56 protein-coding genes (2 of these 56 only partly in view) are annotated in these 57,671 nt (G+C 48.6%); 30 read left to right on the top strand and 26 right to left on the bottom strand.

Annotated elements, in window-relative coordinates; all coding sequences use genetic code 11:
* Positions 1–366 carry the final stretch of an NADH:flavin oxidoreductase gene (locus tag CCE91_RS09565; RefSeq protein ID WP_086435058.1) on the top strand. Its footprint begins 741 nt before the window's first position, so 366 of the gene's 1,107 nt are visible here — the last part of the coding sequence; its start codon lies off the left edge, out of view; it ends in the stop codon at positions 364–366.
* A 56-nt stretch (positions 367–422) separates the two neighbouring features.
* Here CCE91_RS09565 and CCE91_RS09560 read toward each other — a convergent pair whose 3' ends face one another.
* The gene (locus CCE91_RS09560; protein WP_157984163.1) at positions 423–890 is read right to left on the bottom strand and encodes a DUF3429 domain-containing protein; all 468 of its coding nucleotides are present in this window, start codon (positions 888–890) and stop codon (positions 423–425) included.
* Positions 891–985: 95 nt separating this feature from the next.
* Between CCE91_RS09560 and CCE91_RS09555 the strand changes: the two genes are divergently transcribed.
* Complete coding sequence (locus CCE91_RS09555) at positions 986–2,296, top strand: DASH family cryptochrome (protein ID WP_086435056.1); 1,311 nt, start codon at positions 986–988, stop codon at positions 2,294–2,296.
* Between the two features lie 102 nt (positions 2,297–2,398).
* Positions 2,399–3,046: a class I SAM-dependent methyltransferase gene (locus tag CCE91_RS09550; protein ID WP_086435055.1), complete on the top strand. Its 648-nt coding sequence runs from the start codon at positions 2,399–2,401 to the stop codon at positions 3,044–3,046.
* Between the two features lie 34 nt (positions 3,047–3,080).
* Here the strand turns inward: CCE91_RS09550 and CCE91_RS09545 are convergent, their stop codons facing one another.
* Positions 3,081–3,596, bottom strand: a complete 516-nt coding sequence (locus tag CCE91_RS09545; protein WP_086435054.1) for a DUF1543 domain-containing protein — start codon at positions 3,594–3,596, stop codon at positions 3,081–3,083.
* Positions 3,597–3,738: 142 nt separating this feature from the next.
* Between CCE91_RS09545 and CCE91_RS09540 the strand changes: the two genes are divergently transcribed.
* From CCE91_RS09540 to pgsW, 7 genes are all read left to right on the top strand, one after another.
* Positions 3,739–4,380 (top strand): TetR/AcrR family transcriptional regulator, encoded by a 642-nt coding sequence (locus CCE91_RS09540; RefSeq protein WP_086435053.1) that lies wholly within the window; start codon positions 3,739–3,741, stop codon positions 4,378–4,380.
* Positions 4,377–6,032: an isovaleryl-CoA dehydrogenase gene (locus CCE91_RS09535; RefSeq protein WP_086435052.1), complete on the top strand. Its 1,656-nt coding sequence runs from the start codon at positions 4,377–4,379 to the stop codon at positions 6,030–6,032. Before CCE91_RS09540 ends, CCE91_RS09535 begins: the two co-directional genes overlap by 4 nt.
* Positions 6,033–6,070: 38 nt before the next feature.
* Positions 6,071–7,609 (top strand): class I adenylate-forming enzyme family protein, encoded by a 1,539-nt coding sequence (locus CCE91_RS09530; protein WP_198678020.1) that lies wholly within the window; start codon positions 6,071–6,073, stop codon positions 7,607–7,609.
* A 54-nt stretch (positions 7,610–7,663) separates the two neighbouring features.
* Positions 7,664–8,968 (top strand): anti-phage deoxyguanosine triphosphatase, encoded by a 1,305-nt coding sequence (locus CCE91_RS09525; protein WP_086435051.1) that lies wholly within the window; start codon positions 7,664–7,666, stop codon positions 8,966–8,968.
* A 102-nt stretch (positions 8,969–9,070) separates the two neighbouring features.
* Positions 9,071–10,303 (top strand): poly-gamma-glutamate synthase PgsB, encoded by a 1,233-nt coding sequence (pgsB, locus tag CCE91_RS09520; RefSeq protein WP_198678021.1) that lies wholly within the window; start codon positions 9,071–9,073, stop codon positions 10,301–10,303.
* Entirely contained in the window at positions 10,300–10,875 is a 576-nt protein-coding gene (pgsC, locus tag CCE91_RS09515) for a poly-gamma-glutamate biosynthesis protein PgsC (protein WP_086435050.1), read from the top strand. The genes pgsB and pgsC overlap by 4 nt, the downstream gene beginning before the upstream one ends.
* Before the next feature lie 15 nt (positions 10,876–10,890).
* A complete protein-coding gene (gene pgsW, locus CCE91_RS09510) occupies positions 10,891–12,042 on the top strand; it encodes a poly-gamma-glutamate system protein (protein WP_086435049.1) in 1,152 nt (383 codons plus the stop codon).
* Here the strand turns inward: pgsW and CCE91_RS09505 are convergent.
* From CCE91_RS09505 to CCE91_RS09495, 3 genes are all read right to left on the bottom strand, one after another.
* Positions 12,039–12,911: a bile acid:sodium symporter family protein gene (locus CCE91_RS09505; protein ID WP_086435048.1), complete on the bottom strand. Its 873-nt coding sequence runs from the start codon at positions 12,909–12,911 to the stop codon at positions 12,039–12,041. The genes pgsW and CCE91_RS09505 overlap by 4 nt on opposite strands.
* A 103-nt stretch (positions 12,912–13,014) precedes the next feature.
* Positions 13,015–14,151, bottom strand: a complete 1,137-nt coding sequence (locus tag CCE91_RS09500) for a DSD1 family PLP-dependent enzyme (protein WP_086435047.1) — start codon at positions 14,149–14,151, stop codon at positions 13,015–13,017.
* Entirely contained in the window at positions 14,151–14,585 is a 435-nt protein-coding gene (locus CCE91_RS09495) for a secondary thiamine-phosphate synthase enzyme YjbQ (protein ID WP_086435046.1), read from the bottom strand. The genes CCE91_RS09500 and CCE91_RS09495 overlap by 1 nt, the downstream gene beginning before the upstream one ends.
* 97 nt (positions 14,586–14,682) lie before the next feature.
* On the opposite strand from CCE91_RS09495, the gene CCE91_RS09490 reads away from it, so the two are divergent.
* From CCE91_RS09490 to CCE91_RS09480, 3 genes are all read left to right on the top strand, one after another.
* Positions 14,683–15,144: a nuclear transport factor 2 family protein gene (locus CCE91_RS09490; protein WP_086435045.1), complete on the top strand. Its 462-nt coding sequence runs from the start codon at positions 14,683–14,685 to the stop codon at positions 15,142–15,144.
* Positions 15,145–15,151: 7 nt separating this feature from the next.
* The gene (locus CCE91_RS09485; protein WP_086435044.1) at positions 15,152–15,838 is read left to right on the top strand and encodes an SIR2 family NAD-dependent protein deacylase; all 687 of its coding nucleotides are present in this window, start codon (positions 15,152–15,154) and stop codon (positions 15,836–15,838) included.
* Positions 15,839–15,939: 101 nt separating this feature from the next.
* The gene (locus CCE91_RS09480; RefSeq protein ID WP_086435043.1) at positions 15,940–16,689 is read left to right on the top strand and encodes a glutaredoxin family protein; all 750 of its coding nucleotides are present in this window, start codon (positions 15,940–15,942) and stop codon (positions 16,687–16,689) included.
* Positions 16,690–16,700: 11 nt separating this feature from the next.
* Here the strand turns inward: CCE91_RS09480 and CCE91_RS09475 are convergent, their stop codons facing one another.
* The 8 genes from CCE91_RS09475 to CCE91_RS09440 form a co-directional block, all read right to left on the bottom strand.
* On the bottom strand, positions 16,701–17,750 hold the full coding sequence (locus CCE91_RS09475; RefSeq protein ID WP_157984164.1) for a GGDEF domain-containing protein: 1,050 nt from the start codon (positions 17,748–17,750) through the stop codon (positions 16,701–16,703).
* Between the two features lie 56 nt (positions 17,751–17,806).
* On the bottom strand, positions 17,807–19,051 hold the full coding sequence (locus CCE91_RS09470) for an APC family permease (protein ID WP_086435041.1): 1,245 nt from the start codon (positions 19,049–19,051) through the stop codon (positions 17,807–17,809).
* A 75-nt stretch (positions 19,052–19,126) separates the two neighbouring features.
* On the bottom strand, positions 19,127–20,917 hold the full coding sequence (locus tag CCE91_RS09465; RefSeq protein ID WP_157984165.1) for an Lnb N-terminal periplasmic domain-containing protein: 1,791 nt from the start codon (positions 20,915–20,917) through the stop codon (positions 19,127–19,129).
* 54 nt (positions 20,918–20,971) lie between these two features.
* The gene (locus CCE91_RS09460; RefSeq protein WP_086435039.1) at positions 20,972–21,415 is read right to left on the bottom strand and encodes a DUF3015 family protein; all 444 of its coding nucleotides are present in this window, start codon (positions 21,413–21,415) and stop codon (positions 20,972–20,974) included.
* 154 nt (positions 21,416–21,569) lie between these two features.
* The gene (locus CCE91_RS09455; RefSeq protein WP_086435038.1) at positions 21,570–22,769 is read right to left on the bottom strand and encodes a type II toxin-antitoxin system HipA family toxin; all 1,200 of its coding nucleotides are present in this window, start codon (positions 22,767–22,769) and stop codon (positions 21,570–21,572) included.
* The gene (locus tag CCE91_RS09450) at positions 22,759–23,049 is read right to left on the bottom strand and encodes a helix-turn-helix domain-containing protein (protein ID WP_086435037.1); all 291 of its coding nucleotides are present in this window, start codon (positions 23,047–23,049) and stop codon (positions 22,759–22,761) included. The genes CCE91_RS09455 and CCE91_RS09450 overlap by 11 nt, the downstream gene beginning before the upstream one ends.
* Positions 23,050–23,151: 102 nt before the next feature.
* The gene (locus CCE91_RS09445; RefSeq protein WP_086435036.1) at positions 23,152–24,258 is read right to left on the bottom strand and encodes a PepSY-associated TM helix domain-containing protein; all 1,107 of its coding nucleotides are present in this window, start codon (positions 24,256–24,258) and stop codon (positions 23,152–23,154) included.
* 12 nt (positions 24,259–24,270) lie between these two features.
* Positions 24,271–26,451 carry a TonB-dependent siderophore receptor gene (locus CCE91_RS09440; RefSeq protein ID WP_234996313.1) on the bottom strand — a complete coding sequence of 727 codons (2,181 nt, stop codon included), beginning with the start codon at positions 26,449–26,451 and terminating at the stop codon, positions 24,271–24,273.
* Between the two features lie 189 nt (positions 26,452–26,640).
* Between CCE91_RS09440 and CCE91_RS09435 the strand changes: the two genes are divergently transcribed.
* The 3 genes from CCE91_RS09435 (at position 26,641) to CCE91_RS09425 (ending at position 28,579) form a co-directional block, all read left to right on the top strand.
* Complete coding sequence (locus tag CCE91_RS09435) at positions 26,641–26,919, top strand: peptidylprolyl isomerase (RefSeq protein ID WP_086435035.1); 279 nt, start codon at positions 26,641–26,643, stop codon at positions 26,917–26,919.
* A 73-nt stretch (positions 26,920–26,992) separates the two neighbouring features.
* Positions 26,993–27,904, top strand: coding sequence for a diguanylate cyclase domain-containing protein (locus tag CCE91_RS09430; protein WP_086435034.1), 912 nt, complete (start codon positions 26,993–26,995; stop codon positions 27,902–27,904).
* A 186-nt stretch (positions 27,905–28,090) separates the two neighbouring features.
* A complete protein-coding gene (locus CCE91_RS09425; RefSeq protein ID WP_086435033.1) occupies positions 28,091–28,579 on the top strand; it encodes a ferritin-like domain-containing protein in 489 nt (162 codons plus the stop codon).
* A 77-nt stretch (positions 28,580–28,656) separates the two neighbouring features.
* Here the strand turns inward: CCE91_RS09425 and CCE91_RS09420 are convergent, their stop codons facing one another.
* From CCE91_RS09420 to CCE91_RS09400, 5 genes are read right to left on the bottom strand one after another with little or no spacing between them, the layout of a single operon-like run.
* Positions 28,657–29,943: an NADPH cytochrome P450 oxidoreductase family protein gene (locus CCE91_RS09420; protein ID WP_086435032.1), complete on the bottom strand. Its 1,287-nt coding sequence runs from the start codon at positions 29,941–29,943 to the stop codon at positions 28,657–28,659.
* A complete protein-coding gene (locus CCE91_RS09415; protein WP_086435031.1) occupies positions 29,943–30,767 on the bottom strand; it encodes a DUF4198 domain-containing protein in 825 nt (274 codons plus the stop codon). The genes CCE91_RS09420 and CCE91_RS09415 overlap by 1 nt, the downstream gene beginning before the upstream one ends.
* 23 nt (positions 30,768–30,790) lie before the next feature.
* Positions 30,791–31,291 (bottom strand): DUF2271 domain-containing protein, encoded by a 501-nt coding sequence (locus CCE91_RS09410; RefSeq protein ID WP_086435030.1) that lies wholly within the window; start codon positions 31,289–31,291, stop codon positions 30,791–30,793.
* Positions 31,292–31,308: 17 nt separating this feature from the next.
* Positions 31,309–31,902, bottom strand: coding sequence for a PepSY-associated TM helix domain-containing protein (locus CCE91_RS09405; RefSeq protein WP_086435029.1), 594 nt, complete (start codon positions 31,900–31,902; stop codon positions 31,309–31,311).
* Positions 31,902–34,286, bottom strand: coding sequence for a TonB-dependent receptor domain-containing protein (locus CCE91_RS09400; protein ID WP_086435028.1), 2,385 nt, complete (start codon positions 34,284–34,286; stop codon positions 31,902–31,904). The genes CCE91_RS09405 and CCE91_RS09400 overlap by 1 nt, the downstream gene beginning before the upstream one ends.
* Positions 34,287–34,480: 194 nt before the next feature.
* Between CCE91_RS09400 and map the strand changes: the two genes are divergently transcribed.
* On the top strand, positions 34,481–35,257 hold the full coding sequence (map, locus tag CCE91_RS09395) for a type I methionyl aminopeptidase (protein ID WP_086435027.1): 777 nt from the start codon (positions 34,481–34,483) through the stop codon (positions 35,255–35,257).
* A 23-nt stretch (positions 35,258–35,280) separates the two neighbouring features.
* Here map and CCE91_RS09390 read toward each other — a convergent pair whose 3' ends face one another.
* A complete protein-coding gene (locus CCE91_RS09390) occupies positions 35,281–35,922 on the bottom strand; it encodes a LysE/ArgO family amino acid transporter (RefSeq protein ID WP_086435026.1) in 642 nt (213 codons plus the stop codon).
* Positions 35,923–36,011: 89 nt separating this feature from the next.
* Here CCE91_RS09390 and CCE91_RS09385 point away from each other — a divergent pair, with 89 nt between their 5' ends.
* The 5 genes from CCE91_RS09385 (at position 36,012) to CCE91_RS09365 (ending at position 39,111) form a co-directional block, all read left to right on the top strand.
* Positions 36,012–36,593: a helix-turn-helix domain-containing protein gene (locus CCE91_RS09385; protein ID WP_086435025.1), complete on the top strand. Its 582-nt coding sequence runs from the start codon at positions 36,012–36,014 to the stop codon at positions 36,591–36,593.
* 39 nt (positions 36,594–36,632) lie between these two features.
* Positions 36,633–37,193 carry a hypothetical protein gene (locus CCE91_RS12270; protein ID WP_086435024.1) on the top strand — a complete coding sequence of 187 codons (561 nt, stop codon included), beginning with the start codon at positions 36,633–36,635 and terminating at the stop codon, positions 37,191–37,193.
* 180 nt (positions 37,194–37,373) lie between these two features.
* Entirely contained in the window at positions 37,374–37,988 is a 615-nt protein-coding gene (locus CCE91_RS09375) for a hypothetical protein (protein WP_086435023.1), read from the top strand.
* Positions 37,989–38,086: 98 nt separating this feature from the next.
* Positions 38,087–38,527, top strand: a complete 441-nt coding sequence (locus CCE91_RS09370; RefSeq protein WP_086435022.1) for a hypothetical protein — start codon at positions 38,087–38,089, stop codon at positions 38,525–38,527.
* A 92-nt stretch (positions 38,528–38,619) separates the two neighbouring features.
* Positions 38,620–39,111 carry a gamma-glutamylcyclotransferase family protein gene (locus CCE91_RS09365; protein ID WP_086435021.1) on the top strand — a complete coding sequence of 164 codons (492 nt, stop codon included), beginning with the start codon at positions 38,620–38,622 and terminating at the stop codon, positions 39,109–39,111.
* 123 nt (positions 39,112–39,234) lie between these two features.
* On the opposite strand, the gene CCE91_RS09360 is transcribed toward CCE91_RS09365, so the two are convergent.
* The 3 genes from CCE91_RS09360 to CCE91_RS09350 all read right to left on the bottom strand — a co-directional run bounded on the left by CCE91_RS09360 (position 39,235) and on the right by CCE91_RS09350 (position 45,315).
* A complete protein-coding gene (locus CCE91_RS09360; protein WP_086435020.1) occupies positions 39,235–41,094 on the bottom strand; it encodes a DUF885 domain-containing protein in 1,860 nt (619 codons plus the stop codon).
* Between the two features lie 176 nt (positions 41,095–41,270).
* Positions 41,271–44,414 carry a DUF3427 domain-containing protein gene (locus CCE91_RS09355; RefSeq protein WP_086435019.1) on the bottom strand — a complete coding sequence of 1,048 codons (3,144 nt, stop codon included), beginning with the start codon at positions 44,412–44,414 and terminating at the stop codon, positions 41,271–41,273.
* 151 nt (positions 44,415–44,565) lie between these two features.
* On the bottom strand, positions 44,566–45,315 hold the full coding sequence (locus CCE91_RS09350; protein ID WP_126797213.1) for a zinc-finger-containing protein: 750 nt from the start codon (positions 45,313–45,315) through the stop codon (positions 44,566–44,568).
* Positions 45,316–45,537: 222 nt separating this feature from the next.
* On the opposite strand from CCE91_RS09350, the gene CCE91_RS09345 reads away from it, so the two are divergent.
* On the top strand, positions 45,538–46,710 hold the full coding sequence (locus CCE91_RS09345) for a PIN domain-containing protein (RefSeq protein WP_086435017.1): 1,173 nt from the start codon (positions 45,538–45,540) through the stop codon (positions 46,708–46,710).
* Positions 46,711–46,894: 184 nt separating this feature from the next.
* On the top strand, positions 46,895–48,097 hold the full coding sequence (locus CCE91_RS09340; RefSeq protein ID WP_086435016.1) for a serine hydrolase domain-containing protein: 1,203 nt from the start codon (positions 46,895–46,897) through the stop codon (positions 48,095–48,097).
* A 30-nt stretch (positions 48,098–48,127) separates the two neighbouring features.
* Here CCE91_RS09340 and CCE91_RS09335 read toward each other — a convergent pair whose 3' ends face one another.
* Positions 48,128–48,322 carry a CPXCG motif-containing cysteine-rich protein gene (locus tag CCE91_RS09335; protein WP_086435015.1) on the bottom strand — a complete coding sequence of 65 codons (195 nt, stop codon included), beginning with the start codon at positions 48,320–48,322 and terminating at the stop codon, positions 48,128–48,130.
* A 164-nt stretch (positions 48,323–48,486) separates the two neighbouring features.
* Here CCE91_RS09335 and CCE91_RS09330 point away from each other — a divergent pair, with 164 nt between their 5' ends.
* Genes CCE91_RS09330 through CCE91_RS12355 form a run of 3 tightly spaced genes read left to right on the top strand, consistent with a single transcriptional unit; the run spans position 48,487 to position 50,027 of the window.
* Entirely contained in the window at positions 48,487–49,329 is an 843-nt protein-coding gene (locus CCE91_RS09330) for an AraC family transcriptional regulator (RefSeq protein WP_234996312.1), read from the top strand.
* 48 nt (positions 49,330–49,377) lie between these two features.
* On the top strand, positions 49,378–49,830 hold the full coding sequence (locus CCE91_RS09325; RefSeq protein WP_086435014.1) for a carboxymuconolactone decarboxylase family protein: 453 nt from the start codon (positions 49,378–49,380) through the stop codon (positions 49,828–49,830).
* A 17-nt stretch (positions 49,831–49,847) separates the two neighbouring features.
* Positions 49,848–50,027 (top strand): YrhK family protein, encoded by a 180-nt coding sequence (locus CCE91_RS12355; RefSeq protein WP_086435013.1) that lies wholly within the window; start codon positions 49,848–49,850, stop codon positions 50,025–50,027.
* 48 nt (positions 50,028–50,075) lie between these two features.
* Here CCE91_RS12355 and CCE91_RS09315 read toward each other — a convergent pair whose 3' ends face one another.
* Positions 50,076–51,632, bottom strand: coding sequence for a Fic family protein (locus tag CCE91_RS09315; RefSeq protein ID WP_086435012.1), 1,557 nt, complete (start codon positions 51,630–51,632; stop codon positions 50,076–50,078).
* Positions 51,633–52,120: 488 nt separating this feature from the next.
* The gene (locus CCE91_RS09310; protein ID WP_086435011.1) at positions 52,121–52,984 is read right to left on the bottom strand and encodes a YicC/YloC family endoribonuclease; all 864 of its coding nucleotides are present in this window, start codon (positions 52,982–52,984) and stop codon (positions 52,121–52,123) included.
* Positions 52,985–53,106: 122 nt separating this feature from the next.
* On the opposite strand from CCE91_RS09310, the gene rph reads away from it, so the two are divergent.
* Positions 53,107–53,820: a ribonuclease PH gene (gene rph / locus CCE91_RS09305; protein ID WP_086435010.1), complete on the top strand. Its 714-nt coding sequence runs from the start codon at positions 53,107–53,109 to the stop codon at positions 53,818–53,820.
* Between the two features lie 15 nt (positions 53,821–53,835).
* Entirely contained in the window at positions 53,836–54,480 is a 645-nt protein-coding gene (gene pyrE / locus CCE91_RS09300) for an orotate phosphoribosyltransferase (RefSeq protein WP_086435009.1), read from the top strand.
* Between the two features lie 34 nt (positions 54,481–54,514).
* Here the strand turns inward: pyrE and CCE91_RS09295 are convergent, their stop codons facing one another.
* Positions 54,515–56,254, bottom strand: coding sequence for a type 1 glutamine amidotransferase family protein (locus CCE91_RS09295; protein ID WP_086435008.1), 1,740 nt, complete (start codon positions 56,252–56,254; stop codon positions 54,515–54,517).
* Between the two features lie 171 nt (positions 56,255–56,425).
* On the opposite strand from CCE91_RS09295, the gene CCE91_RS09290 reads away from it, so the two are divergent.
* Positions 56,426–57,671, top strand: partial view of a type 2 periplasmic-binding domain-containing protein gene (locus CCE91_RS09290; RefSeq protein ID WP_086435007.1) — the 5' portion only. 179 nt of this gene lie beyond the right edge of the window; the window shows 1,246 of its 1,425 coding nt (coding positions 1–1,246); the start codon lies at positions 56,426–56,428; the stop codon falls past the right edge of the window.

The raw sequence follows: 57,671 nt of genomic DNA, 5'->3' as shown, positions 1-57,671 counted from the left end.
CCCCTAGTAGATGCTGGTGTAGATGTGTTCCATGCCTCTACCCGTCGCTTCTGGGAAACCGAGTTTGAAGGCTCAGATCTCAATCTGGCCGGCTGGACGCAAAAGCTTACCGGTGTGCCAACCATTACCGTTGGCAGCGTGGGTTTAACCGAAGACTTTATCAGCGGCACCTTCGCCTCCGACAAACCTGCAGTAGAAAAATCAGGCATTGAAGAACTGGTCGCTAGAGTTGAGCAAGGTGAATTTGATCTGGTTGCGGTTGGCCGCGCGCTGCTGCAAGACCCCGACTGGTTGACTAAAATTCGCGACGGCCGTAATGAAGAAATTGAAGCCTTCAGCAAGTCGTCACTAAAAGAACTGGTTTAAACAGGCCACCGCCTGTAACAAAAAAGCACAGCCCCACATTAGGTGCTGTGCTTTTTTTATGCGCCGCCGTTCATAACGGTATTCTGTAACAGCATAATCAGGTGCAGAATAACCACGGTAAAGGTTAGCCGGCGGCGCAGCCGACCATAAGTTATAGGGCAGTAAGTGGATTGCCCCACCGCCGGATTTTTCTCGGTAAACCAAAGCAACATGAAGCCTGCGGCCAGTATCACCAGAGTCACCAGCGACATCTCCATCAGTAACGACACCCAGGCGGCCAGTGCAAAAATATTGCTCATAATAAAAGCCACGGCAGTGCCGCCTTCGTCATTGGCACTGAGCACTTTGCCCCACAGCGTACCCGCCATAAAACTTAAAATAACCGCGCTGTAAGTGACAAAATAGGTAAGGCCACTTTTACCCATAAAATCGGCATTTATGACTTCCAATACAGTGGCCGCCGCAAATGGTAGTAGCCCCAAATAACCCAGTAGATTGGTCACTTTGTTCTTTTTCTCGTCCATTAACTGTACACCTGTTGGTCTGAAGCCTGTATTCATGCGTAATTAGTAATTACAGTCAGTTGAACAAATTCACGCCGTAATGAGAACCCCTGAGCATGTTTAAATCGAGTTTATTCTGGTTTCAAAACGACTTGCGAGTACAAGATAACCCCGCCTTAATGCAGGCGGCAAGCCAAAGCGAACGCTTACTTTGCTTGGTTATTATTGACCCCAGTCAGTTCCGGCCCGGGCGCTATAGCACCAAAGCTTTAGGCGCGGCGCGCTGGCGGTTCTTACAGCAATCTATAACCGACTTACAAGCCACTTTAGCCACCCAGGGGCAGCAACTCTTGATACGCGTTGGCCAGCCCATGCAAGTAATGGCTGAACTCATTACGGAAGTTGGCATGGATGCGGTTTTCAGTAGTTATCATCCCGGTCACTACGAGCGCCACCGGTGGGAATTACTACAACAACGCTACCCTTATTTGCACTGGCAGCAAGCGCACAGCAATACCCTGTTTGACGCTGCTGAGCTGCCATTTAGCATTAGCGAGTTGCCAGATTCATTCTCAAAGTTTCGCCGCAAAGTTGAAGGCTTACCGGTGCCGGCTGCAACTGCCGCAGCAAAGTTACCGCCACCACCTGGAAACTTGCGCTTAGCCAATGACACCACGCCCACTACGGGGCGATTGGATAACGGTTTTAGCGGTGGCGAACGCGCCGCGCATGAACATTTGCAGAGCTACTTTAGTGAAGCCCACGCCAGCGAATACAAAGAAGTGCGTAACGAACTGGACGGCTGGCGTAACTCCACCAAGTTCTCGGCCTGGCTGGCCACTGGTTGTGTGTCGCCGCGCACGGTTTACGACTATTTAAAAGCCTACGAACAACGCGCCGGAGCTAACGACTCCACCTACTGGATTTACTTTGAATTGCTTTGGCGGGAATACTTTCATTGGTATGGCTATCGCTATGGTCAGAGCTTATTTGCTTTCGGTGGCATTAAACAAAGCTCGCCGTCCACTAGCTTTTATCCAACCAGGTTCCAGAAGTGGTGCAGCGGTAATACGCCGTATCCCATTGTGAATGCCTGTATGAAACAGTTAAACGCCACCGGCTTTATGTCGAACCGCGGGCGTCAGTTAGTGGCCAGTTGCCTGGTAAACGAACTTGAATTGGACTGGCGTTACGGCGCTGCCTATTTCGAGCAACAACTCGTGGATTACGACGTAGCCTCTAACTGGGGCAACTGGCAGTACTTAGCTGGGGTAGGTGCCGACCCGCGCGGCAAGCGCTGGTTCGATTTAGCCAAACAAACGCAACTATATGATCCGCAGCACGCATTTATTGAGCGCTGGCAGGGGCAGCAGCATTCCATGCCACTGGACGATGTCGACGCCGCCGACTGGCCCGTGTCTGACTAACACACTTTTATTGAGTTGCCGCTCCAACTTGTACCAGCCAGAAATAGCCGTATAGTTAGGCTCAAATCAGCAGTTATAACTTAAGTTCGGAGCTACCAAACCATGCATTGCCCGCTTTGCCAAGCTGCAGAACCGCAACTGTTTTATCTGCAACCCAAACCACCGAATGAGGGTAGGGAGTACTGGCAATGTGGTCATTGTGACTTAATCTTTGTGCCGGCCGAATTTCACTTGGACGCGGCGGCCGAGAAGGCTATTTACGACCATCACCAAAATAACCCGGAAGACGCTGGCTACCGCGCCTTTTTGAGCCAAACCTTTAACCCTCTGGTGGAACTTTTACCCCCAGCGGCCGAGGGGTTAGATTTTGGTTGCGGGCCAGGCCCAACCTTGTCGCTGATGCTTGAAGAAGCCGGTTTCAGCTGCGCTAATTACGATATCTATTACGCCAATGACCCGGACAAACTTGCCCGTACATATGACTTTGTCACTTGCACCGAAGTTGTGGAACATGTGGCACAACCGCAGCAGGTGATTGATCAACTGGTACGGCTATTGCGCCCCGAAGGTATACTGGCCGTGATGACCCGAAGCTCAGAAACTGCCACGGATTTTGCTAATTGGGGCTATCGAAAGGATTCCACGCATATCACGTTTTACGGCAATAGAACCTTTGCCTGGATAGCTCAGAACTGGCAGTTGAAGGTGTTGTTTCAGGATGAACGCACGGTTATTTTTCAGCGCGCTTAATGCTTTGCCTTTAGCCTTTTACCTTCAATAACCCTCACCCAATTACCTCGTAACCAGACCAGTCGGGCTTCAGCAACTGCCGCTGACTATCGGCGGTTAACTTCACGTACCAGCCGTCCAGTAAATCAACCGCCAAACAATCGTCTACAGCTAATAAATCGTCTTTATGCGGCTGTTCACTATTAGCCAGCCCCTCTCTTAGCACATGGGAGTAACCCTTTTGCTTAGCTTGCTCAGGCGAGTTTGCCACGCACAAGGTAAAGTCGTGGAATTCCGGAATGCGCCCCGGAAAATAACCCCCAAAATTCACGAAATACAGCTTATCGCCATGGGCAGGCTGCGGTTCGCGCACCAGATCAATTTTGTAGCCATCTACGTGATGTACATGCAGGTAGCTGTCCAGGTGCAAACCACGTACCGAGCCAAACCACTGTTGTTTCAACTGCTGGTAAGTGTCTTCAATACGTTCACCCACAACAAAACGAATATCATGCAATTCAATGTTGGCGCCGGGTGCCGTACCACCTAAATAAACTAAGAATAATTTCATGATCTGACTCTCCAATGCGGGTATCGCCATTCTAACCTAAATACCTAAGCTCAGGGAGCAATACTGGCTACTTGATCCAAACTGTGAACTGTGGTTCACTTCTTTAAAATAAGCAGAATTAAAAACCATTCAGAGGTTCAATGTGGCATATCGGGAAACCGTTAAAGTGAAGGCCCGCAAGGCCGCCACCCGCACCAAACTGCTCACCAGTGCCACCGAATTGGTTGGCGAGGCCGGTTTCCGGCAGGTGCAAATGAGTGCGGTTGCGCGCAAATCCGGCGTGGCCGTGGGTACGCTTTACAAGTATTTCTTATCCAAAGAGAAGCTATTTGCCAACGTTTTTCAAATGGCGACCGAGCGCGAAGTCAGCCACGTTGAACTGGCATTGCAAGGCTCACAAAGTGCGCCACAGCGACTGCGCAATGCGCTGCAATTGTTCGCCGAACGCGCGTTGAAAAACCCAACGCTGGCCTGGGCGCTGATTGCCGAGCCGGTAGATCCGGAAGTAGATTCAGAGCGTCTGATTTACCGCGCCCGCTATGCGCAGCTGTTTGAACGCACTATTGAGCAAGGCATAGCTGCCGGTGATTTACCTCCGCAAAACGCCAGTTGCAGCAGCACTGCGCTGGTAGGGGCTATTGCCGAAAGTTTAATTGGACCGCTGGCACCAAAACCTGCGAATGACAACTCGCTGAATCAGGCCGCTGTTATTAACCACATACTTAATTTCTGCCTGCAGGGGCTCGGTGCCACCGCTGCCGCCAGCGTAAGGAGCACAGCATGACTGACAAGTACGGGGCGAACACCCATCAGGTAACCAACCAGCCACCGCCACTGGAAAATTACAATCTGTATCTACAAGACAAAGCTCTGCAGGAAGCGGTAAAACGCGAGGGGGCCAGTTGGGCCGAAGCCGACATTACTGCCATGGGCGAATTAACCGGTAAAGCCGAAACTATCGAGCTTGGTTTTCTGGCCAACGCCAACAAGCCGGAATTTAATACTCACGATCGGTTTGGGCATCGTACTGACGCAGTGGAATTTCACCCGGCCTATCACCAGCTTATGCAAATTGCCATTGAACAAGGCCTGCATAGCAGCCCCTGGACAGATCCTAAACCCGGTGCGCATGTGGCCCGTGCCGCTAAATATTATATGCATACCCAGGTTGAAGCGGCGCACGGCTGCCCAATTACCATGACCTTCGCGTCAGTACCGGCACTGCAGCATCAGCCAGATATTGCCAAGCAATGGGTACCCAAAATCACCAGCCGAGAATACGATCCCCGGAATGTTCAGGACCAGCAAAAAAGTGGGCTAACCATAGGTATGGCCATGACTGAAAAACAAGGTGGCTCCGATGTGCGCGCGAACAGCACCCATGCTTACCCGGTTGGTAAAAGCGGCTCAGGCCAGGCCTATGAATTGGTTGGCCATAAGTGGTTCGTGTCGGCGCCTATGTGCGATGCCTTTCTAATTCTGGCCCATACCGACCAAGGCTTGTCCTGCTTCTTAATGCCTCGCTGGCGGCCTGATGGCAGCAAAAATCCGCTGCAAATTCAGCGCCTGAAAAACAAAATGGGTAACGTGGCGAACGCCTCCAGTGAAGCCGAGCTGCGCGGCGCGCTAGCCTGGATGATTGGCGAAGAAGGCCGCGGTGTGCGCACCATTATTGAAATGGTCGCCATGACCCGCTATGACTGCATGATTGGCTCGTCGGCGGGTATGCGCCAGGCCAGCGTGCAGGCACTGCATCACTGTGCGCACCGCGAAGCCTTCGGCAATGTGTTGAATCAGCAACCACTGATGCAAAACGTACTGGCCGATTTAGCGCTGGAAAGCGAAGCGGCCATGCACCTGACCATGCGCATGGCGCGCGCCATGGACAATCAGGACAACGAACACGACAAACAACTGGCACGTATTGCCACCGCCGTTGGTAAATACTGGATTTGTAAACGAACCCCGGCGCATGCCTATGAAGCCATGGAGTGCATTGGCGGTAATGGCGTGATGGAAAACTGCATTATGCCAAGGCTGTATCGCGAAGCGCCGGTGAACGCCATTTGGGAAGGTAGCGGCAACGTGCAATGTTTAGACGTACTGCGCGCCAGCCAGAAATCACCCGATACCATTAACGCTTTGCTGACCGAACTCGACCGCGCCAAAGGCGGTGATTCACGGCTGGACAGTTACGTGGCCAAGCTACGCACTCAGTTGCAGGACACCAGTGATTTCGAACGACGCGGCCGCACTTTGGTAGAGCAAATGGCGCTGGCCTTGCAGGGCGCCTTGTTAGTGCAAAACGCTCCAACAGCGGTTGCCGACGCATTCTGTGGCTCGCGTTTAAGCGGCGGTGGCTTGATGTTTGGCACCTTGCCAGCTGACGCCCAACTACAAAAAATTATTGAACGTGCAACCCCGCAGTTGTCTTAACACTTAAGGGTAACGAACCAATTCCCAAGGAGTAATTGATGCTGACGCTAGACCAACTTATTGCCCGCAATGCCCGCAAATTTACCGACAGTGCGGCGGTAATTGACTACGACCCGCGCTTTGGGCGCCAGCAACACAGCTGGCAACAACTGCATGAGCAAAGTAATCAGTTAGCAGATTTCCTGAAGCAGCGTTACTCGCTACAAAAGGGCGACCGGGTAGGTTTATTTTTACCGAACGGTTACGCCTTTGTGCTGGCCTATTTCGCGATTCAGAAACTAGGTGGCATTGCCGTGCCTATTAATGTGAAATTAACCGCCCCCGAGCTTAGTTATATTCTGGACAATAGCGGCGCCAAAGTAGTGCTAACCGGGAAGTTAACCGAAGCAGCGGTAATCAAATTAATTGGTGAGCCAAGTGGTGGCGAAGCCGCCTGTGACGACTACCAGGCACTGTGGCTGGACAACTACAATGAGTTGCTGGATCCCTATTCTATTGCGCCGCCAAATCACATTGATGATCAACTCGCCCCTTGTACATTGCTATACACCTCAGGCACCACCGGACGCCCTAAAGGCGTGTTATTTAATCACCAGCGGCTGTTGGCGGTTGCCACTATGATGGCAGTGGAAATGGAAATGAAGCCAGCCAGCCGTTTGCTGGAACTAATGCCATTTACTCACTCCGCACCTTTAAATCTATTCTTGCTGGCCGGCACTTTGGTAGGCGCCAGCCACGTGGTAGCGCCAACATTTACGCCGGATTTGCTGTTAGATTTAGCCGAACAGGAAGGCACCACGCACTTTTTCGGAGCGCCCGTGGCTTACCTGCTGGCCGCCCAGCAACCAGACATTGCCAAGCGTGATTTAAGTAAAATGACACACTGGGTATATGGTGGTGCGCCGCTGTCCAGCGCACAGGTGCAAGCGGTGCGTAAAGCGTTCAACACCAACGCTCTGTATTGCGTTTACGGCCTGACCGAAGCTGGCCCAACCGGCACCTTATTAATGCCAGAAGAGCATGACGACAAAGCCGGTTCCGTGGGTAAGCGCGCTGCGCTGCACACCGAAATACGACTGGTAAACGAGGACGGGGAAGACCCGGGTGTGGACACCCCCGGCGAAATCGAGATTGGTGGCGACGGCTGCATGCTGGAGTATTGGCAAAACCCAGGCGCGACCAACGACATTCGCACGGCCGACGGCTGGCTTAAAACCGGCGACATTGCCGTGCGTGATGCCGACGGCTTCTACTGGATAGTAGATCGCAAGAAAGACATTATTATCAGCGGTGGCGTAAATATTTACCCGCGTGAAGTCGAAACGGTTTTGCTTGAACATCCTAAGGTGGCTGACACCGCAGTGATTGGTGTACCTAACGACCAATGGGGCGAATCCGTTAAAGCTTTTGTAGTGTTAAAAGACCCCCAAGCCGGGTCTGGTAACGAGCTAGCGAAACAACTACGAGACTTTCTGGCCGAGCAGTTAGCCGACTACAAACTGCCGCGCCAATTTGAAGTCATTAAAGAATTACCCCGCAATGCGAACGGCAAAGTACTGAAGCATGAGTTGTCATAACTTAGCTGGGTCACGTACTATAACCACCTACTGACAACAAACGCGGGAAAGCAGGTGACACAGCAACTTCAGGCGCAATGGCAACACAGACGTAGCGGTAATGATATTCAACGCCCGGGCGATGTTCGCACGCCCTGGCAACGTGACCGCGCCCGTATTTTGCACTCAGCCGCATTTCGGCGGTTGCAGTCGAAAACCCAAATCATGAATGTGGGCGAAAACGACTTTTACCGCACGCGCCTGACGCATTCGCTGGAAGCAGCACAAATTGGCGCCTCGCTGATTAATCAACTAACCCACACCGCTCCGGCTGAGCTGCATTATCTGCTGCCCGATTTAAACCTGATTGAAGCTTTGTGCCTGGCGCACGACATTGGCCACCCGCCGTTCGGGCATGGTGGCGAAGCGGCGCTAAATTACAAAATGCTGGAGTCGGGCGGTTTTGAGGGCAACGGCCAAACCTTCCGCATTGTTGGTCGCTTAGAGGCATACCACCCGGATCACGGCATGGATTTAACCCGCCGCACCTTGTTGGGGCTGCTGAAGTATCCGGTATTAATGCCGCCGTTGTCGCTGCCGGAAAACCCCGATAAACCCGGTAGTTTGAGTAAGTGGAAGCCAGCCAAAGCTGTTTTTGCCGCAGATGCGGATTTGCTCGACTGGGTACTGGCCCCGTTATCAGAAACGGATCGCAGCCAGTTCCAGCAAACCGAGCAACTAGCACAGTCGCCCTGGCAGCGCTCACAACATAAATCCTTTGATGCCTCGCTAATGGAGCTGGCAGACGACATTGCCTATGGTGTGCATGATTTAGAAGACGCGGTAGTTACCGGAACCCTGAACGAGCGCCACTGGCATGAGCACATGGACAGCCTGTGCCAGAGCCTGCCCAAACCACTGGCCGACTTAATGGCCGAACTTAGTGAAGAGTTATTTGCGCAAGAACATCACCGCCGCAAAAATGCCATTGGTGCTCTGGTTAATATTTTTGTAACTACCATTAGCGTGAGCGAAACCTTGCCGGGCGCAACCGAACCATTAGTGCGTTACAACGCCACTCTGCCCGATGCCGAGCGCCAGCTGCTGAACGCCCTAAAAGCGGTGGTATTCGAGCACGTGATCAATCAGCCGGCCATTCAGCAACTGCGCTACCGCAGCCAGAACATGTTGCTGGATTTATTTGATGCCTTCCATACCGAGCCAATGCGGTTGTTGCCCCATAATACCCGCTCACGCTGGGAGGCCGCTTTCAACACTCAGGGGCAGGCCGCGGCCGACCGTATTCTATGTGATTATATTGCCGGCATGACCGACGATTATGCCCATCGCATGTATCAAAACCTGTACGTGATTCGCTAGTCATAGCCGCTATTAGCCGAACATCAATTTGGCAAATGTAAAGCTAAGTAAAAAACATGCACTACACTAGTCTATACCAAGTAAAGACGGGTACCTTAGTGCATGAATTTTCCTACGTTGGACGCTTTCGTGGCTATTCCAGAAACCTTAATCATAGTGATGCTTCTGTGGTTGGCACTTATTCTTGCGGGTTTGTACGAATCTGTGCGCCATCGCGCCATTTTAAAACGCATTCCGGTGCGCATTCATGTGAATGGCACCCGCGGTAAAACCAGCGTTACCCGACTCATAGCAGCCGGGCTTCGTAACGGTGGCAAACGCGTTTGTGCCAAAACCACAGGTTCGGCGGCAGCCCTTACCGATCCGCAAGGCATAGAGTTCCCCATTTACCGCATTAGCGGCGCCAACATTCTTGAGCAAATGCGCATGCTCAAGCGTATGTCCGCGCTGAACCCGGAAATTGTAGTTATTGAATGCATGGCACTGCAGCCGCAGTACCAATCCTTAAGTGAACTCAGAATGGTGCGTTCCACGCATGGAGTCATTACCAACGCGCGCGCCGACCATTTGGAAGTAATGGGTCCGGGCGAGCGCGATGTTGCTTTGGCACTAGCGGGCAGCACCCCGGTAAAAGGCACGCTGTTCACCGCGGAACAAGATTTTATTGATGTGTTCGAGTACACCAGCAAAGAACGTCGCAGCCAGCTACAACAAGTTTCTCAGGAAGAAGTAGCGGCCATTGATGAACAAACACTAAGCCGTTTTTGCTATAGCGAGCACGCCGAAAACGTGGCTTTAGCGCTAAAAATTTGCGAACAGCTGGGAGTGGATCGTGAGGCAGCACTGGAGGGTATGATCAATCTGGCGCCCGAAGCCGGTGCCATGCGCATACTGCACGTGAATTACTTTGAACGACAAATTGTGTTTATTAACGCCTTTGCCGCCAATGACCCCGAATCCACCGGCCGAATTTGGGAACAAATGCGCGAGAAGCATGGTAAAGACCGCCGCCAGATATTGCTGATTAACTGCCGTGCCGACCGCCCGCATCGCTCACAACAAATGGCCGAAGCCGCGGCCCAGTGGGCCCCTGCCGATAAATACATTCTGATGGGCACAGGCACCTTGCTGTTTGTGCGCGCGGCGGTGAAATACGGGCTGGACCCCGATCGCCTGCTGGTTATGGAAGGCGCGCCCATGGTGGACATCACCGAAAGTATTCTTGAACAGTCCGGCAAAAATGCGCTGGTAGTTGGGGTTTGTAATATTCATGGCGGTGGCGAAGACGTCGCGCGCTTTTTCCAGAATCGCGCTCTGAAAGAGGAAGATTTATGATTGCCCTGAATATCCTGGCGGTAGCCATTGGTATTGGACTATTTTTCACCTTATTTTTAAGCCAGTCGCTGGGGCTTGCCGCTGGTGGTTTGGTGGTACCCGGCTATGTAGCGCTGCAATTAACCGACCCGCTGAGTGTGCTGGTAACCCTGTTTGCAGCCTTACTGACCTTCTTTATTGTGCGGGTTATTGCCAGCTTCACGGTTATTTACGGCCGCCGACAAACCATCATCATGATTCTTACCGGTTACCTGATAGCAGGTTTGCTGGATATTTTTATGGGTAATTTAATTGTGTGGGCTGAGCTGGAAATGGTTGGTGCTACCGGCGAAGGTGAAGCACAAGTTGCCGCGCTGGAGTCCAGCTTTATGATGCACGTTATGGAAACCAATATTATTGGTTACATTATTCCCGGCTTGATTGCCATTTGGTTTGACCGCCAGGGAGTATTGCAGACCATTTCCGGGCTTGCCGTAACCGCTGTACTGGTTCGGTTAGCACTCATAGTAATCATGCCTGAAGCACTGGCTGTGTATGAAGCACAGCAAGTATTCAGCATGCCCGGCTGGTAACAAGGAGAAGTTTGAATGAGTAGTTTCACCAAAGTTTACTGGCGTTCATCGGGCGTTCCCACCTGGGGTCTGGTACTGCTAACGGTAGCGGCACTGTTGGCCTTTGTGGCCGCTGAAGAAATTAAACAGCGCGACCCTGTGGTTGAAGATAATTACACCACTATGGTTACCGCCTCGCGCATTATGCGTGATGCTATGCTGCGGATTCAGCCACTGCGTGCTGACATTGAGCCTATTAATCCCGAATTCGACCCGCAGCGCTCCGGCTTAATTGGCATCGTAAACAGTTCAGTAACCACCACCCGTGGTGGTCAGGAATCGAAGAAAACCACCATTAACCCGAACTGGGCCGCTGTTGCGGTAAAAATGCTGGCAGAAGCTGGCGTGCAGGAAAACGACTTAGTAGCGGTAACCATTTCGGGTTCCTTCCCGGCACTTAACCTGGCGGTGTACAGCGCTATTGAAGCCATGGACGCTGAGGCAGTGATTATAGCCTCGGCATCGTCATCGCAGTGGGGTGCCAATGTGCCCGGTTTGTTGTGGCTGGACATGGAACGCGAGTTGCGTAATGCCGGTTTAGTTTCATTAAAACCTGCAGCGGCCTCTATTGGCGGTATCGAAGACCGTGGCGTAGGTTTGTCCAACGAAGGTATTCAGGTTATTCGCAATAGCATTGAGCGCGCGGGCATTCCGTTTTTGGAACCGCGTAGCTATCAGGAAGCGGTGGCCGATCGTATTGCCTTGTTTCGCGAGTACTCGGCCGAGCGCCCCTATAAAGCCTTTATTAACGTGGGTGGCGGCGCCACTATTGTAGGCCCGCCAGGCATTGACGATCAGTTTGGTTCGGGCTTAATTACTCAGGCACCCGCGCGTGCTTACGCGGTAGAAACTGTTATGGGTTATTTTTTGCGGGAAGACATTCCAAGCATTCACTTTATCGGTATTAAAAACCTGGCGGAACGCTACGAGTTACCTATAGCGCCTGAAACAGCGGTGCCTGTTGGTAACGGTGGCATTTACTCCGCCACCACCTACAACCGCTGGCTTGCACTGGGGCTGGGCATTGGCCTGTTAGCACTAACCTGGTTAATTGTGCGCTCATCACGCATTACCAGCTTATGGCGTCAGGCTCACAAAGAAGGCAAAGGCACCCGCCCCATGGTTTAAACCACTTGCTGTTTTAACTTATACCGGCGCCAGACAATCAGGCTGCCGCCGGTTAAGTACATAGCCAGCGAATAAATGGCGGCGGGAATAGCCATTGCTGCATTACCCAGCACCGTAGTGGCAATCAGAATAGCCAAAGTGGAGTTCTGAATGCCCACTTCCACGGTAATAGAGGTACTTTGATCGGCATTTAACCCAAATCCGCGCGCCATCCAAAAGCCCAGCAACATCATACTAATATTCAGCAACAACGAAGCCGGTCCGGTACTGGTAATTTGGCCTGCCAGAGTGTCGCCCTGCTCATATAAAATAATGACAATTAACAGCGCCAGAAATACTGCCCCGAAAATACTTATTTTGGGTTCCAGCTTTTGCGCAAACACCGGCCAGATGCGGCGCAACACCATGCCTATTGAAATAGGTAGCAAGGTAATCACAAACAGCGTGAGCATCATGCGTGGCACCGGCAATTCCACCGGAACCTGAGTGTCCGCAAAAGTAGTTAACGCCAGCCCCACAATAAAAGGAATGGTAATAATGGTCAGCACGCTGGTAATAGCGGTTAAGGTTACCGACAGGGCTAAGTCGCCGCGCGCCTGATGGGTGATTAAATTCGAGGTGGTGCCGCCGGGGCAAGCCGCCAGCAATACCAAACCTACCGCCAGCGCCGGTTCCTGTAGCACCCAGGCCGCAATTAAAAAGCCAACCGCAGGCAGAAACAGCATTTGGCCAACTAAACCTACCGCTACCGCTTTGGGAAATTTCACCACTCGCGCAAAGTCGGCCAGCCGCAACGACAGCCCCATACCAAACATAATAATAATTAAACTTAGCGGCAGTATCAGTTGCGAAAATACGCTACTGGTCATAGTTCGATTCCCCGTTTTATTATTCTTTTTTTAATCAGCCGTTCTTTGCCAGCCGTTCTGTATCAACCATATTACTTACTAACCGCTACTTACCAACCACTACTTACCAACCATTAATACGCGGCCATACCGCACTAATGTCGCCTGCCCGGCCATGCGGGTCAAGCACATAAAAGCTACTATGCTGCGCGGCAGTGGCGCAGGCATGGTTGGGTAAAATGCGTAGTTTAGTACCTACCGGTAAATCAGGCAGGCTGGCATTGCTACCTTCGCGCAAGGCCAGAACGCCATGCTCCTGACTGGTGCGGATCATAATTAAATCCGGTATAACCCGGCCATTACTGTCGGCTACCACACCATAACCCTGATCTACCGCCTGCCCGGCGGTGCCGCGATCACGCGACATGGCCATCCAGCCGGCGTCGGTCATTATCCAGCCTTGATCGTTACGATGGCCAATTACCGTCGTCACTACCGACAAAGCGATATCGTCCAGCGTACACACGTTAATACCCGCCATAACCAGGTCGAAAAATACATACACCCCGGCGCGCACTTCGGTTACCCCGGTTAAGTCACGCGCATAGTGCGCAGTTGGGGTAGAACCCACACTCACCACCGGGCAAGGTACTCCGGCGGCACGAATAGCTTCGGCGGCCAGCACTGCACTAGCGCGTTCATGCTCTGCGGCTGCGGCTTTTTCAGCATCGGTTTCACAGGCATAAGAGCCGCCAGCATGCAGCAGCACACCACGCAACTCAGCATGCTGGTGCAAATAACTGGCAATAGTCACAATTTCTGCATCCTGCGGAGTTAAGCCAGCGCGTTCGCCATCGCAGTCAATTTCAATGAGCGCGGCAATAGTTACACCATGGTCACGGCCTGCTGTAGCCAAGGCTTCAGCCTGCTCCTGACTGTCCAGCAGCACCGCAATATCAACGCCGCGCTTACGCAGGGCTACAACACGTTCAAGTTTGTCGGGGCTAATGCCAATGGCGTAAATCATGTCGGTGTAGCCATGGTCAGCAAAGTATTCGGCTTCCAGCAAGGTAGACACCGTAATAGGCCCTTTACTACCGTTAAATAAGCGCTCGGCAACCGCCACCGATTTCGCCGTTTTTACATGCGGCCGCAGGCTTACACCCAGACGTTTTACATGCACGTCCAGCCGGTCAATATTGCGCTGCATACGCGCTTCATCCAGCAATAAAAACGGCGTGTTTACGATGTTTAAATTCATTAATGGCTACTCCCCGAGCCCTGCAACGTGAGTACCAGGGTGCGCTTGCCGCCATGGTTGCGGTGTTCACACAAGTAAATGCCTTGCCAGATTCCTAAATTCAGGCGTCCGTTAGTTACCGGCAGGCTTACACTGGAACCTAACAAGCTGGCTTTCAGGTGTGCTGGCATATCATCAGGCCCTTCGTCTGTGTGCTTATAGTAAGCTTCCTGCTCGGGCACCGCATGATTAAAGTAGCTCTCAAAGTCCTGACGAACCGTGGGGTCGGCATTTTCATTTACGGTTAACGACGCCGATGTATGACGAATAAATACATGTAGCAAGCCAACCTCAATATCTCGCAGCTCAGGTAATGCCCGAACAACCTCGTCGGTAATAATATGAAAGCCGCGCGAGCGCGCTGCCAGAGTGAGTTCGGTTTGGTAAAACGCCATAGAAAAAGTCCCGCCATCACATTTATATAGAGTTCACTGCTAAGTCTGCCATACTAGCATAAGCTTAAAGTATGAATTTAATCACAAGGAAATCCTTATGTTACGTTCTTTCTTACTTTGTACCCTGATGCTATTTGGCCTGCAGTTAAGCGCGCCGGCACAAGCTCAGGTAAATGACGTGAAAGCACAAATAACAGCAGCACTCGAATTATTTTTGCACGGCGCCAGCGTTAATAACGCCAATGTTCACGACCAGTTCTGGGGTGAAGACTTAACCTATACAAGCTCGCGCGGGCAACGCTATGGCAAGGCCCAGCTCATGTATGGCTTGCAGGGTCAGGAAACCACGCCAACCGACCAAGTGACCACCTGGTATTCCGCCGAAGACATTCGCATTAAGGAAATTGGCGAAGCCGTAATTTTAAACTTCACTCTGGTTGCCACCTCACCAAAACAAAAACCGCGCCGCCAAACCTTTTTCAACACCGGCATTATGGTGAAACGCGACGGCCGCTGGCAGGCTATTAACTGGAATGCCACTGAAGCAGTGAAGCGCTAACCAGATTATGGCAGCAGCAAAACCAAATCTGGTGGTATTAAGCGGTGCAGGCATTAGCGCCGAAAGCGGGCTGGCCACGTTCAGAGACAACGGTGGCCTGTGGAATAACTATTCGGTATACGACGTAGCCACGCCAGAGGCCTTTCATAAGAATCCGGAGCTAGTGCTGGATTTTTACAATCAACGCCGCAACGACGTTCGCAAGGCTAAGCCCAATCCAGCGCATGAAGCTTTGGCCGAGGCTGAAGAACAATTCAATGTGCACATAGTGACGCAAAACGTAGACGACCTGCACGAACGCGCGGGCTCCAGTAACGTTATTCACGTGCACGGGTTAATTACTCAGGCGCGCAGTTCAGTAACCCAGGAATTGTATGAGCTGGCCGATAAAGACATTCAAATTGGTGATAAGTGCCCCCAAGGGGCCCAGCTTCGCCCGCACGTAGTGTGGTTTGGCGAATATATTTACCACATGGATGAAGCGGTACAGTTAGTTGAAAATGCCGATATTGTAGTAGTGGTAGGCACTTCGCTCAGTGTATTCCCTTTCGCTGGGCTGGTGGAATACGCTTCACCTGAAGCCAAATGCTATTTGATTACCCAGGACTTAGATCAAGTTCCCACCGGCTTCGAATACCGCCAGGGTAGTGCCAGCCAGTTGCTGCCAAAGTTGCTGACCGAGCTCACGAACTAACCAGACTTACTCTTTTTTAACCAATCTATTTAATTCTTGACCTTGGAGTATGGTCAAGCGTCTATACTCATCCTAAGTTAATCGCAACAAGGAATGACACGATGGCAAACCAAGGTTCAAATAAAGAAGCAACTTTGTACCGCATGATGACGCCCAAGCACAGCTGTCCGTTTGGCTTAAAAACGCTGGACTTGCTGAAACGCGAGGGATATGAGGTGGAAGACCACCACTTGGAGTCGCGCGAGGACATTGACGCCTTTAAACAAAAGCACGACGTAAAAACGACCCCACAAACCTTTATTAATGGCCAGCGTATTGGCGGTTATGAAGATGTTCGCAAGTTTTTGGGCAAAAAAGTACGCGACAAGAGCAAACCGACTTATCGCCCGGTTATTGCGCTGTTTTCACTGACCGCGCTTACTGCACTGGTACTGAATTACTCTATTTACGGTAGCCTGATTTCGGTGCAAGCCGTGGAGTGGTTTATTGCCTTGTCTATGGTAGTGCTGGCCCTGCTGAAACTGCAGGACATTGAAGCCTTTTCCACCATGTTCTTAAACTACGACTTGCTGGCCAAACGTTGGGTGCCCTACGGCTACATTTACCCCTTCGGTGAGGCGCTGGCCGGCATACTTATGGTAGGTGGCATTTTGAACTGGATATCGGTTCCGGTGGCGTTATTTATAGCAGGCATAGGTGCCGTTTCAGTATTCAAAGCAGTTTACATAGACAAACGCGAGCTCAAGTGTGCCTGCGTTGGCGGCAACAACAACGTGCCGCTTGGCTTTATCTCGCTTACCGAAAACCTGATGATGATCGGCATGGCACTATGGATGTGGTTTGGTCATTAAGCCAGACCGTATTACTCTGCGGGCAGTTGATCGGCACCAATACGATTCCGGCCCGCAGCTTTCGCTTCATACATATACTGGTCGGCTACCTGCAGCATGCTTTCTGCGGTGCTGTTAGTGGTAGAAGTTGCAATACCTATACTGACGGTAATACTTATGCCATGCGCCAGTGGCTGACTACGTACTTGCTCAAGCAGTCGTTTAGCCACCTGATAGGCCACCTTAGCGTCGGCATCAGGACAAATCAGCAGAAACTCTTCTCCGCCCCAGCGGCCCACCAAATCCAGGTCCCGTGTACCGTTTTGCAGCACCTTTGTTAACGCCACCAGCACGTCGTCGCCTACTAAGTGCCCATGGCTGTCGTTAATACGCTTAAAATAGTCAACATCCAACAGCAATACCGATAGCGGCTGCTCACTTACGTTTGCTCTGGTTAGCAGATTCTTTAACGTATTATCCAAATGCAAACGGTTATAAACACCCGTTAAAGGATCGGTAATAGAGGTTTGCCGAAGTTGGTCATAAGCTTTGATACGCGAACGTTCGTAGTAACGGAACAAGAATATTTGGGCGGTGCCTACCTCCACAAAATTCAAGAAAGCACCTAAACCTAAATTGGCCGACACTTGCTGATCGAGCAATTGATATAAGAACCAAGCACTGTAAGTAAATACCAAGCCGGTTACCCAGATACCTGCTCTCGGACCCAGCAGGAAAAAAGCAAAGGGCGGTAGTATAGTTACCCACAGTAGCGAGTAATTTCGGCCCTCGGCCAAATGAATAAAAGCCAGCAGCACAAATATAAGTGTTGCGATAACCGCCCAACCGGCCACCCGAAAATTACCACCATAGCGAACATACGAATACACACAGGCGACCATCACAAAACCCAAAAAGTCATACAAGGCAATATCGGCGTCATCAAACAAGGTCACGTTCAGTAGCGCTATCAGGCCAAAATACAGCAGCATGATAATGAGCACGCTATACATCAGTGACACCTGATGGTATCTGGGGTCATCAACGCCAATATCCGGGTGGTGCTTACGCCAATACTTCATTTTTGAGCTCATCCCTGACTGTTTCTTATCTGCTAACTCGATTCAGGCTTCGTGAACTAGAAGCTGGTTAGCGCTTTAAATACTAACGCGGCAATAGAAATTACCGCACCAATTAATGGTATCCAGCGTGGTATACGAAAAGTACCACCAGTTTGGTCATCGTCGGGGTTACGTTTTAACCACCACAAGCCCATATTAATAAGCGCAAACACGAATAACAGCACCACGCTGGTGGCGTTGGCCAAGGTCGTTAATTCAAACGAAACTGCCAATATGGCCACTACTAAGGTAGCCAAAATGGTTGCCAGCCATGGTGTTTTGGTGCGCTCATTCACCCGCGAGAAAATTGCCGGAGCATAGCCACGATCAGCCATGCCGTAAGCAACACGAGCGGCCATAACAATTTGTACCAGGCCGCTATTTACCACTGACAAAATACTCACAATACCGATAATGGCGATAGCCCAGGTGCCATGATGCCGAATAGGCTCGGCCAGCGGTGTATTCGCCTCGGCCAGTACGTCCAGCGGAATAGACAGTACCAGTGCCAGGCTTACAATAATGTACAACAAGGCTGTCAGCACTAAACTCACCACGAGCGCCCGCGGCAGAGTTCGGCGAACATCCTTCACTTCCTCGGCCATAGTCACCATGTCTTCAAAACCAATGAAGGCATAAAACGCCAGAAATACCGCTGTAAAAATACCCAGCCAGGCAGAGCTTTCCATGGGCGGAACAAATTCTATCCATTCGTATGATGGCGTTTCCGGCATGGTCATAGTGCCTATAACCACATACAGCAGCGTGGCAATTTGAATAATGCTAATAACCACCACAGTGCCAACCGCCTGGTTCACACCCCACACGGCAATAGCACCCAGTATCAACGTAACTGCAACAATGGCAGGTTCCTTGGGTAACACGATGAAGTCATTCAAAAAGCTGATGGTGGCTACCATTAAGGTAGCTGCCGAAACCACCCCGGTAACAATAATTAGCCAACCAACTAACGCCGAGAACCAGCGTTTGCCAAAGGCTTCTTCAACATAGCGGGCAGAGCCGCCGGCGTGCGGTAATCGTGATGAGAGTTCCGCAAATGCCAAGGCGCTGAATAAGGCCAATAGCCCGGCTAGTCCGAACGCCACAGGAGCATACAAGCCAGCAATACCAGCTACTTTGCCGGAAAGTGCATAAAAACCAGCACCAACCATGGTGCCCATGCCATATAACACCAACAGGGCAAAGCCAATGGAGCGTTGTAGTTGCGGTTGTTTATTATTGTTTTTAGCCAACTCAGTCATGGTTAATCCTATGCTCAGATGTTTTTAGTCCGTAACGGTATGGTCACTATACTAATCTGGAGGAAATATGACAGGTTAAAAATAAAACGATAACGCGAGCTCAATCAAAGAATCATCTTGTTTTGCAAAAACCACCCGTAGGTCACCATTGCGCTGACTATACAAGGAGCTCGCGCAACGCTTAATTGCGGTTTGATGCGACCAGGACGAGCCAATACTGGCCGGCTGTTCAATTTCACAGTAGCCACGCAGGTGCTTCCAGTTGAAATCAAAACCTGCTCGTAGCGCTACCGTCAGGTGATGGTTATCACTGCTGGCTTCTTTGGTGTGCAGCCGCCCTTGAACAAAGGCATAAGGGGTAATACTGCCAAAGCTGCGCGCGCGGCCAATACCACCTTCCACAAAGGTCGCAAGCCGTGGGTTGGATACCCGTAACCGCTCCCGCTCGGCGCCGGCACGCACCAGCCAGGAACCACCGCCGTCACCGGGTAAGCCGGTGTTACTAATGTTCAGCGCTTCAATATTCACCAGCCATAATCGCTCCAACGCCAACTTGTTGTCGAAATAGCTAAACTCAATGTCGCCCATGGAAAGCGCTGAGTTTGGTAGCTTACCGGTAGCTGGTTGCAGGCGATCGTAATAGCTGGGGCGAAAACTAAAAGCCACGCCCGATTCGCCCTCATCATAGGATCTGTAGCTCAAACGCAGTAAATTCGCAGGCTGCCCCAAATGCGGCGGGTCGGCAGTTAGCTTTGTTGGCAGAGTATTGCCCGGTTCGTATTGCAATAATTGCCGCAACACCTGGGTTTTGCGCTCTTTATGCACCGGTTCGTCGGGCGACTGCCGCTCCAAAAAGGAGTAATAAGAACTCAAGGTGATTAAGGCGCGCTTTTGCTGTTCCCTGGCAAGCTCTGAAAACGAAGCGCTCGAGCCGGCTGCCTGAATCCAATCGCGTACGGCCTGTTGCTCGGCTGAACTCAGCTCGTGAAAGCGAGATTGCAGTAGTGATTGCTCACTTTCGTTGGCCGTAATAGAACGCACCAGATTCTCGTTGGAGTCGATCAGCCGCTGAATAATGTCTGTGGGTAACACTGTCCATTCACTGCTGTGTACCAGATTGTTCTGAGTTACCAGCTCCAGCGCCCTGGCCACGTAGTACGCACAATTTTTGCTGGTGAAAAAATACTGATAATCGGTACGGGAAAGCTCCCATAAATGGGCAGCTAACAACTGGGTTTGCTCGCTGGATAACTCTAATTCGTAGTCCCATAACGTACGCAGCTCAGTTACGCCGTACGACAAATTATGCCTATAAAACGGCTGCGCCGAATAACGTGCCTGATAACCACCGAGCAAACCTTTCACTATATAAGTAACCGGGTTTTCGTTGGGCGGAACGTCGGCACCGAAGTTCAGGCTGTTGTCCAGCAAGTGGCCATTATTGGCTCCATCCGAATCAATACGAATAAATAGGTGGCCATGAAAAGAGGCCGGGTTCTTCAAGTAACCGTCGGCAAATACCAGGGTAATAGATTCGGCCTGGTTGGTGCGTAGCCAGGCCTGATAGTCGGCGCAGGTTTCATAATCAAAGCCGCGGGTTAAACCGGCCTTAGTAGTAAGCATGTGGCGCGCCGGAAATTGGCAAATCGCCTGTTTATTTTGCGCAAAAGCCGCCAGCGTGGCCTGTAATTCGGCTACCGCATCAGTGGCACCGCTTTTCGCGAAAAAGAAGTCTTGGTTCTGTACTTCGCTAACGCCGTGCTCGTTGTACTGCAATACTTTCAGCCACTGCCGCTGCTGCGCCAGTGATTCAGCCGAACCCGCCGTTGCCTTAGTGGCAAAGCCAATGCTTACGAAAACGCACAAAAAAAGACCCGCAACGAATGCGGGCCTGTATGCCTTGCTCATAGTCAAATGAACTTAGCCAGCAACAACTAAAGCTTGAGTCTTCATATATAAAGCCTCTGCCTTTTTAACTGTTGGTTGCTGTGCGTCTAACTGAATAGATTTACGCAGTTCAGCCACAACTTCGTCACGGTTTGCCGGAGCAAACATGTCTAACATGGCGTTTAAGTGCTGGCCTTCGCCAATAGCTAAATCAGTTTCGATTTGCTCGTAGTTTTCATTAATGTAAGTTGCCTTAGCAATAATGCTTCCCTTACAAGTGTCTTCTGAAACAGTTGCAGAGGTAATAGCCGTAGTACCTAAATCCCAAATCAAGTTTGAGATAGCAGCGGCAACACCGTTGTCTTCAAAAATCATGGCGCCAATACCACAATCTTGCCACGGGTTAATATTGGCATTGGCTTGTGGAGCAGAAAGCATTGCCACGGCAGCTACCGCAGCACAGGATAATTTTTTCATTCTTATTATTCCTTCAGTGTGTTTTTGTCATTAGCCCGAACTCGCGTCCTGCGAGCCGTAAAAGGCGTGCAACATAGTACTACAGGAGGCTATAAGCAGACTACACAATGTTTACATTGGTTTACATGTGGTTACATTTGATACCCACAAGCCGCTAGCTGATGATGGGTATCACTGATTTGAGGCGCGTAATATCAGCTTCTTTGACGTTACAACTTGCCATATATGCCGGCCACTGGGTTACCAGATCTCGTATTTCGTCCACTATTCGGCGCGCCTTAAATTCTTTAAGACCAAAACGTGACGCCTGCGATAGCATGTTTTCGATACTGCCATACCGCCCTTTATCGCCAATGCCAACGCTATGCTGACGGGAATTACTAATCGGCAATACGTCGTAAGCGGGCGACAGCTGCCAGCCACCGCTGCGCAATGAATAAATCATGGCATGGTTTCGCGCGTGGTCATCTGTATTACCAATAAACACGTTAAATACCATTCGCTTAAATAGCTCTCTGCCATCGTTGCTGATAACACTGTGCGTACGCGCCAGCTCGGCCAATCGCCCGTAACTATAGGAACTGCGCAAACTCAACTGACTGACAGTACCTTCATGTAATAGCGAGTTGGCACTAATAAAGTGGTGACTGGTTTGTTCGTCTTTTCGGTCAAAGCGCTGAACCAATAGCAGATCTTCATCACCTTCTAATACTTCGGTGTGAGCAACATTCACACCATCAAGTTCAGCCAGCATTTGCATGGTTGCGTGCTCAACCCGGGCCACGTTAAACAGGTCGTCGTTCTTATTAAATTTTACTAAATAATCCTGGCCGTTATGTGTCAGCAACGTTTTCGGCCGTGCACCACCCATGGACGAGCCATACACGAATGCTTGACGCACCTCATCACTTACCTGTTCGGCGGCCAAAATAGCGTTTTTACCCTGCAGTAACAGGCCAATATCAGTAACCGAGTTGCGCGGGCGCTTCAACTTTGTTTGGCTTCGCGACAAACTAAAACTTAATGCACCCACGCCCATTGAAGCGCCAGCAATTAGGTATTCAAGTTCGTTTTGCGGTGCGGTGTTGTGTAGCTGCGCCATTAGCTTGCGCCCCCAGGAATCAGGCCCGGCATCACTGAATACGCCAAACATGCCACGATTTATCAAACACGTATGCGTTTGCTCATTAAGGGGTAGGTGAATGGGATCCAAAGCAAAAGCATTATTACGATCAAGATAAGACCGCCCATACACGAAGCGACCTACATCGTTCTGACTATCCAGCTCAAAGCGCCCACAAACAATAGGTTGGTCTTCAACACCTTCAATAAAAATGTAAGCGCTAGAAATCATTGTCCAGACCTTTATCACCAGCGCCGCGTTTACGTTCCGGCAAATGCGCCGCCGCCCGAACTTTTTGATCGGCTAACTCAATAAAGTCATCTAATTGCCCTACCAGGGCAAGCGCGGTAAAAAGAGTTTCAGTATTAACAGGCACGCCTTGTTCAAGCCGCGATAAGGTTTTAATACTGCAACCAACGCGCGTAGCAAAATCCTGCTGATCCATGCGCTGCGCCCGGTGACGCTTGATCAGCTCACCCAACAGCACGCTTAACTCATTCGCTTGGTTCATAAGAACAATCAACCTATAGTATCCTGGTTAATTGATAATAGTAATATTTGACTAATTAAGCAATAAAAAGCCATATAACGCTATTTAATTAGAGCCTATTAATTATCGCCGGCGAGTCCGTTTGTTGCGGCGCTGCCACCACAAATAAGTTCCGGTAATAGCCAGTAGTGACGGAATAGCGCCTACGAAACTCCACAGTATTTTCACCGGCAAGCCGCCCCAAGTGCCAAAATGCAAGCGCCGGAAACTATCGAGCGTTTTTGTACCCACGCCCTGTTCATTCAAGTTGTAAGTATTCAGGTATTCACCCGTTTGGGCGTCGTAGTTCGATACACTACCGTAATTACTGAGTAGCGGATTTGCTGTTGGCGCGCGGCCAAATACAGTAAAGGGTAGCTCGGGTTCGAAGGGAAATAACAAATAAGTAGGTTTAAAGCCTTCTATACGCTCTTGGCTATCGGCAACCATGACATCCAGATTGATATCATCACCGTATAGCCGCTCGCTCATGATGTGATGCTCGGCCCCATCGCCGTGTTCCACCCATTCGGTGTAATAAATAAGCCCGCTGTAATAGCCACCGGTAATACCCAAAATCAGCAAAATAGGCGAGGCAAAGGTACCCGCCATTTTATGCATGTCGCTAAATACCACCAGCAAACGTTGATTCCAACGCAGAGTAAAGAAGCGTGCCCAGAAACGGCGATACATGATGAGACCGGAAATACCCATGAACACCAAAAATACGGCCAACACGAAACTGATAATGACACCCAAATGTTCGTCCAGACCTTTCAGATCGTTCAGCAACAAGGTGTAGTGTAATTCCACCAACCAATCGGTTAAGTAATGGCCCGGCTCTTGTGGCTGGCTGCGAACTTCACCCGAATATGGGTCCAGATATACTTTGGACCATTCCTCAGTGCCACGGGCAATCACAAATACCCGATCGGCTTCGTCATGCCCAGCCGGAAATATCTCCCAACTACCAATTTCGTAGTCCGGCAGCTGCGCATTCACTTGGTGTTTTAACTCAGTAAAAGGCAAACGAGCTTGCTGCGAAGGCTCCAGCGTAGCCAGATCAGACAGCAACCAGGCGTCTATTTCCTTCTTGAATACAATAATGCTGCCGGTTAGGCATACAACAAGAAAGGGGACCATAAAAATGATCCCCAGCCAGCCATGCCATTTATGAAGCTTCTTTCGCATGCTTTAAAAACCCTAAAATGACCAGCTAAGTGTTGCCGAGTAGTTACGCGGCGCACCGTAATAACCCTGAGTTTGCCACAGCAAACTGTTGATATACTTCTCGTCGGTTACGTTGTTAGCGTTCAAGGTTAAGCTAACCGCTTTAGTGAACTGATAGCTAGCCATCAGGTTCAAACGGCCGTAGGCTTCCTGAATCGTAACAATTGGCTCACCTGCATTGGCATAAACATCACCCACAGTGCCCTGAAAGCGCGAAATCTTGTCCTGCCATTGATAGCTAACACCGAACTTTAGATTTTCCATCATGGCGGGTTTATAGGTTAATGAACCACGGAATAAGTTTTCCGGGGTATAGTCTTCAACCGTATCGTCACCGCTCAGTTCGAACGACGTGGCAGCAACACTACCTTGTAAACCCGGCAGTAATTCGCCTGCCAGTTCTATTTCAAAACCTTTGCTGGTAACACTACCCGATGGGCGGTAAACCGTTTCCGGTGCCCCGGTGTTCGGGTTGGTTACTGTGCCGTCACCCACCGCAATGTTGTCTTGAGTTACATCAAAGTAGGCTGCTGACACCATAGCGGCGCCTTCGAACAAGTCCATTTTGAAACCAATTTCGGTGTTCTTGCCAGTTAAAGCCGGCAGGCGTTCAAAGTTGCTGTCCCGCTCATTCTGAGCCATAAAGGTTTCAGTATAAGAAGCATAAAGGGTAGCTGCATTGGTCACATCGTAAGTCAAACCAACGTAGGGAATAAACTCTGAATCGTCACGAGACTGATCAACGCCGTAACCAATACCTTCAGTAGTAAACTCGTTAAAACGACCACCCAGCAAAACTTTGGTGTCGGCATTTAAAGCCAACCGCGTTTGGGCATATACAGCTTTCTGAGTGTTATCAATTTCACTTCCATCCAGGCCATCGGTGAACTCTGGAAAAGGAGTATTGCCAGTCCAGTCTGGCAACGCTGGCATAGCCGGGAAGCCATTGCCAGTGTGAAAGTCGTACAACGACATGTCCACGTAGTCCATACGCGCATAGTTAGCGCCGACTACCAACTCGTGCTGCTGACCCCAAGCATCAAAGCTACCGTTAATGTACGCATCAACAGTGTCTTGCTTGTCGTCTAAATCGTATTCACTACCATAGCCCAGTAGGCCTAGCCCAGTTTCCGGATCCAGGCCGGTGTTCGGATCTGGCAAATAGGTGTAGAACAAGAAGCTGTCTTCGTCGGTACGAACCCGGTTGTATGCAATACGCAAATTCCAGCGATCTGACAGCGCACTCTCCACATCAATAAAACTGCGGCTTTCTTTTACATTCCATTCAGACCAGTCAGCCGCGATATTTACCGAGCTATCGAAGTCAGTTGGTGTACCGTCGCCATAATGCAGAGTTATAGCACCCCAGGAATTGCCGTCAGTTTCACTGTTGTGCTCGCTATGGCCCAGAGTAACTAAAGTGTTATTGGTGGGCGCATAATCAATAACGCCGTAAACCACCTGCGTTTGGTTTTCATACCGGTCCAGGTAGGATTCACTGTCGTCACCCACCACCACTAAGCGGCCGCGCAACGATTCAGTGAAGGCACCGGACACATCGCCTTCAATACGTTTACCGCTCCATGAGCTAGCCGAAGCACTTACCGAACCGCGAAAATCGGAGGTTGGGCGCTTGCGAATCAAGTTCACTGTTGCCGAAGGGCTACCCACACCAGTCATTATACCGTTGGCACCGTGCACCACTTCAATTTGCTCGTATAAGGCTGCATCCATACGACCATGAGTGTTGCTATTTATCAGGGGTAAACCCAGCCCATCAACCTGAAAGTTGTTTAGTTCGAACCCACGTGAGGTGTAGTAAATACGGTCGGTTTCAACCTGCTCAACATTTATAGTGGCAGAGTTCTCAAGCGCGCTGTTTAAATCGTGTAACGCGAAGTCTTTCAACTCTTCAGCGGTAATAACGCTAACCATTTGGGGAGTTTCTTTCACTGAGATATCTAATTTCGACGCAGACTGCTGGTCTTTGTTTAAATAACCGCTTAGCTGTTCGCCAGTTATTTTTAACCGCTCTATAACCTCTTTAGTTTGCGGCTCCTCGGCAACAGCGCCAGCGGAATAGATTCCAGAAACAGCTAACGCACAAGCAATAGCAGACAATGGCTTCATGATTGGTTTCACGGTTGGCTTCACGAAAGTACCCTTTAAATTTTGCTGGTGAAAGTTTAGAGGGTGCAAACTTTATTACAAATACGAATGATTCGCAATAAGATTCTTTGCATCTGCTTATAGTCTCCTCGGTTTATATATCAATTTAAGAACTATATGACTTATGCGTAACTTCTTTTACAATGTAACAAATGTAAGAAAAAGGGTTGTTACATGGCACGCGCACAGGCATTACACATTCTGGTAAAAACCAAAGAAGAAGCAGACGAACTGAAAACCAAGTTGGCCGGTGGCGCTAAGTTTGGTGATTTAGCACGTAAGCACTCACTTTGCCCCTCTGGCAAGAACGGCGGTAGCCTGGGGGAGTTTCAGCGCGGCCAAATGGTACCCGCCTTCGACAAAGTGGTATTTGAGAAGCCAACCCTGGAAGTACACGGGCCGGTTAAAACCAAGTTCGGCTGGCATTTAATTAAAACGCTCTCGCGTGGATAACCACCGAATAACGCGTGAGTAATAAGTGTATAGTCTGTGGATAACTTATTGGTAAGTTGGAGTTCAATGTATTGTGAATAAAGAGCCTTTTGCTCAACCCTTTGCTCAACTAGCAGAGTACATTGACCTATTGCTGGATGCGGTGTGCGTGGTCGACCGTGAGCATAAGTTCATTTACCTGAGCCCGGGCGCGAAGCGAGTATTTGGTTACGACCCAGAAGAAATGATCGGCCGCTCTATGTTCGACTTTATGCATCCGGATAATCATAACGACACCCGCGCTGTAGCCGAACTCATAAATAGTGGTGAGGAAGTGATGCACTTCGAAAACCGCTATATTCGCAAAGACGGGTCAGTTGTAGACCTGCACTGGACCGCACGCTGGTCCGAGCGCGACCAAGTGCGGGTAGGTGTGGCCCGGGATATTTCTATACGCAAACAATTGGAACGGGAACGGGAATCGTTAATCTCGCGGCTGGAAACTATGGCGCTAACAGATTCCCTCACCAAGCTACCCAATCGGGCCTTATTTGCCGACCGCGCGACCCTTGCATTGGCTCGCGCCGAGCGCGACGGCATCGGTTTTGGCATACTCTATTTAGATATGGATAAATTCAAACAAATTAACGACCACTACGGTCACGCCAGCGGTGATGACTTACTAAAAGCTGCCGCAGACAGGTTTAAATCTATACTTCGCCCCACCGACACCGTAGCTCGCATAGGTGGCGATGAATTCGTAGTGTTATGTGACACCGGCACCAAAGTACTGAACATTAAGCATGCGGTGCAAACCGTGGCTGAAAAAATTCATCTGGCTATGCAGCAGCCGTTAGCACTGCCGCGCGGCGAAGAAGTTGTCAGCGTTAGTATTGGCATGGCGGCCTGGCCCGAGCACGGCGGCACCGTTGATTCACTGGTGCAACATGCCGATCAGGCTATGTACAGAGCTAAACATGCTGGCGGCAATGGCCTGAGCTGGTAAATGCTGGCGGCAATGGCCTGAGCTGGTAAACACTGGCCGGTATTTCAATTCCTCGTCTTAAACGTACTGTCCCCAAAGTTAATCTTTCGAAAAGAGCAAGCGGACGCCGCTGCAACGACTAGGCTTATTAGCACCGAAGCAGGTACATCAAGTGCCTGCTGTTCATCATGACAAAAGGAAATAATCATGAGCGACGTAAGAGAGCATTTTTTAGATTGGCTACGCGATGCCCATGCAATGGAAGAGCAAGCTGAATCCATGCTGAAGTCTATGGCCGATCGAGTTGAAGACTACCCTGAGTTACACCAGCGGGTGAAGCTGCATATTGCCGAAACCAAAAGCCAACAAGACAAAGTTGAATCTTGCATTAAACGGCTGGATTCCTCACCGTCGGGCTTCAAAGATTTAGCGGCTAAAACCACAGCTAAATTTCAAGCTATGGCCGGCATGATGACTGAAGACGAAGTAGTAAAAGGAATTATGAGTGCGTATGTATTTGAGTGCATGGAAATTGCCTCTTACAAAGTACTGGTAAGCACCGCCGAAATACTTGGTGAGCACGAAATCAAAACCACCCTGGAAGGCGTTTTGGCACAAGAAAAAGAGATGGCGAAGTGGCTGTATGATCACATTCCACAAACCACTCGCAGTTACTTACAGAAAGAAGCAGATTGACAATAACTGGCACGACAGAAAGGCAAAAGCGGAGCCGGCATTTAATGTCGGCTTTTCTTTTTGTAATTCGTGGCTAATTAATACAGATCACGATGGTAGCGGCCTTGCTCCATTAATTGTTGGTAAGTTTGCGCACCTAAAACCTCGCGCAAAATAGCGTCCACCGCAGTACCCATACCTTCATAACGACCACAGACATACACATGACCACCGGTGCCAATAAAATCAGCTATTTTGGTCGCTTGTTCACGCACAATGTCCTGCACATATGCGGGCTTATCAGTGTCTCGCGAAAACGCACAATCAAGGGTATTTAGCACGCCACGCTGCTGCCACAGTGCTAGCTCGGTATGCAGACTTTGCCCCGCATCGGGAGCGCGTTCGCCGTAAATCAGCCAGGCTGGCCCGGCTTTGGTATGTTGCGCCCGCTCGGCCAGATGGCCGCGAATTCCTGCCAGCCCGCTGCCCGCACCAATCAGTAATAGCGGTGCTGCACGGTCATCAATATGGCAGGAGCTGTTCTCAATAATCTGCAGATTAATACCACTGTCGAGCGCGACCTGCTGCGTTAGCCAGCCGGAGCAAAGCCCCAACTCTCCGCGTTCGGTTATATGCTGGCGTACAATTAAACTAATTTCGCCATCCACAGATGCCGATGCAATTGAGTACCGTCGCGGTGCTGCCGATGAATCATTATTGGGGTGAATAGCAACCAGATCACCGGCTCGCCATTTGGGCATGCCTTGTTGAGTATTCAAACGTAAGTGAAACAGCCCCGCATCAGCTTGGGTGTTCAAGCGCTCGCGGTAGGTTAATCTCCAGATTTGCTCCGGCTGATTGAGCGACTGTGCCGACTGACTCTGGTCCAGTTTAGTAAGCGGTGCAATGGCTTTCGCCCCCAGGCTGGCCAGTTGCTGGTATAGGTCATCACCAAACTGGCAAAACTTCGGATAGCTGCGATCACCCAGTGCCACCACTTCGTAATCAAGCGAGCTAAAAAGCTCTTTACTACTGCTTTGGCTTAATGCCCGTAAGTCGTGATAAAAGCGTCGACCATTGTCGGGTGGCTCGCCATCGCCATACGTACTCACCACAAACACGGCTTTTTTTACCTGCGCTAATTGTTTAGGTACTAATTCGGACAACGCCATAAGGCTGGCATGTTCCGGCCCGCCAAGTGCCTGTTGCTGTTGCACTGCCAGCGCTCGCGCCGAGCCGGTTTGGCTGGCGTAAGCCACCAGCACCGGCAGTTGCAAACGGTCATTCGCAACCCGCGGGCTGCGGTGTTTCCACCACAGCCCGGCGGTCCATACCAGCCAACTTAGGCACAGTACCAGCGCGATTCCACCAGACACCCCGTTCATTACAGCGGTAACACCTCAAAGGTAGCCGAGTAGCCGCCGGTGCGAACAGTAGCAGGCTTAGCGGCTTTGTCGTCACGGTAGCTGGCTTCCAAAAAGTACATGCCCGCCTGCGGCCAGGTAATTTCAATTTCACCCTGTTCGTTTGCGGTTACCTTGATGGCTTCCTGGCTGTTGCGATAGCGCATGCCACCAGGTACTACTTCCACTTCTGCACCCACAGCCGGTTCACCGTCAATCAACATTTTAAAGGTTGCCGTTTCAGTGGCATACAAATCGTTCGGATGGGTAACAGGTACCAGCTCTAAACCTTCATTGGTAGGTTGCAGCGCCTCGGTGGTTGGCGCACCAACGGTTACGAAAGTTTCCACCCGGCGCCAGCCACGTGACACGCTCAAGTCTTTGGCATCACTTGGTACGGCAGTAGAGAATTCAGATTCATTGGCTTGCTGACCACGGCCCGGCCACATTTTGCGGCTGCCTTCCTCGTCACGCCAAAAAGCGCGCAAACCACCAGAGGCACTGGCAATTTTGTAGGTTCCCTGCTGCGCCAGTTCCACGTCAAACACGCTACGGTAGCGGCCTTTTGCGGCATTCATTATGTCTACCAGCTCTCCATTAGGACCCGTTACTTTAATGCCGTCTACCGACATAGCGACGTGATCAGGATGAAACAAAGTATTGGAGATAGCGGCGTCTACGGTTACTACCGCATCGTCACCGGAAAGCACAGTGGCACTTGGCTCCAGCCAGGCACGGTGGGCACTTGCTGAGGTTGAAACTACGGCTGCCGCAATGGCACTTAAAAGCATAAGTTGGAAACGCATGGTGTTGCTCCTTGCTGATTAAATTAGTTGTGTAAGCGGATGGATTCGAGCTCGTTTTGCCCCTCAACCACCACAGGGAAACTTGCATTCGTTAAAGGTAATTCTATTGGCAGGCGCAATACTTCACGGCCACCTACTTCGCGCGCGGCTTCCACCATAATGGTGTAGCTACCGGCGGGCAGGCTGGTCAGTGCATCACTTAGCTGAGTGCTAATAGTGTGTTGCCCCGGCCCTTTGGTTGCGCCACTCAAGCCATCCACTGGCATAGTTAGTGACCGGCCACCACGACGCCACCATTGACGCAGGTCTTTCAGCCATTCCTGGCCTTCGCCATTTGCTAACGCCACGTCGTACCAAAGCGCCACTTGCGTGGCCTGCCGACGGTCGTTTTCAATCCACACGGCCACATAAGGCGCGTGATATTCAGCCACGTTTAAACGCGGCAAAGTGACGGTTAAATTCACTTCTGCAGCCGCCGTGCTACTGGCGGTTACCAGTAGTAATGCCAACCAAAATCTACGCATGCTTACTCCTTCCCTCATTAAATAAACACCAGCATAATCACCACAGGAACCAGGGCACCTAAGGCAACCATGGGCCAGGTCATGGGTCGGTGCGGCCCTTGCCGGAACAGTAAAATCAGCCCGGTAACACAAAACACCACACACACCGCGGCAAAAATATCGATAAACCAGAACCACACAGCGCCACTGTCGCGCCCCTTGTGCAGGTCGTTAAAGTAGGCCACCCAACCGCGGGTAGTGCGCTCGTAAGTAAACTCGGCAAACTCCGCGTCAATGGCCAGCCAGGAATCGCTACCTGGTTTTGGCATGGCTGCATAAAACTCCACGCCGTCCCATTGCCCGCGCTGATCACGCGCCATAGTTACCCCTTGCTCACGCAAGTAGGCGTATAAATCCGCCGGCAACATTACTTCGCCTTCAGGCAAATCACGCAATCGCTGCAACGCCGGTTCCGGCACCCAGGTTTCAATGGTCGTAACCTGAGTATTAGCGCCAATGTCGGCGGCATGGTTTAGCGTGATACCGGTAATAGCAAACAACAGCATGCCCACCAGCGTGATAGCGGCACTTACCCAGTGCCACTGTCGAATGGATCCTAAATTCACCTGCATCAGAAGCTAACCGTTAAACCAACCCAGAAATTGCGGGCTTTGTCTTTCACGTTGTAGTCGTCAGTAAACACCACTTCGCTAACGGCGCCGCGACCGGTTACGTAGTCATATTCGCCGTCGCCATTTAAGTCAGTGAAGGTGGTGCTGTACGAAGTGAAGTCACGGTCCAGCAGGTTGTTCACCCGGAAATCTAACCGCACCATGTCGCTTACATCGTAGCTGGCACCTAAGTTCAGCAGGCTGTAGTTTTCGTAGTACAGTTCTTTGTCGATAACGCTGTCGTAACCACGGTAACGGTCAGAGCGCAGCTCGCCTTGCAGGTACAAGTTCAAATTGTCGCGCGCAGCCCAGTTCACCCGCAGGTTAGCCATGTGCTCAGCAGTATTGGTAAGCGGTAATCCAGCCTGAGGGCCGCTCATTTGCTCACTGTCAGTCCAGGTGTAGTTACCTTGCAGCGACCAGTTTTGCGACACCTGATAACGGCCGGCAACTTCCACACCCTGAATGTCTACTTCATCAATGTTGATTTTCTGGCTGTAGGTGTCGTAACCCAGTTGGTCGTATTCACCCAGATTCACACAAGGGCGCACGCCGTCAGTTTGCTCGCAGCTTAAAATGGTGTCGCCACGGGCAATTTTGTCGTCAAACTTGGTGTCGAAGTAGGTGATATTGAAGTTGTGGTCGTTGTCTACCGAGTTCCAGTACAACGCAATTTCAGAGTTCACACTGGTTTCCGGTTGTAGCTCAGGGTTACCCGCAAACGGGCTGGTGCCCTGACCGCCAAAACCGGTGATGCCATCGTATAAATCGGTGGTGTTCGGAGTTTTATAACCGGTGCTTACGCCACCTTTTAGCGTCCATGCCGCATTCAGGCTGTATACCGCATACAAACGTGGTGAAACCTGGCTACCAAAAGTGTCATGCTCGTCGTAACGCACACCGCCGGTGAGCGTGAAATTGTCGGTCATCATCCAGTTGTCTTCCACAAACAACGAGTACATTTCCTGATCCTGAATGGCACCGGCATTACCTTCTTCTAAACCAAACACGCCGTCTTTCAGCTCGCCGTCAATCATTTGCGCGCCAACCACAAAGTTGTGGTAGCCAGCCGCTTCAAAAGGAATATCAAAGCGCACGTCTAAAGTGTACTGACTGCTCTCCAGCGGGCGCGCCGGGCGTGGCAAGAAGGTGTCTTCAGCCAGGTTGCGGCGTTCTTCTTCACTTAAACCAGCGTAATCACCAGTGCCGTCGTACATTTCCTGCAGCAATAACCGTTCAGCTACGCTAAGTGGCAAGGTACGGCCATTATTGGCGGTGTCTACGTAGGAAAGCGCAATCATGCTGGAACCAAAGCTCCAGTCGGCATCGTGCGCCAGTGACCACCAGGTGCGGTCAAACTCTTGATCGGCCGCATAACCGGCACGAGGATTCACCTGACCGCCGCGAGCCTGCCACAGGGCTTCAATGCTGTCTTTGGTGCCCAACGGGTACACAATGCTGTCGTTGTCTATGTCGTAGCTGGGAGTGTTGTCGTACACCTGATTGGATACATCGTAATCAAACTTCAGGCGTTGGTTGTCGGTAGGAGTCCACGACAGCGAGAAACCAGCGTGTCGGTCTTCGTTATCTACGGTACGACCACCACTACCAAAGCCAAGTTGACGCACAATCACATTACCGTTCGGGTCTACCGCCGGCGCAAATTGCGGCGAAGACGCTTCCTGATCATAAAGGCTGCCACGCAACCCTAAGCTCAGCACGTTTTCAATCAGCGGGCCCATAACCGAAACTTCAGTGGTAAAGTCATCACCGAAATCGTCATCAGACTGCACACTGCGGCCCATGCTAATTTCACCGGTCCAGTTGTCGGTATGCTTTTTGGTAATGATGTTAATAACACCACCCAGTGCGTCGGCACCATACAGCGTAGAAGCTGGCCCACGAATCACTTCAATGCGGTCAATAGCAGCCAGCGGTGGTACGTGATTAAACGCATTGCCGCCAAAGTTATTCGGGTAAATGTCACCGTGGTTGTTCTGGCGGCGACCATCAATTAAAAGCAGGGTGTATTCGCCGGTAAGGCCACGCATGCTAACCGAGCCCTGACCGGTTTTGTCACGAGAGGTACCAATATCAATACCTTCCTGGTATTTCACAGCGTCCAGCAAGCTGGTGAATGAACGCTCACGAATTTCTTCCTGAGTAATTACCGAAATGCTGGCAGGAGCGTCGGTTAGCTTCTGCTCAAACCCTGACGCCGTTACTACGATGCGCTCAATGCCGTCCGGCACTTCCGTTGCCTGTGCCAAAGCTGGTGTTGATAAGGCTGCGCTTAATGTTGCACTTACGAATAGAGCCAATTTTGTTGGCGTCAAAGATTTCATTTTTATCGTCCTCTCGTTTCCCTGAGCATTATTTTCGATAAATAGCGCTCGATTAATGTTGAGGGCATGTTAGACGAAAGAAGATGATAACGTCAATGATAATGATTCGCATTTGCAAATTAGTTGTATATTTCCGGGGTCTTTATCGATTAGACTGGCTGTACTGAGCAGCTAACCAGGGTTTAGTCACCACCATGACCAATAATGTAACCATTAAAACCGCCGCGGAAATTGAGCTAATGCGCCATTCCGGCCGCTTACTTGCTCAAGTTTTCAAAATGCTGGACGCTTATGTCAAGCCCGGCGTTTCAACCATGGACATTAACAACCGCGTTGAAGAATTCATTGTTAACGAGCTACAGGCCCGCCCTGCCAGCAAAGGCCAATATGACTACCAGTACGTGTTAAATTCATCCATTAACGATGTGGTTTGCCATGGCGTACCTAAAGCAACTCAGTTTCTGAAAGCGAAAGACATTATTAATTTGGACATCACTTTGGAAAAAGGTGGCTTTATTGCGGACTCCAGCAAAATGTATGTGATGCCGGAAGCTACCCCTATTGCGAAAAAGCTTGTTGAGGTTACCTATGAAGCGATGTGGGCTGGTATTAAACAAGTAAAACCGGGTGCCAGACTGGGCGATGTCGGCCATGCCGTGCAGCGACACGCAGAGTCGCACGGCTATAGCATTGTACGAGAGTATTGTGGCCACGGCATTGGCCGCGAAATGCATGAAGAACCAACCGTACTGCACTACGGCGCACCAAACCGAGGCCTGCAGCTGAAAGAAGGCATGACCTTCACCATTGAGCCCATGGTTAATCAGGGCACCGCCAAAATCAAAACCAAGAAAGACGGCTGGACAGTAGTAACACGCGACAAAAAACTTTCCGCGCAGTGGGAGCAAACTATATTGGTAACCAGCTCGGGGTACGAAGTGCTCACCCTACGAGAAGAAGAGCAACTGTAAATCTACTGCGCTTTGCCGGGGAGTTAACCGGCGATTTGCATCCATACATCGGTGATGAGCTTGGCTGCAATCAAAAACATAAGCGCCGCAATAAGGCTGTTTATAACGCGCCAGGCTTTAGGATTGTTCAACGTTTTCGCCAGCTTTTTCGCCACAAACACCAGACTATAAAACCAAATAGCCGAAGCAAACAAAGCGCCAGCCACAAACCAGGGCCGCAGATGATCGGTCAGCCCAGCCGTAACGCCGCCAACCAAAACCACAGTGTCGATGTACACATGCGGATTTAAAAAAGTCATGGCGAAGGCCATTAACAAAGTGGCTTTTAGCGTAGCTTTGGGAGCCTCTTCTTCGTTTATGGTAAGTTTGCCTTCACCCTTAATGGCATCTTTCAGCGCCTTGCTGCCATACCAGGTTAGAAAAGCCGCACCACCAATGCTGAGACCCATTCCCCAAACACTGTCTACCGAGAACAACGCACCCACACCAAAAACACCAGCGCCAATCAGCAAAATGTCGCCAACAAAGCACACAGTTGCTGCCGCAAACGGGTGGTTATTGGTAAGCCCCGTTTTTAACAGAAACGCATTTTGGCTGCCTATGGCAATAATTAAACCGCCCGAAATAATGGCGCCCATAAAAAAGGTACTGAGTAATTCGAACACGTATTGCTCCTGTGTTGCTCTATCGACGGAACCGTTCAATAATGGCAAGATTAGTCTAGTTTAATTTAACATCATAAAAAGTCAATATAATGACCATAAAAGAAAGTGACATAGTCAATCAAGCGATCGCTAGCCGCGTTCATAGCTTTCGTAAAGACAACCGCTTATCACTGGATGAGCTCGCTAAACGAGCCGACATCAGTAAAGGAATGGTGGTACAAATTGAGAAAGGGCGGGCTAACCCAAGTATAGGTTTACTTTGCAAGCTCGCTAACGCCTTGGGTGTGTCTTTAGCAGATATCGTAGCAGTGTCGGACGAGCCTAAAGTCATCATAAGACACCAGCATGACATTCCCACGCTTTGGCATGGCGACAAAGGCGGAACAGCGCGTTTGCTTGCCGGAACCAAAGGGTCAGTCATGATAGAGCTATGGCGATGGATTATGCTACCCGGAGAAATCTTTACATCTGATGCACATTCCAAAAATACTATGGAACTTATTCATGTAGAAGAAGGAAGTTTGGCCGTTGAGGTTAACAATGAAACCTTCACCCTAAATGCCAACGATGCAATGACCGCACAAATGGATGTGCCTCACTCGTATTCAAACACTTCAGATTCGGCGGTTACCTTTACCATGACCGTTTATGAAAAATCGTCCCAAGGTTAACAACATAGGGTGTTCTGCAAGCCTTATTTAGAGGTAAACATGAGCGAACAGCACTTCAATAAACTAAGAGCTTACTTTATTACCGCAGTGGTGCTGTTTGTTTTTGGGCAGCTACTTTGGGAACACTTGCAAGGTGGCGTAGTAACCCATTACTTTCTTGCCAGCGCAGAGTACCCCGGATTTTCTAACTGGTGGGCAATTGTTGTTCTGCCGGCGCTGGCCTGGTTTGCCAGCACCCGTGTTAAAAAGCGCATCTCGTTTGAACCTGATTCTGCTGGCGGCGGAGCATTGCCAAAGAGCGTTTTAATCGGCTTTTTCGGCGTGCTTGCCTTAGCTATTTTGCAATCACTGGGGTTTGAATTCGGCCACGAAAACATCAGCATGTATGGAATCTTGAGCCTGCTAGTAATCAGCTTCTTTTTACCCGTTTACAGGGCCGAATGCATACTCGCCCACGTGCTTGGCTCAACCTTCACCTTTGGGCCAATAATTCCGCTGATTGTGATATCTATTGTCGCGCTAATTTCAGCGTTCTCAAATTTGTGTGTGGGGCCTTTGGTGGTGAGGGGTTGGCGGCGGGTAAAGCCTGTAAGTTCGTAAAACAAGAAAATAAGTGAATCGAATAGTTCTAGCTACACCTATGTAAGGATGCGCCAGCCCTCATGAAGGGCTCGTCTAAGAACATTTTGATTCCTAATACTTATAGATTGATTTTTCTTGAGTCAGACAACCGTTCCCTAGTGTAAGATTAATTAAATTAAGAGAATCAGAAGAATATTTATGAGCATGCAGACGAGTTTTAATCCCATAAAAGATTTCACAATTATCGCTTCACTCTCTTCCGCCTTCCTTTACGCTCTTGGATTCTTACACGAAACCGTTTACCTAGAGCATTTTGGATTGAACACCTCTGAGTTGGCACCTGATCTATCAACATCTATAGCTTTTGGTTTTAGGTATCTATTTTTAAATACCGTCATAGCTGTATTTATGGTGCCTTTGTCATTGTTTTTTGCGCTGCTCTTCATCGATTCAATCAAGGAATACGTAAAAAAATGGGTTGAGAGTAAAGAAATTTTAAGTCGATTTTCGCAAAGACTTCGCGGCAGTTGCGATCTTAGAAAACTAAAGCCATATCTCCTCATTGCATCTCCGATAATACTAGTTGTAATCATGTTTCATGCAATACACAAAGGAATTGAGCTAGCCAAATCTTTAAAATCAGCTGAACTAGAAGATAGAATAGTTATAGTAGAGTCAGCCCAACAAATAGAACGGAAAGGACAAGTAATCAGAATTAGGGGAGGCTTGATTGCATTTTGGGAAAAGTCATCTGATACAACTTATTTATATAATATTAGCTCAGTAACCCACGTTAGCTATGCCGCAAAATAGATTAATGAGTGGTTTACAAAAGAAATTGGTGAAACTTATTGTTTTAGCTAAAAACCTCATGGCGCCGCTCGAGATCCTCTCTTAAGGAAAAATAATAAATGGAAATCCAAACTAGCAATTTTTTAGACATACTGAAAATTGTGTCTGTTCTCTCGGCCATTATCGCGTTTGCGTTTGCCGTTTATAGCTTTAAGAAACAGCTTAAACTTAATTTTTTCGCAGACTATACAAAACGATACCAAGAAATCTCTCTTAATTTCCCCGTGACAGTATATGAAAACGAGTTTAGCTACGATAATTTATCTCCCGAAATAAGAGAGCATACTCTTCGATACATGCGTGCTTATTTTGATTTATGTAGTGAGGAGTATTTTCTAAATGAAAATAAAAATTTAGATAAAAAAACCTGGAAAGAATGGGAGTCAGGCATGAAAGCTTCCTTTTCTAAACCTGCATTTAGGAAAGCATGGAAAACGTTAAAGTTAGACAGTAATTATTACTCTGGATTTACTGCATTTGTTAAGAGTATTACCCCCTAGTAGAAAGTCTTCTGCTCACTACCACTGACTCATATATACAACGATTGCTTCACTGATAAGTCACTTTTTATTTATAAACAATTGGAGACACTATGAAGTACTTTGCCTACGGATCAAACATGTCTCTCTTGCGGCTAAAAGAAAGAGTCGCAAGCGCAAAACGAGTAGGTGTTTTCAAGCTTTTAGGACATTCCCTTCGCTTTCATAAAATTAGTAAAGACGGGTCTGGGAAATGCGATGCCTTACTCACAACGAAACGCGAGGATTATGTTTTGGGAGTGTTATTTGAAATAGACGATCACGAAAGGACAGCATTGGATAAAGCGGAAAGTCTGGGTCACGGATACAAAGATAAAACAGTAATAGTCGCTGATGAGAAAGGAAATGAGGTAGAGGCTCTGACTTATATAGCCATTAAAACGGATGCGTCTTTACGACCTTACTCTTGGTATATGAACCACGTTTTAAAGGGCGCAGAAGAATCGTGCTTCCCAGCTAGTTATGTTGAGTATATAAATGCCGTAGGGAGCATTGAGGACCCCGATAGAGCAAGAGATGCTAAAGAGAGAGCGATATACAACTAGCACTCCACTGCAAGGTGGACGGATTCCAGTTAAACTCAGGAAAAAGAAAGCCCCGCATACCAAAGTATGCGGGGCTTTTGCTTTAGCGAACACCTCACCTGCGGTAAAACCGCAGGTTACTGGTTACGCTTTGTTTTCTTCAATGTAGTCGTTAACGAATTGCTCAAGGATATTCAGCGGTACTGCGCCACGGCTTAGTACTACGTCGTGGAACTCACGAATATCAAAGGCGTCGCCAAGTTCTTCTCTGGCTTTCTCACGCAACTCGACAATTTTGTTCATGCCGATTTTGTAAGCAGTTGCCTGGCTTGGCATAACGATGTGACGCTCAACCATCTTCACGGCATCGGCTTTCGCGTTTGGCGTGTTTTCCACGTAGTAATCAATACCTTCTTCACGCGTCCATTTCTTCGAGTGAATACCGGTATCTACCACTAGTCGACATGCGCGCCACAGTTCCATAGCTAAGCGACCGAAGTCAGAGTATGGGTCTTCATAATAGCCATATTCTTTTGGCAGCAACTCGCTGTATAAGCCCCAACCTTCTGAGTAGGCAGTGTAGCGACCGAATTTTCTGAAGGTTGGAATGCCTTCAAGTTCCTGCGCCAATGCGATTTGCATGTGGTGACCCGGAATACCTTCGTGATACGCCAAAGCTTCCATTTGGTAGGTAGGCATTGAAGCCATGTCGTACAGGTTTGCGTAGTAGGTGCCTGGGCGTGAACCGTCCATAGAAGGCTGTGAATAGAATGCTTTACCAGCTGATTTTTCACGGAAAGGCTCAACTGCTTTCACAATCAATTCGGCTTTCGGCTTGGTCAGGAACAGTTCGTCTAATTGGTCGTTCATGGTGTCAATGTAGGCGGTTGCCTCATCGATATAACGCTGACGACCCTCTTCGGTTTGCGGATATACAAAGTCTTCGCTGTTACGCATGTACACGAAGAACTCTTGCAAGGTGCCGTCGAATTCGACTTTTTCCATAATTTCGCGCATTTCGTTATGAATGCGGTCTACTTCGCTCAAACCTATGTTATGAATTTCATCAGAGGTTAAGTCTGTGGTGGTAGTGCGTTTAAGCGCATTGTTGTAAAAAGCTTCGCCGTCTGGGAATTTCCAGGCGCCGTCTTTCGTAGTTGCTTGCGCTTCAATTTCTTTCACTACCGCAATTAAGTTCTCGTACGCAGGCTTAACAGACTCAAGCAAGGCTTTCTCAGCAGATTCCATTAACGCTGCAGCTTCGCTTTCTTCAAGCTCTAAGGCATCTACTTTTTTCTTGAAATCTGCCCACAGAGTGGTTGGTTCGCCATCGTCAAACGGAGCACCGGTAATAATGTTCTGGCTGTCGCTGATAATGTACGGATACACAAACTTCGGCGCGATAATGCCTTTTTCAGCACGCAGTTTTAAATTCTCGCCTAATTGTTCAAACAACTCTGGCAGGCCATTTAATCGGGAAACATAAGCTTCCGCATCGGCAACTTCAGAAATGCCATGCTGGTTGATCAGCAGTGAAGCAACACCTGAGTGCATGCCGAACATTTGGTTAACCGGATAATTGTGGTGACGCCATTTGAAATCAGCAATATCGTTTTCTAACTGCTGCTTCATCATTTGCCAGCTAAGCAAGGTTTGACCTTCCAGCTTCGACTCATCAATAGCCTCTACCCGGGCTAACTGCTCTTTCTGGAACTCAAGGTCTTCTTGCGCCTGCTCTTCAGAAATATCGTCCCATTTGTCCTGGTCGTCTTTAATACCCAGGTAGGTTTGATACATAGGACTGCGCATTACGCTTTCCATGAAAATGTCTTCAAACAGCTTATTCGCTTTTTCAGCTTCGGTTTGCTGGGTGTCTTGCTGTTGCTGCTGCGACGTTTCCGCTGAGGCGGTCTCGTTCATTCCATTATTTTTCGGCTCATCAGAACAAGCCGTTGTAGCTAACGCCAGCGATACCGCCAGCGCAATGCGTTTATAATCAAACATTCGTTTTCTCCTGTTGTTTCTTATTTTTATAACTTACGTTGCATCAGCATAGCAAATCCGGCGAACTTCTGATCGCTCTCTCTTCTCTGTTTGACGCATTTTGTGGGTAAATAGCTGCATTAGCAGTCTACATTCGCTTAAATTCGATAATTTCCCAGCTTTACCAACCCAACAGTCTAACTAGCACGCATGACAGAATATGCATCAAATAATCGTGCTGGAAGCGGTGATTTCAAACGCCAAGTAATATTCATGGGTTTTTCACCATGAAAACTATGAAATTCGACGGGCCCACATGCTCGGTATGCTGAGTTTTTGTTTCTTCTCACGAAAAGCTGGAATGTCCAACCGTCAGAACCTTTATTTAGATAACGCTGACCCGCTTGAGTGTGCGGTGCCGCAGTATTCTGCGACTGCCAGTGAAACAACTCCTGGCTAATTGCATAGTCATCGTAAGCGACGCCTTCGTGAAGGGCTTCCGATTTATCGAGCGTAACAAACATCAACTCAGTTTTTTCTTCAGTTAAACGAAGGACTCCGTAGCGATGAGGAGGATGAAATTCTTCAGTGTAATACCTTACTGCGGTCAGGATTTCTCGAGTCTGATACGCACTGTGTAACTTCAACGTTGTATTCTCTAGCCCTGGCACAGCGGTAAATACATGGTTCGTTTTGGCATCAAGATAAGTAGTTAACTCCACCAGTTCCTGACAGATTAACGAGTTCTGCTGCAACCGACTTAAAAACTCTGGCACTGTAAAAGGTGTGCCTTGTCCGCCCGCTAATTGATAAGCCAACATTAAAATATAGCTGTGATTTGCCTCTGTTACTTCTAAGGCGCCATTCGACTCTCCAACTTCTCTTATAACCTTTAGATAGTCGGTATCGTCAATATGCGTTAGTGCTGCTAGTCGTCGGCTAAAATATTTTTCTTCCGGCGTAGCCACCTCATTTACTAGGTTTGCACTTCGCTTAAGCGTCGTCCAACCGGACTGGCCTGCTCCGGTAGAATATCGGTAGATATCGCTGAGCTCTAATGCTTGTTCCTGAACAAAGTTGGTAAGAGAAATATCATCTGTACCCTGCAGCATTTGATATTGGCGCAATTCACGCGTTAAGTTCTGCCAGTTATAGTTCACCGCTGTCTTTAAACTGTTTAGGATATTCTCACGTGCTTGCTTCTGTAGTTGCAGATGACAGCCTGAAGGTAAGCGTCCAAATCCATCTTCTACACCGGCAAGTATTTCTTTTCGGGTTAATCCAGTAATAGCGCCGTATAAAACGTCAAACCGGAAACCTTGCGCGTGTTGACCCACGAAGTCGAGGATCAGACAGCTATCTTTACCCTCGTGCAGTCGCAAACCTCGGCCTATTTGCTGCTGAAACAAGGTAGAACTTTGAGTGGGACGAAGTAGCAGAAGAGTATCCACAAAAGGTAAGTCGACCCCTTCATTAAATAAGTCTACCGTCAAAAGAACATTAATCTCTTTTCGTTCCAGTAACTGAGGTAATCGCTCTCGCTCGGCCTGCGAAGACTGACCGGTAATCATAGCGGCCTTAATACCGACCTTATTAAATTGGTCCACCATAAAACTGGCATGCTTTACGGTTACACAAAAAGCTAAAGCCCGGCAGTCACCGATATCACTCACTAATTCCTGCCATGCTCTGATAATCGAGCGTGCCCGTGCGTCGTTACCACTTAAAATCTGGTCGAGTTGCGCGATTTCACCTGGCTGGCGCCAATTTACTTCTTCAAAGTTCGTGTCATCCGTGCAGGCAAAATATTCAAATGGGGCTAAAAGCTGTAAATCTAAGGCGTTCCACAAACGCATCTGAACTGCGGGCGAACCATCAGGGCGAGAATCAAAGTGCTGGAGAATACTTCTGCCGTCTGAGCGTTCCGGCGTCGCCGTTAAACCCAGCAAATATTTAGGCTGAACACGCTCAACTAAGTCGGTAAAGGTAGTCGCACCAATGTGATGACATTCGTCAATCACAATAACCCGCCAGTAGTCTTCACCAAACTCATCAATTATTCGACCTACACTTTGAATGGTCGAGAATAGATGCTCAAAGTTACTCGGATGCGTATTCCCGGTTAATAGGTCACCAAAATTATTGTCACGCAGAACATGACGATATGTGAGTAGTGACTGCTTTAGTATTTCTTGGCGGTGAGCAACGAACAATAGCCTAGGCCGACCACCTTCTTGTTGGCATATACGCTTGTAGTCGAAAGCAGCCATAACAGTTTTACCCGTTCCTGTAGCCGCGACCAGCAGGTTACGGAATCGCTGATGTGCTCGCTCATTCTCAAGCTGTTCAAGAATATCGCGTTGGAATGGCTTAGGCTGGATATCAAAGAACGTTGTGATGCCCACCACATTGCCATTTCCACCCGACTCTCGAGCTAAAGCAGACCGTAGGCTTTTAACATGATCTTCGTTGTGCGGATCGTATTGCTGAAACTCGTCATCTTGCCAAAGCGTTTCAAAGTGAGCCTTGGCTCGCTGATATAATAAATTTTGCCCACGCTCCGTGAACTTCACCGTCCATTCTAACCCCCCCATTAACGCGGCTCCGGACAAATTAGCACTGCCAACATAGGCAGAACCAAATCCACTATCGCGCTCAAATATCCAGGCTTTGGCATGGAGCCTGGTTCGCCGACCATCCAGGGACACTTTAACTCGACAGTTGGGAAGCTCGGCAAGCATTTTGACCGCTTTTTGGTCCGTTGCGCCGGTATAAGTGGTTGTAATAATTCGAAGACTTGTACGTGCCACGCCTTCAGCGTTAACAGCTGTGATTTGGCGCAACGTATCAATAATTTTTCGAACCCCAGCTACCGTTATAAAGCTCACGAGAATCTCGACGTGATTGCAGCTGCTTAGCTCTTTTTGCAGTTCATTGAGAAGTGCTGGGGAATCTTTGCCTGCAGTAAATAGCCATGGTTGCGCCAGGCCGATTTCCGGTATTTCAATGGGCTGATTAGGCAAATGAAGCGCGCGGAGAACTTCAGGAGGTTCTAAATAAGCGTCATGCTCGTGGTTTATTTGTGCTTGCTGGCGAGTGGCAGTCAAGAGGTCATTTACAAAACGAACTTGGTTCTTCAGTCGTTGCTCTCGAGTTCCGCCGCGCTCACCCAACTCATCAAGAATCTGAGTTATCTGCTCAGTGAACGCTTGAGAAAGGTGTCGAACATCGGCTGCCTCAGTTAACCGCTCGGTAATAGCAACCAGTTCGCTTTCTTCCAATTCAGTGGCAAGCGAAGACGTTTTAATGAGTTCGTATAACCCTTCCTTGAGCGGCGGCATGACTATTCCTTGATCAACAGATGTGATTCAGAATGCCAGGGCGTTTGTTGCTGCGCAAGTTTTTGAGCTGTCAGTTGAAAGTAGTTTTAAAACCTAAAACATTGAAGCGTGCATCGCCATTCGTTCATCAAGCATCAAATACACTTACTAATTACAATTGAGCACTACGCTTATCACTAGCTTCCTTGATAAGCATTCTAGTTAATGAAAGAAATTCTTGACACTGATTGACACCAAGACGAGCGACTTTTACTTCCGTAGTATGCAGTTTCATTAGCTTAGCGAGTTCCTCGAAAGCTTTGTATAACCCCAATCCAGAATAATGAGCATATATATCGACTTCACATTTGCATTTAATTCTTAATTTCCGTAACTCTTCGTTCGCTAAACATCCTAAAGGCAGCTTATCTCCAGTATGAAAGCCTACACGAGCATCGCAAAAATTGTCGCATACATAACCACAGCGTCCACTATTTCCACTTGATCCATCAAGTTTCCTAAAGCTTGCCGAGCCGCTGCAGTAATGACATGTATACCTCAAAGGTCCAAGCGTCGTCTTAATCGGCCGTGGACTTTGCGAGTCAAAGTATAGTTTTACTGCTAAAAACCTATACTGATCTAGTAAACTTTCTCCTATCTTGGGTTCAAGTTTCAGAAGGAGCCCCTCTCGAGACCATCCAGTAATTTTTGACTGTTTTGTTCCCTTAAAAGAGGTACGTAAATCTCGCAGGACATCTTTAAACCCATGCAAATACATTGGCCAATCATAGTTTTTGGTGCAACCGGAATAATGAAGTTGATTTCGAATTTCTTCCAACCATCTTTTTACTCGCGGTTTAACTGGCCGCTTAGTATTAACGTTTTCTCGCACCGCCAAGGCTTTTGTATTTGTTGTAGTCATAACTAACTCTATGTAATGAGAAATCTCTAATTTAGCCAGTAAACCTTTCACTTTAGAAAATACCCCCCGATGCAATCGTAAGCAAGTTTGCTTCCAGAGTGAGCAAGGCTATGATTTTAAATAAATTACTTTTACACTAGGCTTATTTATTCATGTTTCAGTAGTTTTTTGTAGCCACTTTGGCGCTATTGTTACTATCCGCCAAACAACGGCATTATAAATATGACTAATAATAATCAATACAAAAATAGCGACCCATTAAAAATAATTTTTGATACCAATATCTTACGAGAAGACCCAAGCCGTACACAGCCCGCATTAAAAGCTGTAGAGCGACTAGTACGTAGTACCGGCGCAACTTTATTTCTTCCCTATGTAGTAGTCCAAGAGTTTCTAACACATCAAAAATTACAGCTAGATGACGCAGCTGAAACATTAAACGGTTCGTTAATTTCTTTTATGCGAAAATCAACCGCTTATGAGCCGGCACAAACTTCTAGCAACAAGCTCTTATCTGAAATTGAATCTCTTAGAGAAGCAGCTTTCACAGCCATAGAAAAAAATTTCTACGATTGGTGTGAGGAATATAATGTTCAGGTGGTTGAGGTAACCGAAAAGCAAGCTAAAGACGTGCTCGAAGCGTACTTCACCGGCTCAAACCCATTCACTAAAATTAAGGAGCGAAAAGATTTTCCGGATGCCTATATATATCAACAAGTAAAAGGGCTCGCCGACAAATTTAATCAAGTTAACTTTATATCCAAAGATAAGAAGCTTACAGCTTGTTTGAGAGAAATTTCGGGTGTAAGGATTCTTGACTCAATTGAAATGCTGACAGAGACGAAAGAGTTTAAGTCCTCATTACTTGATAGTGAAGTATCAAGAAATCTGATGTTTATTATGAGTAATCTAAGAGTTCACGATGATATATTCTTTGAGCGCTTAAATACCAAGGTTTTATTTGAGCTCACTCATCCTCAAATAGGACGGCCTGGCGACGTTTATATTTTTGAACATAGTATTATTGAAAACGTTTACTGCGACGCTCCAGAGACTTTTCAAATATTAAAATTATTTTACTATGGCAATGGTGAATTTGGAGTCCAGTTTAGCATTGAAGTAATATTTGAAATAAACTCCCCACATTACCCAGGTGAAGTTCATTCCTACAATGAGTATCGGTCAAGTATTGATGACCTATTCGATAGTGAAGACGCTCTAATCAATTTCGAAAGCGATAATAAACTTAGCTACGAAGCTCATGGGCTTGCTTCACTGTTCATCTTGCCTAATGACCTGGAACAATTCATAGACGGTAAGGATTTGACGACTATTCTAAGATTAAGTGAACTGAGTCTGAACAAGATATTGAGAGTAAACAAAGTCTACAGCTAAAATCGACCCGTCTACCATGATTAAAAGTCCGCTTGGCAAAATCACTGCCCCGAACCTAACAGCTGAAAAACACAAAGAGATTTTAACGCCTCTCAAGTTACAAAACCAAGGAAAAGCTGGCTGTTCCTAGTCATTTACTCACAAGACCCATCGCGCCTCAAAACGGATATATCTGAAATTACTTATGAGCCGAGTAGACTCAATATTGACCCTTTTAAACATTTTTCACCCAAGTAAACCTTGCTATAGTCAAATACGACTAATTTTTGGTCACTCTCATAAAACTAACAATAAAAAACTTGTCATGAACCTACGCTCGCTCTGCACCATCGCACTTTGTGTTTTATCCATAACAGGCTGTTTAAGTCAGTCTCCGCAAAGTTATCACCCAGAAGAAGTTAAGAATGGATGGAAGGTGTCAGAGCTTGGCGAGCAGACTATTAATCCCGGCCCAATTGATGACATGTATGATGAATTAGTCGCTAACACATACCCCGGAATTAGCAGTGTGCTAATAGCCCGAAACAATACCCTGGTGTTTGAGGCTTACTTCAATGACTTCAACAAAGATAAATTGCATTCAACCCGTTCAGCCAGCAAAGCCATTACCTCGCTTTTAGTCGGCGTTGCAATAGACAAGCAGTATATTCCGTCAGTAGATGAGCCTGTATTTGCTTATTTCCCCGAGTATGCGGGTGAAATTAAAAACTGGGATCCAAGAAAAAGCGACATTTCAATTGCTCACGTGTTAAGCATGACCTCGGGTGTTAAAGGTAATGAAGATGCCATGTATCCCACCGACGACTGGATTAAATTTTACCTGGATCAACCTTTGGTGTCGGATCCGGGAACATCTTTCTCATACGCAACTAGCGGCGTAGTAACGCTGGGAAATATTATTACCCGTGCCTCACAAATGCGCATTCCAGAATTTGCCGATAAGTTTCTCTTTAGCCCTATGGGTATTAACGAAGTACGGTGGCCGATAACAAATTCACGCAATAGCCAAGGACTCGCAATGACAGGCGGAGGACTTAACATGAAGCCTCGCGATATGGCGAAAATTGGTCAGTTACTTTTAAATGAAGGGCAATGGCAGGGTGTTCAACTGGTTTCTAAGAATTGGATAAAAGAATCAACGAAAAAACATTCAACAAGCAATTTTAAGGGCGAAGACTTTGGTTATCTTTGGAGAATGAGAGACCGAAGCATCAATGGCAAAACAATTCGTTCCATTGAAGCCTGGGGCAATGGCGGCCAATTTATTATGGTATTTCCGGACCTGGAGCTAGTTGCTGTATTTACTGGCGAGTACTACGGGAAATTTCCAGAAATGGAGCAAGCCTTTGGACTTGTGGAAGAATATATTCTGCCGGCCGTTGAGTAGCGAGTAGTTTCCGTGATTTGACCGGTGGTCTCATTCGTCATCAGTACGCGCAACGACTTCAAACTCACCGTTACCAGTTTCATGCACAGTAAGCTCAATTGGCTGACAGCAGATTTGGCAATCTATAATTTGGGCCTGGCCGACGTCGTTTGAGGCATCGACCTCTACTGCATTAGGAGCCATGCAATAAGGGCAGGAAAACTCAGCTTCGTAGGTTAACGACATGATGAGGCTCCTTTTGGTTGGTGTGGCCTAGCATATACGTTAAACCTAACCTGAGTAACAGGCAAACAGAAGCGCAGCGGCGCTCAGTAGCCGACTAAACTACTCGCGTTTCAAGCAGTCCTAAGTTATCGTAATTCACTATCGATTTTTAAATCGCGCTGATTTTGTTTGGTTTCAAAATGCATGATGGGCAACACATGTGGCATTCAAAACCTCAGATTATTCCTGCTGCCAGTTTTTCGCGTCTAAATATGACGCTAAGACCACCCTTGCCGGCTTTTTCTAACGCTGTTCAGTGCCTATGGGCTGCTCACTGCTCCGACACCGGCTTACCTCAGGTTACGGAAAAGCTATACCCCGATGCGGGAACCAGTATCACCTTCCACATACACAATGGCAGCGTTGCCGCCCGATACTTTCACAGCTCCGAAGTGGCGCTAAGTAACTGGATTACATCTAAAGAATATTTTGGAGTTCGATTTAAACCCGGAGGTGCCGCGGCCTTACTAGGCGAACAACTGGCTAACATTCAAAATGAAGAAGTCGATTTAATGGAAATAAACCTTCTTCACAAAGAAAGCCTGAAACGACTGTTAGACCAGCTTTCCGCATTAAAATCAGTTAACCAGCGTATTGATATGATTCAAAATTGGTTAGCTTTTTTAGCCAGCAACAGTGAACGTAACCATTGGTCGGCGCTGGCTGCAAACGCATTAACGCATGCGCTTTCGATTCAGGAACTAGCATCAGACTATGGCTTCAGTAGACGCACATTAGAAAGGCATTTCCGCAAATATATCGGCTTTACGCCAAGCCAGGTTAATCAATTTGGCAAACTAAATCGGGCCCGATGGGAATTAACTACTTCCCGAAATAGCATCAGTGACATTGCATTAAACTGCGGCTTTTTTGATCAAGCTCACTTCTCTAATTTCTTTCGTGAAAACACCATGGAAACGCCGCTGCAATATCGCCAGCGTAAGCTGTCGCAAATTTCCAATACGTGAGCACTGCCTGGATTTAAGATTTAGCCAGTTATTTAACTGGAGACAAACATGCAACCGCGAATTTCACAGTCCTCATTCTATAAAATGAACCCTCGACTGATAAAGCACTTAGCCGAAGTGGGAAATGTGCCAGCTGATGCAGGTTTAGATAGCAGACTATTACATCTCGTCAGACTGCGCGCTTCGCAGTTGAATCACTGTGGTTTCTGTCAAAAGATGCATTCAGAAGAAGCCAGATCAGACGGCGAACTACAGCCTAGACTAGATGTTTTACCCGCATGGAAAGAAGTCGGTTTTTTCACCAAAGAAGAACGGGCCGCACTTGCCTGGACTGAAGCATTAACACTAATTAGCCAACACGAGATAAGCGACGATATTTACCAAGCAGCGCTTGAAGCTTTTGGTGAGAATGCGCTAATTGAGCTAACAAGCGTGATACTGCAGATAAATAGCTGGAACCGCATTGCGGTGAGCTTTCGCTTTCAACCTGAAATGGAATAGTGAAAGGCGTGCCGTACATGAAAATTTCTGAGCAAGTTCAAAGCAAGCTATTGTCGCTATTTTCCAGCTTGTGTTTCTTTTTCGGAAGCATGCTATTTCTGCCGAATTTCGCAAACTACGCAACGCTGAGAGTTTGGCTATTTATGCTCGGCTCGGCGCTGATGTTTATTGATATAATTCGTAGTAAAAATACTTAGGCGGATATGGCGATTTAGAAAGTGAGTATTGAATTGATGACGATTCAGTTAACTCTCTTCGTTCATCATTGCAACAACATCAACTTCAAATTTATCTCTAATATCGTTGATTAAGTGGCTCGCCAGCTCCTCTAGTTGGTTAAGAATATCTTCCCCTAATAGAGCTTCTATTCGCTTACGTTTGCGGTTTGAAACTTCGCCACCATTTTCGATAATAATTGACAGCACCATATCGATTTGATTGTTTGGCAGATCAGCATTGTCATTAATGAACTTTTTCAAACAATCAAACACAGTGAGCAAGCAGACTTCTTTCAGTAAATCCTCCGATATGGCGGTATCCATCATTTCATATACAAACTTAACGTGTTCCGTGTAGTCGGGAAAGCGGTACATATAATCAATATCATTATTGATTACGATTCTATTTGAATCGTCAAATTCATAATCCAACATTGCCATTATCGGTACTGAGATGGTCTCGAGAACCTGGTCGTACTTCCGTTGATTTTTTAAAATCGCAGCAGAGATTGGAATAATAAACTTATGCTCTGGTTCACGATGCTTCATTACGTCGTGAATCAAATAGCGATGAATTCGACCATTCCCATCGTCAAATGGGTGAATATAAACCTCACCGAAAGATATTAAAGTCGCGTGAAATAGCGGAGGAACCGAACCGTCGATCATTAAGTTTTCGTGCAGTTTGAAGAGTCCATCCATCATACTCGCGACGTGCTCTTGCTTTGCTCCAACGTAATGCACATCCTCATCTCGATTCCCAAATCTTTGAATTGTGGTACCGACATAGATTTCGGATTCACGGTAATCCGTTGCTTTAAACTTTTCGTCCACAATTTGATTCTGGACATTGATGATTGACTGCTTGTTCAACTCATACAGGCCGACATTTTTGATTGCATTTAGGAATCTTTGCATTCGCTGTCGATTTGGTTTCTCTTTCTCTATTTCCGTCGACGACTTTGTTTCTTTTGTATAAAGGTAATTCACCGAACGTCCAATTACATCAACTGAAAGCTGCTCTCCAATCCTTTGCATTTTTGCGAATGCAGTTTTATAAACATCAGCCTCGTCAAGCTCATTGATTTCAGAAGTCTTTCGAATCGTAGGGCAAAAATCGGGAGTGCCTAGCGCATTGTTAATGACCCGGGTTCGCTTGTTTTTCTGGCCATCTTGCAACGCGTAGTAAAAGTCATCCTCGAATAGCTTAATGTAATTTGCTGACTTTAAGTCTGGAATATCTAACCTTTTCCCTGTTAACCACTCGTAAAGAAACCAGAGAACACGGTTATATTGACTTGTCGGTTTATCTACAATAAATGCGGTAAACTCCGCTACATTGATTTTTTTGTAAATTGCGGCAAAGAAATGAAGCCTAATACCTTGAAGCTTTATCGCAGTATGCATCTGCGAATATGGGTTATCTTCGTATTTTAGATGGCCAGGGAGTATCTTTCGCTTGCTTGCCCCATATTGGATCACCTCTTCTCTATCCGCATCTGGGTTTTGATAAACCTCCACCCCGAGCTTAGGTAGCCGCAAATCGTAATGCAGATTAAGGTAAGCATATCCAGCTGGTTTCATAGCGATCCTTTACTTCTGGCCAAAAAGGTCTTATCTTGAGGTAACTCTTACGTATACGTATATAGTAACCTCTTTTATAAAAAAATCATTACATTTTTGAAATTACAATTACAAAATCACTTTAGTGATTACAAATCAATAGTTATACTTACAAATCAGGTTTTTATTTTATTCTAGCTAGTATTAATTACTGCAAGTCATGCCTGATCAATGCATCTAAGGTAGCCACAACCTTCAGACGACCCTCCCCCAGTTAAAGATGTTTAGACCTTGGTTAATCGCTCGCTAACAGCACCGTTAAACGCTGAAACCTGACTACAAACTTCGCGCAGGTAGCGCATAAGAAACCGACCCATGTGTTTTCAAAAGAATGTAGCGGTCAGTATTTTGCAACGTCTCGGAAAGGCAGGGAAGCCTCAGAAAGACAAAACCCTTTATTTAAAAGGGCTTTGGAAGCATCAGGAAAATATCAGGTAGGGTACAGAAAATCACTCAATATTCTGAATCTGCTCCCGCATCTGCTCAATCAGCACTTTCAAATCCACCGCAGCAGCAGTAATGTCGGCGTTAATTGATTTAGACGCCAAAGTATTCGCCTCACGGTTAAACTCTTGCATCATAAAGTCTAACCGGCGACCGCAGGCACCGCCTTTGCGCAGTATTTTGCGGGTTTCTACTACGTGGGCGTTCAGTCGGTCGAGTTCTTCGGCTACGTCTACTTTTTGCGCCAGCATTATCATTTCTTGTTCTACGCGCTGGGGGTCTAGTTCTATTTTGGCTTCTTCAAAGCGGTTTTGCAGGCGTTCGCGCTGCCAGGCTACTACTTCGGGCATGCGGCCTTTCACAAAGTCGGCTTGTTCGGTAATGCCTTCTAAGCGTTCTTCCAGCATTTTTTGTAGGGCGGCACCTTCGCTTTCGCGATTGCTAATGAACTCGCTAATGGCCACTTCCAGGCTGCTAAGCACATCGGCTTGTATGGCGTCGTTGTCGTCTTCCTGAGCTTCCACTACGCCCGGCCAGCGCAGTACGTCCATGGGGTTTAGCTGGGCGCTCATAGACTGATTGGCAACCCAGTTGGCGCTGGTGATTACGCTTTTGGCTAGTTCTTCGTTCAGGCTCAGGCTGGTTTGGGTGGCTTGTTCTACATGCAGTGTTAATTTGCATTCCACTTTGCCGCGCTGCAGGTTCTTGCGGAAGCGTTCGCGCAGCATGTTTTCAAGGCTGCGAAACTGCTCTGGCAATCGAAAGTAGGTTTCTAAATAGCGTTGATTTACGGAGCGAATTTCCCAAACGGCGCTACCCCAGTCGGCTTTGTGCTCGTGGCGTGCGTACCCTGTCATGCTTTGAATCATGTGAAAACCTGTTTACGGAATGGCAGCGCTTAGTTTAAGGCTACGACAGCAGCACCGCAAGCTGCTATAATTCTGCGTTCATTTAGCACCAGTTCATTGTAATAAATAAAGAGGTTATGCCCATGCGCCCAAGCGGACGTACAGCTCAGCAAATTCGCCCGGTTACTATTACCCGAAACTACACCTTGCACGCAGAAGGCTCAGTATTAATTGAGTTCGGCGACACCAAGGTGTTGTGTAACGCCAGCGTAGTAAAAGGTGTTCCACGCTTCTTAAAAGGTAAGGGCCAGGGCTGGATAACTGCTGAATACGGTATGTTACCGCGCGCAACGCACACGCGTTCTGATCGCGAAGCGGCGCGTGGCAAGCAAGGCGGCCGTACTATGGAAATTCAACGCCTGATTGGCCGCTCACTGCGTTCATGTGTTGATTTAAACGCCCTGGGCGAATACAGCATTACGATTGACTGTGACGTGATTCAGGCCGACGGCGGCACCCGTACTGCCTCTATTACCGGCGCGTGCGTGGCTTTGGTTGACGCGCTTAACTACATGCGCAGCAACGGCATGGTAAAAACCAATCCGTTAAAAGGCATGGTTGCGGCTATTTCTGTGGGCATGTACCAGGGCAACGCGGTGGCCGATTTAGACTATCCGGAAGACTCGAAAGCTGAAACCGACATGAACGTGGTGATGACCGAAGACGGCAAGCTGATTGAAGTGCAGGGTACTGCCGAAGGCGAAGCCTTTAGCTTTGAAGAAATGAACGAAATGTTAGTACTGGCCCGCAATGCGATTCGCGAGCTGGTTGATGCGCAAAAAGCTGCATTGAATTAATAGTAGAGGACCAACATGAAGCCGTATCAAAAGGAATTTATTGAGTTTGCGATTAGCCGTGGTGTGCTTAAGTTCGGTGAGTTCACACTGAAGTCTGGTCGTATTAGTCCGTACTTTTTTAACGCGGGTTTGTTCAACAAAGGCTCGGATTTAGCGCGCCTGGGTCGTTTTTATGCTGCCGCGTTAGAAGACAGCGGCGTGAACTATGACTTACTGTTCGGCCCGGCCTACAAAGGTATTCCTATTGCCACGGCAACAGCTGTTGCCTTGTTCGATCATCATCGCAAAGACGTGCCTTATTGCTTTAACCGCAAAGAGAAGAAAGACCACGGCGAAGGTGGCAACCTGGTTGGCTCAGAGCTGAAAGGCAAAGTGATGTTGGTAGACGACGTAATTACGGCCGGCACTGCTATTCGCGAGTCGATGGAAATTGTGCAGGCCAATGGTGCTGAACTGGCTGGCGTGTTAATTGCGCTGGATCGTCAGGAAAAAGGCACCGGCGAGTTGTCGGCTATTCAGGAAGTGGAACGTGACTACAATGCCACAGTTATTAGCATTGTGGGCTTAAACGACGTGATTGCTTATCTGGAAAATAACGACGAGTTTGCCCAGTTTGTAAGTAAGGTTAGCGACTACCGCAGTCATTACGGCGTCGCTTAACCTGTTATCTAAGAATACGCCCTAGAACTGGCTCTTAGAATTGCTCTGGGGCGTCATACATTATCCCCATACGACCATTCAGTATTTGACACTCACCACCGGTTTTCTTGGTGGTGCTGCTGTCGTCCACCTGCACCACCATAGTAAAGGCGTCTTCCACCAGGCGCATTTGGGTGCGCTCGCTACACAGCAGTCGCAGTGCATCAATAGAGCCGCGTGCTTCCATAAACTTTCGGGTTGGCTCGGCGGTAATTAAACCCACGCTGTCGCTTAGCTGCACATTGCTGATGTCGCTGTCGCTAATGGTGCCGTGGCTACCGTCTAACAAGTAATGAAAAGCTGAGGCAACGGCCGCATCGGTTTGTTGTGCGCCAATACCAAAGAACACCCCGCGCTCGCCAAATACCCGGAAGTTGTTATTCAGCACGTTCACCAACAAGGCTGTGTTTTCGTCCACGCCAACAGCCATCGGAATGCTGGTGGTGGCGGCTAAGCGCAGCATGCGGGCATGCCGGCCCTGCTCTGAAAACTCGGTGTCTAAGGTGGCATAAGGGAACAAGCTCAAACCGCCCAGCGGGTGGTAAGTCAGGCTGTTCTGATCCAGGTTCTGCGGACAGGTTTTGTCGCGATGGCAGTTAAAAGGCGGTGGCTCGGCCGAGTTGGCACCGTCAATCATGGCCGAACGGCTAGTGCCGTTGGTAACCATAGGCCGTGCTGTCATAGCTGCAGTACCGCCTTCGGTAGCACCTACCACCAGGGTTTTAGCCTGCAAGCCTTCATAAATAGACTGCAACAGCGCGGTTGGGCGATTCGCCTGGGTTAAAAACGCATTACGAACCAGGTTCTGGTTGCTACCGGCAATAAATACGGCGTCGGCTTTCGCTAGCATTTCCTGGCCGGCGTTTTCGTTTTTACAGAACTCCACCTGCGTTTTATGGCGCTGGCTATGCACCCGCGCTCTGTCCCAGCTACCCAGTGCTTTTGGCCGGTAGCTGTCGAGCTTGTCACAGGCATTGTCGCGACGCGCGGCGGCTACTGCGGCATCTATGGGCAACCAGGTGGGGTTAGCACCGGCATTTTCAAATAACGACAGGTATAGGTCAGCTTCGTGCAATGGGTCACGCGCACCGGCTGTAACTACTAGAACCTCAGGCTTTTCCTTTCCATCAACGCTGGCCGCCAAACTAACAAAACGTTTCACAATTTCACGTGAGGCTTTGTTCAGGTTATCGGAAATATTAGCTTGCTCAGTTTTACCTTCAGGTACCGGCATTTCCAAATGGTCAATAATGCGGTTCCATTCAGAGTCGGACAGTTCACTGTATAAGTGGCGCGTGGCCCGGCGGGTAAACTCTTCAACGAACACTCGCTCTGGAATAATTTCCTCATTCAGGCGCTCATATACTGTGTCCAGCGCACCTTTCACGCGATCTCGCATGGGGCGACGTAGGGCCGGCCATACGCGGTCGTCTAAAGCGGCTTCGCGATAGCGCCCACCCAGATTTATGTATCTGTCCATGCGCATTTCGTCGCGCTCAAACCAGTCGGCCAGATTACAGTTCATGGAGTCCATGCTGGAGCAGATTTTCAGGCCACCGCCAATCAGCATGAGCTGGTAATCTGGCCCTTGCTGGCTTGGCTCTTGCTCAGGCTGCGCTAGTGCGGTTGCGGAATAAAAGCTGCCGCCTAAACATAAGCCTGCAAACAAGGCATTCACCAGGAACTTGCTTTGCTTACCAGCAGAACTACCTAATCTTCGCACATTCGAAAGCATGCTGAATCCTCTGTCGTTTTAACACTCAGGGTTACCCTTATTATGACTGGGTCATGCGGGAATTGACAGGTAGACAATAAAATCGACTGTCAAGTTCGAGAAAACGTGACTGATCTGGCGCGCCGGTGGTGCTATTATTGCCGATTGTTATAGTTTTAACGGGTTCTTACCGTGGGTTTATTCGGCACATTTCAACTAAGAACACTGCTGGCGTTGCTGCTCTGTTGCTGGGCGGTGCTGCCGCGCCCTGCTGCTGCGTACTTCAATGGCAACCCTAATCAGCTTGATTTCCGTGACCCTACTCCGGGTAATTTACCCAACTATGTAAAGGCCACGCTGGAAGAGGCTTACGGCGAGTTGGGTTTCACTCTTAATTACCTGCCCATGCCACGCCAGCGCAGTTTGGTAGAAGCCAACAAAGGCAATATTGCTGGCGAACTGGCCCGTATTCCGGAAATAAACGACGCCTACCCAAATTTACGCCGGGTGGATTTTCCGCTGTACGCTTTTAATGTGGTACTGGTTGCCGACCGCCGCCGCTGCGGTATTTGTGCGTTTGAACAAATAGAGAATGTGGCGCACGTGAATGGCGTGCAGATTATTGAAGACTTTCTGGCGCGGCAGCCGCGCCAGCGTCCGGTTGCCACTATGGAAAGCATAAAGCAACTCACCACCTTGCTGGAAAACAACCGGGTTGAAGCCATTCTAATGACCGACTTTGAGTTTCAGCAAACCGATTTGGCACAGCAGCGCCACTATATCCGGGTACCGCTGGAACGCGCGTTGGCGTATCACTACTTAAATAAAAAACACGCTGATTTAATCCCCAGGCTAGAGCGAAAGCTACTGAGCATGCATGACTCTGGTCGTATTGAGGAATTGCTTGAGCAGAACAATGTAAGCCTGCCCAACAGCTCTCCTCCGCTAGAACAACAACCTGTATTGCGACTCATTGCAGATAACTGGGACACCCTTACCAGCGGTGACGGCAGTGGTTTGTACTGGGACTTAATGCGGCGTATTTTTGGTCCGGTAGCCGAAGAACTCGAACTGAATGCCAGCTCGTTTCGCCGCGCTAATTTGAGCCTGGCCGAACGCCGCTACGATGTCATGCTGGCGGCTTACGATCATCTGCAGCCCGAAGGTACTATTGTTAGCGAAACCCATTTTGACTACGACCAGCCGGTGTACATAATTGCCAACAGCAAAGACACCATTAAAGACATTCAGGCGGGTAAGTTAGAGCTGCCCATTTGTCACACGCAGGGTTACAGTTACGAGGAATTTCTACCTGACGGCATGCTGTACTATGCGGCCTCGGGCAGCCTGGATTGCTTTGCGTTACTGGATTTAGGCCGGGTGGCTGCGGTTATTGACTACCGCCGCAGAATTCCCGAGTGGCTGGAAAGTTCGCACG

Source organism: Pseudidiomarina planktonica, from assembly GCF_900177775.1.
Taxonomy (GTDB): domain Bacteria; phylum Pseudomonadota; class Gammaproteobacteria; order Enterobacterales; family Alteromonadaceae; genus Pseudidiomarina; species Pseudidiomarina planktonica.
Note: the sequence above shows the minus strand (reverse complement) of the source record. Positions and strands in the feature narration are given on the sequence as shown.

Bases quoted from the DNA above. Each gene is read 5' to 3' on its own strand.
- CCE91_RS09560 (WP_157984163.1), bottom strand. From the start codon at position 890: ATGGACGAGAAAAAGAACAAAGTGACCAATCTACTGGGTTATTTGGGG.
- CCE91_RS09555 (WP_086435056.1), top strand. From the start codon at position 986: ATGTTTAAATCGAGTTTATTCTGGTTTCAAAACGACTTGCGAGTACAA.
- CCE91_RS09550 (WP_086435055.1), top strand. From the start codon at position 2,399: ATGCATTGCCCGCTTTGCCAAGCTGCAGAACCGCAACTGTTTTATCTG.
- CCE91_RS09545 (WP_086435054.1), bottom strand. From the start codon at position 3,596: ATGAAATTATTCTTAGTTTATTTAGGTGGTACGGCACCCGGCGCCAAC.
- CCE91_RS09535 (WP_086435052.1), top strand. From the start codon at position 4,377: ATGACTGACAAGTACGGGGCGAACACCCATCAGGTAACCAACCAGCCA.
- CCE91_RS09530 (WP_198678020.1), top strand. From the start codon at position 6,071: ATGCTGACGCTAGACCAACTTATTGCCCGCAATGCCCGCAAATTTACC.
- pgsB (WP_198678021.1), top strand. From the start codon at position 9,071: ATGAATTTTCCTACGTTGGACGCTTTCGTGGCTATTCCAGAAACCTTA.
- pgsC (WP_086435050.1), top strand. From the start codon at position 10,300: ATGATTGCCCTGAATATCCTGGCGGTAGCCATTGGTATTGGACTATTT.
- pgsW (WP_086435049.1), top strand. From the start codon at position 10,891: ATGAGTAGTTTCACCAAAGTTTACTGGCGTTCATCGGGCGTTCCCACC.
- CCE91_RS09505 (WP_086435048.1), bottom strand. From the start codon at position 12,911: ATGACCAGTAGCGTATTTTCGCAACTGATACTGCCGCTAAGTTTAATT.
- CCE91_RS09500 (WP_086435047.1), bottom strand. From the start codon at position 14,151: ATGAATTTAAACATCGTAAACACGCCGTTTTTATTGCTGGATGAAGCG.
- CCE91_RS09495 (WP_086435046.1), bottom strand. From the start codon at position 14,585: ATGGCGTTTTACCAAACCGAACTCACTCTGGCAGCGCGCTCGCGCGGC.
- CCE91_RS09490 (WP_086435045.1), top strand. From the start codon at position 14,683: ATGTTACGTTCTTTCTTACTTTGTACCCTGATGCTATTTGGCCTGCAG.
- CCE91_RS09485 (WP_086435044.1), top strand. From the start codon at position 15,152: ATGGCAGCAGCAAAACCAAATCTGGTGGTATTAAGCGGTGCAGGCATT.
- CCE91_RS09480 (WP_086435043.1), top strand. From the start codon at position 15,940: ATGGCAAACCAAGGTTCAAATAAAGAAGCAACTTTGTACCGCATGATG.
- CCE91_RS09475 (WP_157984164.1), bottom strand. From the start codon at position 17,750: ATGAAGTATTGGCGTAAGCACCACCCGGATATTGGCGTTGATGACCCC.
- CCE91_RS09470 (WP_086435041.1), bottom strand. From the start codon at position 19,051: ATGACTGAGTTGGCTAAAAACAATAATAAACAACCGCAACTACAACGC.
- CCE91_RS09460 (WP_086435039.1), bottom strand. From the start codon at position 21,415: ATGAAAAAATTATCCTGTGCTGCGGTAGCTGCCGTGGCAATGCTTTCT.
- CCE91_RS09455 (WP_086435038.1), bottom strand. From the start codon at position 22,769: ATGATTTCTAGCGCTTACATTTTTATTGAAGGTGTTGAAGACCAACCT.
- CCE91_RS09450 (WP_086435037.1), bottom strand. From the start codon at position 23,049: ATGAACCAAGCGAATGAGTTAAGCGTGCTGTTGGGTGAGCTGATCAAG.
- CCE91_RS09445 (WP_086435036.1), bottom strand. From the start codon at position 24,258: ATGCGAAAGAAGCTTCATAAATGGCATGGCTGGCTGGGGATCATTTTT.
- CCE91_RS09435 (WP_086435035.1), top strand. From the start codon at position 26,641: ATGGCACGCGCACAGGCATTACACATTCTGGTAAAAACCAAAGAAGAA.
- CCE91_RS09425 (WP_086435033.1), top strand. From the start codon at position 28,091: ATGAGCGACGTAAGAGAGCATTTTTTAGATTGGCTACGCGATGCCCAT.
- CCE91_RS09420 (WP_086435032.1), bottom strand. From the start codon at position 29,943: ATGAACGGGGTGTCTGGTGGAATCGCGCTGGTACTGTGCCTAAGTTGG.
- CCE91_RS09415 (WP_086435031.1), bottom strand. From the start codon at position 30,767: ATGCGTTTCCAACTTATGCTTTTAAGTGCCATTGCGGCAGCCGTAGTT.
- CCE91_RS09410 (WP_086435030.1), bottom strand. From the start codon at position 31,291: ATGCGTAGATTTTGGTTGGCATTACTACTGGTAACCGCCAGTAGCACG.
- CCE91_RS09405 (WP_086435029.1), bottom strand. From the start codon at position 31,902: ATGCAGGTGAATTTAGGATCCATTCGACAGTGGCACTGGGTAAGTGCC.
- CCE91_RS09400 (WP_086435028.1), bottom strand. From the start codon at position 34,286: ATGAAATCTTTGACGCCAACAAAATTGGCTCTATTCGTAAGTGCAACA.
- map (WP_086435027.1), top strand. From the start codon at position 34,481: ATGACCAATAATGTAACCATTAAAACCGCCGCGGAAATTGAGCTAATG.
- CCE91_RS09385 (WP_086435025.1), top strand. From the start codon at position 36,012: ATGACCATAAAAGAAAGTGACATAGTCAATCAAGCGATCGCTAGCCGC.
- CCE91_RS12270 (WP_086435024.1), top strand. From the start codon at position 36,633: ATGAGCGAACAGCACTTCAATAAACTAAGAGCTTACTTTATTACCGCA.
- CCE91_RS09375 (WP_086435023.1), top strand. From the start codon at position 37,374: ATGAGCATGCAGACGAGTTTTAATCCCATAAAAGATTTCACAATTATC.
- CCE91_RS09370 (WP_086435022.1), top strand. From the start codon at position 38,087: ATGGAAATCCAAACTAGCAATTTTTTAGACATACTGAAAATTGTGTCT.
- CCE91_RS09365 (WP_086435021.1), top strand. From the start codon at position 38,620: ATGAAGTACTTTGCCTACGGATCAAACATGTCTCTCTTGCGGCTAAAA.
- CCE91_RS09360 (WP_086435020.1), bottom strand. From the start codon at position 41,094: ATGTTTGATTATAAACGCATTGCGCTGGCGGTATCGCTGGCGTTAGCT.
- CCE91_RS09355 (WP_086435019.1), bottom strand. From the start codon at position 44,414: ATGCCGCCGCTCAAGGAAGGGTTATACGAACTCATTAAAACGTCTTCG.
- CCE91_RS09350 (WP_126797213.1), bottom strand. From the start codon at position 45,315: ATGACTACAACAAATACAAAAGCCTTGGCGGTGCGAGAAAACGTTAAT.
- CCE91_RS09345 (WP_086435017.1), top strand. From the start codon at position 45,538: ATGACTAATAATAATCAATACAAAAATAGCGACCCATTAAAAATAATT.
- CCE91_RS09340 (WP_086435016.1), top strand. From the start codon at position 46,895: ATGAGCCGAGTAGACTCAATATTGACCCTTTTAAACATTTTTCACCCA.
- CCE91_RS09335 (WP_086435015.1), bottom strand. From the start codon at position 48,322: ATGTCGTTAACCTACGAAGCTGAGTTTTCCTGCCCTTATTGCATGGCT.
- CCE91_RS09325 (WP_086435014.1), top strand. From the start codon at position 49,378: ATGCAACCGCGAATTTCACAGTCCTCATTCTATAAAATGAACCCTCGA.
- CCE91_RS12355 (WP_086435013.1), top strand. From the start codon at position 49,848: ATGAAAATTTCTGAGCAAGTTCAAAGCAAGCTATTGTCGCTATTTTCC.
- CCE91_RS09315 (WP_086435012.1), bottom strand. From the start codon at position 51,632: ATGAAACCAGCTGGATATGCTTACCTTAATCTGCATTACGATTTGCGG.
- CCE91_RS09310 (WP_086435011.1), bottom strand. From the start codon at position 52,984: ATGATTCAAAGCATGACAGGGTACGCACGCCACGAGCACAAAGCCGAC.
- rph (WP_086435010.1), top strand. From the start codon at position 53,107: ATGCGCCCAAGCGGACGTACAGCTCAGCAAATTCGCCCGGTTACTATT.
- pyrE (WP_086435009.1), top strand. From the start codon at position 53,836: ATGAAGCCGTATCAAAAGGAATTTATTGAGTTTGCGATTAGCCGTGGT.
- CCE91_RS09295 (WP_086435008.1), bottom strand. From the start codon at position 56,254: ATGCTTTCGAATGTGCGAAGATTAGGTAGTTCTGCTGGTAAGCAAAGC.